The following is a 56,765-nucleotide window of genomic DNA, read 5'->3' as shown; positions in this document are numbered from 1 at the left end:
GCGACCGCGTTCACGCCGGGCGCGCTCCTCGGGCGAGAGGTCCTCCGAGGCACCGCCCAGCAGGGCACGCGGGTCGGCGGCCACGCGCTCCCCGCCCTCCTCCGTGTCGAGGACCCACAGCGCACTCGCCCGGTCCGTACCGGAACTCGAGCGAAGGAACACGACACGTGAACTGTCGGGCGCCACAGTGAACGAACGCGGCGCGCCGAGCGTGAACCGCTGGGTACGGGCGTGCCGTCGGGGGAAGGAGACAGGCTCGGTCGTCATGCCCTGACCATATTGGCCATGCGCCCCCTTGTGCGGCCGTGCGCCGAGCGATGCGCACGTACGGATAGTTATGATCAATGTCGCATAGTGGGTATGAACCTGCTGGCTGCTGTACGGATTTAATGCCCCCATAGCCCGACCCCCCCCCCGCGCCCCTGTGGATCCTTGGAGGTGAGCCGCCGTGGCACTCTCGATTTCGGCGGTGGTGCTGCTGGCGATCATCGTCTTCCTGCTGATCAAGAAGTCGGGGCTGAAAGCAGGGCATGCGATCGTCTGCATGCTGCTCGGCTTCTACCTGGCCTCTTCGACCGTCGCTCCGACGATCAGCGAGCTGACGTCGAACATCGCGGGCATGATCGGCAGCATCAAGTTCTGAGCGTCGTGCCTTCCGGCCGGGAACCGAGGGAAGTGGCGGACCCCGGCCGGAGGTGCTCCTCATCCGTCCCGTTGTCCCTGGTTCCCCGAGTCGGGTTTCGTAAGCTTGGCGGGCCGGGCATGAACGTGGGGCAAGGGGGCGGCGCGTGGACGACGAGAGCGTGGACAGGCGACTTCGGGAGCAGGCGAAGGCCTCGCCGAACTTCGGGCGCCTTTACGGGTATCAGCCGCTCCTCGCCATCTACGGCTCGCAGGCCGAACTCACCGTCCTGACCAATCCGAACGCCGCCTACGTCAGCGCCGGTCAGTTCGGCGAGGTACTGGCCGAGGAGTTCGTCACCCGGACGGGCACGCGTGTCGAGGGCACCCGCCAGGTAGACCGTCTCAACGCGCTCACCCGGGCCGGCGTTCTGGTCGGCTGGAGCCGCGACGTCTTCGACAAGCTGCGCCGGGGCCGCAACGACGCGGCGCACAACCACCTCTTCGACACCACCAAGGCCCTTGAAGCCCTGAGGCTCTGCTGGCAGTTGGGCGACCTCTTCGACCGTGCCATGGGCGGCACCCGCGCGGTGACCGCGTTCGTCCCGCCCACCCTCCCCGCGGAGACGCCGGAGACCGACCCTCAGGAAGTCGCGGAGCTGCGTGAGGCGCTGGAAGGGCACCGGCGCACGCTCGCCGAGTCCCGCGTGAAGCTCTCCGAGGCCGGCGACCGCCTGGAAGCCGAACGCCAGGCCCGCGCTGAGGCCGAGAGGATCATCGCCAACGCCGAGCAGGCCAAGGCCACCTACGCCGCGCAGATCGAGGAGTTGCAGGCTCAGGTCACCGAGCTGCGGGCGGCACATCAGCAGCGGTACGACCGCGAGCGGCTCAAGCCCCGCCCGGTCGCCTCCGCCGCCCGCGACGCCATTGTGGAGCGCGCCCAGCGCCCCGCCCCGCTCAACGAGGTGCAGGCGCGGAAGAAGATCGACGCGATGCTGACCAGGGCGGGCTGGCTGATCCAGGACAAGGCGGACGCCAACCCGCTGGCGGGTCAGGGAGTCGCCATCCGGGAGTTCACCCTCGCCACCGGGCGTGCCGACTACGTCCTCTACATCGACGGAAAGATCGTCGGCGTCATCGAAGCCAAGCGCGAAGGGACCCCTCTCGCCGGTGCCCTCGCCCAGAACGAGCGGTACGCGGCGGGCGTGCTCAAGGAACACGCCATGGCGGTGTGGCGCCGCGAGGAGCCTTTCGCCTTCCGCTACGCCACCACCGGCACCGAGACGTACTTCCTCAACCGCGTCGACCCGGACGCCCGCTCCCGAGAGGTCTTCGCCTTCCACCGCCCCGAGACCCTCGCCGCGTGGATGCGCCATGCCGACGAGCACCCGGACGCGCCCACGTTCCGGGCGGCCCTTCGCACCGCCCTACCGTTGCTGGAGACCCATGGCCTGCGCATGGCCCAGGTCGAGGCGATCACGGGCCTGGAGGGCTCCCTGGCCGCCGACCGGCCGCGCGCCCTCATCCAGATGGCGACAGGCGCCGGCAAGACGTTCACGGCCGTCACCGAGTCCTACCGGCTGCTCCGGTACGCAGGCGCTCGCCGGATCCTCTTCCTCGTCGACCGCAACAACCTCGGCCGCCAGGCCCGCGCGGAGTTCGACAAGTACCGCACGCCTGACGAGAACCGGAAGCTCACCGACCTCTACAACGTCGACATGCTGGGCCGCGGCGGCCTGCAGGAGACCTCCTCGGTGGTCATCTCGACGATCCAGCGGATGTACGCCCTTCTCAAGGGCGAACCGCTGGACGACGGGGCGGAGACCGAGGACCGCGAGGACGACGCGACCTCGCCTCTGGACGAGTCCTACGTGACGGACGAGCCGATCACGGTGGAGTACAACCCCGACGTCCCGATCGAGTCCTTCGACGTGATCGTCGTCGACGAATGCCACCGCTCCATCTACGGCCTGTGGCGTGGCGTCCTGGAGTACTTCGACGCCCACCTCGTCGGCCTCACCGCCACCCCCACCCGCCAGACCAAGGGCTTCTTCGACAACAACGAGGTGTCGCGCTACACGTACGAGCAGGCCGTCGCCGACGGCGTCAACGTCGACTTCGACATCGTGCGCGTCAAGACGGACCTGCGCGACGAGGGAGCTGTTGCCACGATCGAGGCGGGCACCACGGTCCGCATCCGCGACAGGCAGACCCGCGCCCAGCGCTACGAGGAACTGGACGAGGACTTCACCTACACCGCTCCGCAGATCGGTCGCACGGTCATCACGGAGGACGAGGTCCGCGCCGTGCTGACGACGTACCGGGACAACTGGAAGCGGTGGTTCCCCGGCCGGGCCGACCTCCCCAAGACCCTGATCTTCGCGGGGCCGTACGACGACCACGCCGACGAGGTGCTCAAGCAGGTCAAGCAGGTCTTCGGCCGGGGCGACGAGTTCGCCAAGAAGATCACCTACCGCTCCCGCGACAACGGCGACGACCCCGAAGCCCTCATCAACGACCTGCGCAACTCGCCCCGGCTGCGGGTCGCCGTCACCGTCGACATGATCGCCACGGGCACCGACGTGAAGCCGCTGGAGTGTGTGATCTTCCTGCGGCCGGTGAAGAGCCCGGTGATGTTCGAGCAGATGAAGGGCCGGGGCGCCCGCTCCATCGACGCCGACGAGCTGAAGGCGGTCACCCCGGAGGCGGCACCCGACCTGAAGAAGGACCGCTTCGTCCTCATAGACGCGGTCGGCGTCACCGATTCCCCCCTGGTGGATGCCCGTCCCCTGATCCCGGCGGGCGCGCAGCGCGGGATCCCGTTGGCCAAGCTTCTCGACAAGGCGGGCACGCGGTCCCTGACGGCCGACGAGGCGGAGACCCTGGCACGCCGCCTGGCCCGCATCGACCGCCAGCTCGGTGACGAGGAGAGGAAGCTCCTGGTCGAGACGTCCGGGGGAGCGAGCCTGGCCGACCTGGCCCGCCGCATCACGGACGCGGTGGACGTGGACACCCAGGACCGTGCCCGGTACGAAGGCGGCCCGGAACTGGCTCAGAAGCTGGTCCAGGACGCGGTGGCACCGCTCACCGCCCGCCCACAACTGCGCAAGCTCATCCTGGAGATCCGCCATCAGCAGGACCTGACCTATGACGAGACGACCGAGGTCAAGGTCACCGAGGTACGTGAGATCCCCAGGGAGGAGCGGGCCCGCAAGGAGCTCGCCGAGTGGAACTCCCTGCTGGAGAAGGAGCAGCGGGACGAGAACGCGGCGATACGGGTCGCCCTCGGGAGCGGGGCACGAGTTGCTCCGAGCGAGGCTCGGGCCGCGCTGAGGGAGCTGGCGGGCCGTATCCGCGCGACGAATCGCTCTTGGACGACGGGGGTCCTCTGGGACCACTACGAACAGCTCGGCAAGGCGGCGGCCGGCCCCGGCAAGGAGGCCGGCCTCGGCGACCTCATGCGGATCATCCGCTTCGAGCTGGGCGCGGACGACGAGCTGAGGCCGTACCGTACGGTGGTCGAGGAGCGCTTCGAGGGCTGGCTGCTGCGGCAGCGGCAGGCGGGCGTGGAGTTCACCGAGGACCAGTTGTGGTGGCTGGAGCGGATAAAGAACGCCATCGCCGTCGACGTCGGCATAGAGCCCGGGGACTTCTCCGTCGCGCCCTTTTCCGAGCGCGGTGGTGGCCGGGGCTTCATGCGGGCGTTCGGGGACAAGGACCGGGCGTTGGAACTGTTGGATGAGCTGAATCAGGAACTGGCTTGAGCGAGAGCGGCGGCGTGGACGGAGAGAAGGAGCTTCCGGCGGGTTGGGCGCGTGTGCCGCTTGGGCGTGTGGTGGAGGTGTTGGACAATCGCCGGATCCCAATCAGCGCCAGCGAGCGCGCGAATCGCCCTGGAAATGTACCGTACTACGGTGCGGCTGGGCGCGTTGGCTGGATCGACGAAGCGCTGTTTGATGAGGATTTGATCCTCCTTGGTGAAGACGGGGTTCAATTCTTCGACCGAGCGAAGCCCAAAGCCTACAGGGTTTCCGGCAAGAGTTGGGTGAACAATCATGCCCACGTCTTGCGGGCTGTCCCTGAAGTGGTTGATTGGCGTTACCTTTGCCATTATTTGAACGCTTTCAATTATGAAGGATATGCGAATGGCACGACACGGCTGAAACTGACGAAGTCGGCGATGGTATCTATTCCTGTCCTGCTGCCGCCCCTTGCGGAGCAGCGCCGGATCGTTGATGTACTCGAAGAGCAGTTGTCGCGACTCGAGGCGGCTTCCGAGTCCTTGCGATCTTCTGCCGCACGCAGTGGAAGCCTGCGTCGGTCCTTGGTGGCCAGGGCTTTCTCAGGAAGGTTGCTTGCTAAGAAGGATGGTAAGCGCACCTCGGCTCGGTCTCTTCTGGAAAAAGTAGACGTTCAGGTTTCCGCGCATGCTGCGAAAAAGCGCTGGAGTCAAGAGCCTGCTCCAGCTGCGGAATGGTGTCACGACCTTCCTGAAGGCTGGGAATGGAGAACTCTTGGGTCACTCGCGCTGCTGATTCAATACGGTACTTCCGCGAAGGCTGGGACGTCATCCGTCAACGGTGCCATTCCTGTGATGCGGATGGGCAACATCCAATCCGGGAAAATCGTGATGCATGATGTGAAGTACCTTCCGGGTGATCATCCGGATATTGAGTCCATGCGACTGCGAGATGGAGACTTGCTGTTCAATCGCACCAACAGTGCCGAACTGGTCGGGAAGTCTGCGGTGTACAGGGATGATCTCGGTGCAGCGGTTTTCGCCTCGTACTTGATTCGATGTCGTCTCGCAGGCGGTATCGATCCAGACTGGGTGAGCGCCTACGTGAATAGCCCCGGCGGGCGCAAGTACATTCGTTCGACCCTTTCCCAGCAAGTCGGTCAGGCCAACGTGAATAGCGCAAAGCTGGCTATGTTCCCGATTCCTGTTGCTCCTGAGGAAGAGCAGAAGGAAATCATGGAGCACCTGCGCGAGTGGTACCGATTGCTGGGACGTTCTGATCAGGGAAGAGAGACTGCCTCGCTTCGGTCAGCGAGACTGCGTCAAGCGCTTCTTCGGGCAGCGTTCGCCGGAAGGTTGACGCGGCAGTCACTCGGCGACGAGCCCGCATCTGAGCTGCTAGCCCGCATCGCTGCCGAACGCGTACCGAGCCCCAAGCGTGCCCGCAAGGCCCCCTCAAAGAGGTCGACGACGCCCGCCCAGCGGACCGCTGAGGCGCCCGCCTTCGCTTCTGAAGCGACCCCTACCCCCGCCCTCGCCGTACAGCAGGAGTTCGACCTGTGACCGTCCCCGCAGACGCCCAGCAGCCCGCCGCAGAGCCGGTAAAGACAGCTAAGGCGGTCGCCCAGACGAACACGCTCGTCTCCAAGCTCTGGAACTACTGCAACGTCCTCCGAGACAACGGCATGTCCACCATCGAATACGTCGAGCAGCTCTCCTACCTGCTCTTCCTCAAGATGGTCGACGAGATCGAGAACGATCCGTGGGACGGCCAGGACATGAGCGCCATCGTTCCTGCCGAGTACAACTGGCAGACTCTGGTCACCAAACGGGGTCCTGAGTTGGAGAAGCACTACCGCGCCGTCCTCGAAAACCTGGGCCGCCGTCCCGACACCACCATCGGGACGATCTTCGACGAGGCCCAGAACCGGATCACCAAGCCCGCCCTCCTCGAAAAGCTCGTCGTCGACCTGATCGGCCGCGAGGACTGGACGGTCACGGGAACCGACCTCAAGGGCGACGCCTACGAGGGTCTGCTCGCCAAGGGCGCCTCGGACACCAAGACCGGGGCCGGCCAGTACTTCACGCCCCGGCCCCTCATCGACGCCATGGTCGACGTCATGCAGCCTGGCCCGAACGACACGATCACCGACCCGGCCTGCGGCACCGGCGGCTTCCTCATCGCGGCCCATGCCTATATCCGCGACCACCACATGAAGGCAATGTCGCTGGATGAGCGCAAGGCTTACGACAGCGGTCGCAAGATCTGGGGCAACGAACTTGTCACCGGCACTGCCCGCCTCGCCGCGATGAACATGCTCCTCCACGGCATCGGCAAGAGCGACGGCCCGAGTCTCATCACCGTGGGCGACGCCCTGGCCGACAAGCCCAGTGGCAAGCACGCCACCCTCGTCCTCGCGAACCCGCCCTTCGGCCGCAAGTCCGCGATCACCGTGATCGGTCAGGACGGCGAGGCTGAGAAGCAGGACACCGAATACGACCGCGACGACTTCACCGCGACGACCACCAATAAGCAGCTCAACTTCCTGCAACACATCATGTCGCTCACGGCGGTCGGCGGACGTGCCGCAGTCGTCCTGCCCGACAACGTCCTCTTCGAGGGCGGCGCGGGTGAGAAGATCCGCCGCAAGCTGCTCGATGAGTTCGACCTGCACACCATCCTGCGGCTGCCCACCGGCATCTTCTACGCGGGCGGCGTCAAGGCGAACGTCCTCTTCTTCGAGAAGAAGCCCCCGCGTGCCGACGGCAAGCCTCACACCACCGAGACGTGGGTCTACGACTTCCGCACGGGCCAGCACTTCACCCTCAAGCAGCGCCCCCTCACTCGCGCCCACCTGGACGACTTCGTCACGGCCTACCGACCGGGCGAGCCCCGCTCCTCCCGCGTCGAGTCCGAGGACGAGAACGGGCCGTTCAAGAGGTTCACCTACGAAGAGCTGATCGCTCGCGACAAGGTCAACCTCGACATCACGTGGATGAAGGACCCAGCCCTCGACGACGCCGACAGCGGCCTGCCGCCCGAGGTGATCGCCGAGGAGATCGTCCGCGACCTCCAGTCCGCCCTGAACGAGTTCACGGCCATCGCCCGCTCCCTGGGCGGCGACGTGGACGTACCGGAAGCCGAGGTCGAGTAGCCGTTCAGCCCTTGGACGCGTACGTCACGAAGTCGGCCCAGGCCTTCGGTGAGATTCGGAGGCTGGGGCCGATGGTGTCCTTGGAATCGCGGACGTGAATGGTCTCGGGAGCGTTGGCCACCTCCACGCAGTCGTTCGGGTTGCTGCTGTCGCTGTAGCTGCTCTTGAACCACACCAGCGCGGATGCATCTTCGACAGAGGCCTTGCGGATCATCTTTCTCCCACCAGTTGCTCGACGAAGGCCAGTGACTCCCGTGCGGTCAGAGCCTCGGCCCGGATGATGCCATAGCGCAGTTCAAGGATCCTGACCTGCCTCGGATCATGGACGGGGCGGCCGCTGAACTCGTCGTCCATGCGCCCAACCGCCGTACCATCCTCGAACTTCAGCACCTGGATGCGGCCTCCGGTCCCAGGATGATCCCAGCGGTCCGTGGGCATCACCTGAATTTCCACGTTTGGCAACTGCCCTACTTCCAGGAGGTGTTCGAGCTGACTGCGCCACACCATCTTGCCCCCGACGGGGCGCCTAAGTGTCGTCTCTTCCAGGACGAAGCTGAGCTCAGGAGCTGGTGCGCGATCGAAGACCGCCTTCCGGGCCATACGCGCAGCCAGTGCCTGTTCCAACTGGTCTTCCGGGTTCACCGGCCGCCGTGTTCGTAGCAACGCCCACGCGTACTCCTTTGTTTGGAGCAAGCCGTGCAGGTTGTGATTGCCGTACGAGAGCAGCTCTACGGCCTTGGCCTCCATCTGCGCCAGATCCCGCACCCGCTTGGGATACCGGACCTTCTTCACGTCCTCCTTCATCGCGGCGAGCAACCCACCCGCCCTCAGGATTTCGTCCGCCATGTCCAAGTACTCGGGCCGAGGGATCCGCTTCCCGGACTCGATCTTGTACACCATGTCCTCGCCGTACCCCACCGCCTCTCCGAACTCGGCGGCTCGCATCCCTGCCGCCTCCCGCCGCAGCTTCAGCTGCCGCCCAACGGTGGCGATGACCGCCAGTCCCCAGTCGTCGTCCGGGTCCACCTCCCAACCCGGTTCGTCCGCCTCGGTCCTGAGGCGCCTTACCTCACCGTCCACCGACATCCCGTGCTCCTCCGTCGTGCGGCATTGCCGATCCACCTCGTGTCCGCGCGGCCACCATCCTGACAAGCCGGACACCCTCGACAAGCCCCGGGCGGTCACCGTACGCAACGACTTCGTGACTGTTTACGGTAGGCGCACTCCGCCACGCTGAGTGACGTGAATCAAATAACCGCCACCCCCGAGGCTGAACTCGACACACAGATCCGCAAGTTCAGCGTCCAGTTGTCACCCACGCCCCGCGGAGCCCCTCGCCCGACTACTCGCAACCGAACAGCTCTACGTCGTCGGCAGCACCCTCCGCATCGAGGTCATCGACACTCGGGGTGACCGCCTCCCGCAGCTGCGACACTCGAGCCCTCACGCAGAGTCCGGCCGAGGCCTCGTCCTCATCGACACGCTCGCCGACCGCTGGGGCACCGTCGCCGGGCCGTACCCGCGTAAGACGGTGTGGGCCGAGTGCGAAGTCGGTCGGCCACCGGAAACCGCCCGCCCGTGCTCCAGTGCGAGGGGCGGGCCTCCCCAAGTGCCATGACGATCAGACAGGACCCGCCGGGTGGGAGCCGCGACCCTGCGTGGCCGAAACACATACGCACCGTTGATCGTGCCCGAGAAGCCCCAGAAGATGGTCATGAGCGACCTGCCTCGCCGATCCACGGGGGGCCGGGACGGACGAATGACACAGTGCCGGCGTTTCGAGGTCGGTGGGGACGGAGGCTGATCGGTGCTGGCGGGTGGCGGTGTGGTCGTGAGCGGTGCCCGATGAGGAACCGTATGCAGGTCGCGCTGCAGATCATGCTGGCGCTGGTCGCCTGCTTGCTCGGGATCGCCACCAACTACGCGACCAACACCGACGACGTCCCGTGGGTGCTGGAGGCGATTCAGCGGTTCTCCGTCCCGGCCATCGGGGTGCTGATCGTTGCACTCGTGATCGGGCAGGTCGTTGTCTACCGGCTGGAGAACCCCGCCCCGCCTCGGGTCGAGTGGCCGCGTGACCGGGTTCCATACCCGGGCCTCGACGCCTTCGACGAGGACGAGGCGCCCGTCTACTTCGGCAGGGAGGCGCAGGCGGCCGAACTGACACGCAGGCTGCACGCCACCGCGACCTACCCCGCTGACCGGTTCCTCCTGCTGGTCGGGGCGTCCGGAAGCGGAAAGTCCTCGCTGGTCAGGGCAGGAGTGGCGCCTCGGCTTCGGGAACGCCGCTGGACCGTCGTGCCGGCCTTCGCTCCCGGCCCCAGCCCACTGGGCGCTCTCGCGGCCGCACTGGCGGCTGTCGCCGACGGGCAGGAACCGGCGAGTGCCGTACTGCGCAGGCTGCGCCAGGGGCCGGACGCGCTGCGAGGCGAACTGTCGCGTCTGCGCGGCGGCCGGTTCCGGCGGATACTCCTCGTGGTCGACCAGTTCGAAGAGGTCGTCACCCTGGCGGGGGAGCGGGAACGCGTCCAGTTCCTCGAAGCACTGCGGGCCTGCGTGGAACAGGATCCGGCGGTCCGCGTACTGGCTACCCTCCGTGTTGACCTGCTCGGCAAGCTCCTCGGCACCGGACATGCTGAACTCTTCCAACACCCCGTCGTCATCGGCACCTTAGGCAGAGCACAGCTCGTCGAAGCCGTGGAGCGACCCGGGGCTCTTGTCGGGCTCGGCTTCGAGGCCGGGGTCGTCGACTCCATCGTGAGCGACACCGGAACGGACGACGCGTTACCCCTGCTCGCCTACCTCCTCCAAGAGCTGTACTTTGCCTCCGGCCCTGGTGGGACGGTGACCGAGGAGCTGTATCGGCGGCTCGGCGGCGTGCCTGGTGCGCTGGCCCGCCAGGCGGACAACACCGTGGCCGGGCTCGGTGCGGGCGTGGGCATCGACGCCGTCCTGCGAGTCCTGCTCCGGTTCGTCACGGTTGAGGGGCAGGAGGTGACCCGCCGCCATGTACCGCTGTCCGAACTCGACGGACAGGACCGCCACGTCGTCGACGCCTTCGTGGAGGCACGGCTGCTGCGCACCGACGTCACGAGTAGCGGCGAGCCCTACGCACAGGTCACGCACGAGGCCCTGTTCCGTCAGTGGGCCCCGCTGCGGCAGGAGGTCGAGGCGCGTGCCGAACGACTTCGCGAGCGCGCCGAACTGGAACGGTGGGCGGCCGACTGGGAGCGGGCCGGACGCAGTGACGACTACCTGCTCACGGGGGAACGCCTCAACGCGGCCCGGCGCTGGCTGGAAGCACTGGAGGAAGACGGCCAGGCCTCCCCACCCGCCCGTGCACTCGTCGAGTCCTCGCAGCGCCGCGACATGACCTTCCTCAGCCGGGTCTCCGACAGCATCGGCCGACAGGTCCTGCTGAGCGCGGAGGGCGAACCGGAGCGTTCCCTGCTGCTGTCGCTGGCCGCACTCGGCGAGTGCACACCGACGCCCTCGGCCAGACGCGGGCTGATGGCGGCGCTGGCGGCAAGCCATCTCCGTGCCAGGCTCGACGCGCACACTGACACCGTCCGGCACATCGCCTGGTCCCCCGACGGGCGCATGCTGGCCACGGCGTCCAGGGACGGCACAGCCCGTGTCCACGACGCGCCGTCCGGACGTGCCCGGCTGGTGCTGCCGTGCGACGGAGTCATGGTCGAGTCTGTTGCCTGGTCACCGGACTCGACGAGGGTGGCAACCGCCGGCCGTGACCGTGTGTTACGGATCTGGGATGTGGCCTCGGGGGAGCCGGTCCGGCTGCTCACCGGAGCTGGAGACTTCAACCGGCAGGTGGCCTGGTCGCCGGACGGCCGGCACGTCGCGGCGAGCTCCAGGGACCGCATCGTCCGGATCTGGGAGGCCGACAGCGGCCGGATCGTGCACGAGCTTCTCGGGCACCGCGAGGACGTGTGGGGTGTGGCCTGGGCGCCGGACGGCGACCGCCTCGCCACCGCCTCCCACGATCAGACAGCGATCGTGTGGGACCTGGCGACCGGGACGGCCGCCACCACACTCACCGGGCACTCGGACTTCGTCGAAGGCATCGCCTGGTCACCCGACGGACGGCACATCGCCACCGGCTCCGGGGACCACACGGCCCGCATCTGGAACGCCAGTACCGGTGACCTGCGCCTGCTGCTGAGAGGACACACCGACTACGTGTGGAACCTGGCCTGGTCGCCGGACGGGCGGATGCTGGCCAGCGCCTCATCGGACCGCACCGTGCGCATCGTCGACACCGAGGACGCCAAGGTCCTGGCCGTGCTGCGGGGGCACTCGGACACCGTGTGGGGCGTCACCTGGTCGCCCTGCGGGACCATGCTCGCCACCGGCTCTACCGACAGCACCGGCATGGTGTGGGACCTGCGCCCGCACGGCGCCGAGGTCGTACTGGCGGACGGCCACCGAGACCCGGTGAACCGTGCCGCGTGGTCCAGCGATGGCGATCGTTTCGCCACGGCCTCGGACGACGGCACCGTACGGGTGTGGGACGCGGTCACCGGGACTCCGGCCGGTCCCGCGATCGAGTGCGCTGACCGGGTCTGGTCTGTCGCCTGGGCTCCCCACGGGGAACGTCTCGCGTTCAGTACGAACGACGGGCTCCTCCGGGTCGTCGACGGGCGCGGCAGCACCCTGTTCGAGCGAAACGGCGAGGTCGTCGAGGGATGCGCCTGGTCTCCGGACGGCGGCCGGATCGCCACCGGTGGTCACGACGGCGCCGTGCGCGTCCTGTCCGCGCCGGACGGGACCGAGCTGCTGAAACTCACCGAACATCAGGACTGGGTGGGGCGTGTGGCCTGGTCGCCGAGCGGCCGGTTGCTTGCCAGCTGCTCGGACGACCGTACGTGCCGATTGTGGGACATCGGGGAGGGGCGGCAGTTCACAGTGCTGCGTGGCCACGAGAACTACGTGGAGGACGCGGCCTGGTCTCCGGACGAGACGAGGATCGCCACCGCTTCCGGCGACTGGACCGCCGCTGTGTGGGACGTGGCCACCGGGCGACGCATCGAGGTGCTCAAGGGACACGAGGGGCGGCTTCGCGCCATCGCCTGGTCACCCGACGGCCAGTACATCGCCACGGGAGCCGACGACCGCACCGTGCGGGTCTGGTCCGCCACGACCCTTGAAGAGGTCGCCGTCGTGGGTGTGCACCAGGACAAGGCGCTCTCCGTGGCCTGGTCCCCGGACGGCACGCGGCTGCTCACGGGGTCGGCCGACGGAACGGCGCGCGTATGGAAGGCGGAGCCAGACTACGACCGGCTGGAGGCCAAAGCCCGGGGAAGGGTTTTCCGTATCCTCACCCAGGAGGAACGGCGGCAGCATCTGCTGCCGCTCGATCCCTCGTGACGTACTGATTCAGTAGGCCTGCTCGACCGTGCGCTCTTCGGTGCGGACAAGGTAGTCGTCCGGGTTCAGGCCCATCGCTTCCCGCTCGGACGACGACCAGTACAGCGCGTTGCGCTCGGCGAAGGTCTCCTGGCCCTCGTAGGAGATCAGCCAGAGGAACTGATTGCATTCACGGTCCACCCAGGCCCCTCCGATCGTGAAGCCCAACTTCAGTCGCAGCGGGACGATTTCTTCCCGCCACCGCTGCACCCACTCGTCGAGCAGACCGTCCCGGACCGTGTACGTACGCAGTTGTGTGGTCTTCGGCATGGCAGCCATCCTCTCCGAACGGCGAAGCCGGTGTGCCACCGGAACGCGACAACTCGTGCTCCGGCGAAGGGGACGTTGCGCGGAGAACGGACTCCCCGCAAGCCGCTCCAGGACGTACCGCGTCCCTCGTACCTGACCCCCGCTCCTGCGAGCCGCCACCGACCTTCTCGCGGACCTCCACCGCCGCGATCCCCGGCCTGCTCCTCTCCGTCTGCGACACCGCCCACCTGGCCCCCGCATCGCCGCCTGGCTGGAGCGGCATGTCACGACCACCGCCGTACGCCGAGCTCTGACCACCGGTACCGGGCCCCGGTATGCCGCCCGCCAGGACTTCGTCTACGGCGAAGACGTCACCATCGCGGAGTGGACGATCCCGACGAGTGGTACGCCGCGCTACCAGGAGGAGGATGCGGACAAGCCTGAGTCCTGAGGGACGTGATCCGGAAACGAGAGGGCCGATTTCGGTCACCTTCGTTCAGGTGACGCTTTCCTGCTTGACCGTACCCCCGGCAACTCCGCGATCGTGCTCGTAAAGATCGTCGCGAAGAGTGAGCACGGGGTTGCGCATGGCTGTTTCCAGACCGCAGACGCGTCAGTTCGAGGCATTCATGACGAACCTGTCGTACGCCCGGCGCATGGTCGAAGCAGGCCGGATGCTCACGCCCTTCCGGTCGCCCACGATCGACATCGACGACTTCTACCGAGCGGCGTGGGTCCAGGCCGTCGCCGCCATCGACCACTGGCTGCACGAGGAGGTGCTGCGCCGTGTGGCCGAACTGACGGCCAAGGACAGCCCCGAGATGCCACCCCAGCTGCGGAGGTACGAGCTGCCGCTGCACCGGGTCGAGGCGGTGCGGCGGGGCGAGGCCACGCTTTCTGAGGCCGTGGTGGAGCACCTGCGCGAGAAACTCGCCGTACAGGCGCTGCAACACCCGGGGAAGATTTCGGAGGTGCTCAGGCTCGTCACCGAGAAGAAGGTCTGGTACGAGGCAGCGGGGTGCATCAACCAGCACTTCTTCCAGGGGCGGACCACGTTCAACGAGAAGAAGCTCCGAGGCAGGTACCTGGAGATCACCCAGCGACGCAACAAGATCGCGCACGACGCCGACTTGATCGACGGCGATCTCAAGCGGCGTCGTCCGATCGACGAGGCCGACGTCACGGACGCCATCGACTGGATCGAGCGGATCGCCCTGGCCATCGCGCACGTGCTCGACGACGAGGGGTGACGCCCCAGGGCGTGACCACCCCCACCCCGGCGCCTCATAGGCTGGTCCCATGACGGAACTGCCCTCCCGTCGTCTGCTGCTGGTGCACGCGCACCCGGACGACGAGTCGATCAACAACGGCGCGACCATGGCCAGGTACGCGGCCGAGGGTGCCCACGTCACCCTGGTCACCTGCACCCTCGGTGAGCGCGGCGAGGTCATCCCGCCCGGGCTGGCCCACCTGGCCGGCGCCGCCCTGGGCCAGCACCGGCGCGGCGAGCTCGGCACCGCCATGGCCGAGCTCGGTGTCCGGGACTTCCGCCTGCTCGGCGGCGCCGGACGCTACAGCGACTCCGGGATGATGGGGCTGCCCGACAACGACGACCCCGGCTGCTTCTGGCAGGCCGACGTCGACGAGGCCGCGGCACACCTCGTCGAGGTGATCCTGGAGGTGCGCCCCCAGGTCCTCGTCACCTACGACGACAACGGCGGTTACGGGCATCCCGACCACATCCAGGCCCACCGGGTCGCCATGCGCGCCGCGGAGCTGGCCGCCGAGGCCGGATGGAAGATCCCGAAGGTGTACTGGAACCGGGTTCCGCGGTCCGTCGTGGAGGAGGCCTTCGTCCGGCTCCAGGAGGATCTGCCAGGTCTGCCCTTCACCAAGTCGGCCGCCGTCGACGACGTGCCGGGCGTCGTGGCCGACGAGCGGATCACCACAGTCGTGGACGGTACCGCCCACGCCGCCGCCAAGGCCGCCGCGATGCGCGCCCACGCCACCCAGATCACCGTGGCCGAGCCCTATTTCGTGCTGTCCAACGAACTCGCCCAGCCGCTCCTGACCACGGAGTACTACGAACTGGTGCGGGGTGAGCGGGGCTCCGGCGAGCGGGAGACGGACCTGTTCGCCGGTGTCGAGGAGGTCTCATGAACGACCGGACCCCGTTGCTCGCCCAGCCGCTGCGGCCGCCGTCCCTGGGGCGGGCCGCCGCCCACCTCGGGCTCTTCCTGCTCGGGGCCGTGGTGAGCACGGCCGGGGCGCTCCTGCAGCCCGGATGGTTCCCGGGCGGGCTCCTGCTCGCCTTCGCGGGTGAGGCCGGGCTCGTCCTCGGCGCCGCGCGCCTCACCCGCGGCAGGGCCGGGGGCGTCGCGGCCGCGGCCGGCTGGATGCTGGCCGTCATCCTGCTCACCGCCAGCCGCCCCGAGGGAGACTTCCTCTTCGCCGCGGGAAGCGGCTCCTACCTCTTCCTGCTCGGCGGCATCGCCGTGGCTGTGATCTGCGCCACCCTCGGTCCGGGGCGGCAACCCGGCGGCGATCCCGTCCGACTTGCCAAGTGACGTACCACTTCGCCAGAACGTGCGCGTGGGGGTCCGGTGTGAGTTTCCCCAACGGTCACGGGATACGGGCGAGAAGTGGCCAGTATGGTGGTGGGCGCCGCCGAGCCTCCCCCAAGCACTCGACTTCGCTCGTGCAGGGGGGACCCCCATCGTGAGGTTGTGACGGGCGGCGGAGCCAACCGGGAGAACCTGCCTTGAGTCGTGAAACTGACACTCCGTCCTCCGGGCCCAACGGGCGCGGCGGAGCCGCCTACCCGTCGGGTACGCCGCCGTACGGCATTCCGGCGGTCTCCGACGGTGGTACGGACGCGGGCCGTTCGGCCGCGCGGCCGGAGGAACGCAAGACCGAGACCACGCTGACGACCCGGATCCGGATCAACATCCCCGGATCGCGGCCCATTCCGCCGGTGGTGGTGCGCAAGCCCGTCACGGACGCGGAGAGCACGGGCGACACCGGCACGCGCGCCGAGGCGCCGACGCCGCCGGGCGCCGCCACGTCCCGGGGCATGGGCTCGGACGCGGCCGAGCCTCCCGCCGACTCCGCCCAGCCGGCCGACGACAAGCCGGCCAGCGACTGGTTCGCGCCCCGCAAGTCCGGTCCGGGCAAGTCCGGTCCGGGCGCCGGCTCCACCAACGGTGCCGGTCTGCCGGGCGGTTCCGGTCCGGCGGCGGGCGGTACCGGTACGGGTGCGCCCGGTTCGGCCGGCGCGGGTGCCTCCGGTGGGGCGCGACCGGGCGCCGGGCGGCCGGGCGGTGTGGTCGGCTCCATGAGCGTGCCGGGCGGTTCCCGCTCCGGCGGCACCAACGGCTCCGGGCTGCCGGGCGGCGCGACCGGTGGCCCCGTCGCGCCCGGGCACGGAGGCGGCACCGGCTCCTTCGACGTCACCGAGGCACTGGCGGCGGGCCCGCGGGGCAACGGTTCGCGTCCCGCCCCGGGCGGTGGCGGTGGGGAGCCGCGCCGGGACGACCTGCCGTACTTCTCGGACAACGGCGATGGTCAGAACGGGCAGAGCGGGCAGAACGGGCAGGGTGGCTACGGCGGCCCGGGTGCTCCCAACGGCTTCGGAGAGACAGGCGGGCCCGGCGGCCCCGGAAGCAGGGGCCCTGCCGGCCCGACCGGCGGTCCGGTCACCGGGAACGGCCCGATGGTGCCGTCGGCCGGCCGGTCCGCACCGGGCGGGCCTGGCGGCCCCGGCCGGGCCGGTGACTTCGACGAGCCCGGAGGTCCTGGCACGGCCGGCGGCCCCAGCGCTTTCCAGCAGACCGGGGGCGGCCCCAAGGGCCCCGCGGGCTCCGGCTCGCCGGGCATCTTCAACGGTCCCGGCAAGCCCGGCACCCCCGGCGCCCCCTTCGACGAGCCCCACCGCTCCTCCGGCCCCGGCGCACCCAGCGCCCCGGGTGCCTTCACCGGCCCCACCGGCCCCGGCACCGCGACCACCGGCCCGGGCGCCGCGGGCACCGGCGGCGGCATGAGTGACGACACCGCCATCCTCACCCCGCAGAAGCCGGCCCCCGAACCCCCGGACGGTCAGGGCTACGGCGGTCCCCGCCACGACAACGTCTCCGGGCACACCGTCACCAGCGGCATCCCCGTCGTACCGCCCGGCGCGGCCTCGCCGTTCGGTCCGGGCGCGTCCGGTGACGGCCCGGTGCCCCACACGGCCCCGAGGCTGCCCGAGCCGGCCTCCCCGGCCCCGGCGAGCTCCACGAAGGCGCCGAAGAAGAAGGGCCGCAACAAGCTCGTGCTGCTCGCGGCGGGCGTGGTCGTGGCCGCCGGTGGCGTCTACGGCGCCGGGCTGCTGATGAACCGCACCGACGTGCCCAAGGGCACCACCGTGCTCGGCGTCGACATCGGCGGCACCACCCGCGACGGCGCGGTCAAGAAGCTCGACGAGGCCTTCGACGGCAACGTGGGCAAGCCGCTGAAGCTGTCGGTGGGCGGCAGGACCGTGTCCCTCGACCCGGACAAGGCCGGACTCCAGTTCGACATGGACGCCACGGCCGACGCGGCGGCGAAGAGCGACTACAACCCGATCTCGGTCGTCGGCTCCCTCTTCGGCAACCACCGCGTCGTCACCCCGGTCATGCCCGTCGACGAGGAGAAGCTGCACGCCTCCCTCGAGAACGCGGCGGGCGGCGGCGGCTCGGCGAGCGACGGCACGATCAAGTTCGAGGGCGGCAAGGCCGTCCCCGTGTACGGCAGGACGGGCAAGGGCGTCGACATCGCCAAGTCGACGGCCGCGATCGAGGAGGCGTACCGCACCCAGGTGGAGACCGGCGCGGCCGGCACGGTGAACCTGCCGACCACCACCCGCGAGCCGACCGTCTCGAACGCCGAGGTCGACCGGGTGCTGAAGGACTTCGCGCAGCCCGCGATGTCCGCCAAGGCCATCGTGCAGACCGACCCGGCGCACAGCATTCCGTTCGGCGCGTTGTCGCTGCCGAAGATCCTCGGGTTCAAGGCCGTCGACGGCAAGCTCGTGGACACCTACGACCTTCAGGCGCTCAAGGCGGCGTACGGCACGACCTTCGACGGCGTGAAGATCGAGACCGCGACCGGAAAGCGCGACGTGCTGCCGCAGGACGTCGTCACCGCGCTGCGCAAGGCGCTGCGCGGCAAGACGGCGGCGGAGCGCACCGTGGTCATCGACACCAAGCCGAACTGACCTCCGGCCGGCAGTCCGGCGAGAGCCCCGGCCCGGTGAGGGCCGGGGCTCTCGCGCGCCCCGATGTCACGCCGGTCCCGGTGCCGTCATCCAGCGCCACTGGGTGAACTGCTCCAGGCTGGCCGTGCCGCCGATGCGGGAGCCGTTGCCGGAGACGCCCATGCCCCCGAAGGGGGCGTTCGCGGCGTCCTTGGCGGACACGTCGTTGATGTGGACCATGCCGGTGCGCAGCCGCTCGGCGACAGCGACCGCCCTCGGCGCGGAGCCGGAGTGCACGGCGGCCGTCAGGCCGTACGCGGTGTCGTTGGCGATCTCGACGGCCTCGGCCTCGCTGCGGAAGGGCGTGACGGGGGCGACGGGGCCGAAGATCTCCTCGGTGAACACGGGCATGGCCCGGTCGACGTGGTCCAGGACGGTCGGCGGGTAGAAGAGCCCGTCGCGCCGGCCGCCCGTGAGTACCCGCGCCCCGGCGGCCACGCTCTCGTCGACGATGCGCTCGATCCTGGTGACCTGCCGTTCGCTGACGACCGGGCCGAGGCTCACCCCCTCCTCGGCCGGGTCGCCGAGGCGCATGGCCCGCGCGTGCCCGACCAGCGCGTCGGTGTACGCCCCGGCCAGGTCGGCATGGACCAGGTGGCGGCCTGCCGCGACGCACGCCTGTCCCCCGTAGCCGAAGCTGCTCACCGCCCCGGCCAAGGCGGCCGCCTCCACATCCGCGTCGTCGAGCACGATGAGCGAGTTCTTGCCGCCGAGCTCCAGCACGACCCGCTTCAGCCCCTCACCCGCCACCCGGGCCACGGCGCGTCCGGCCTCGGTGGAGCCGGTGAACACGACCATGGCGACATTCGGGTCCGCGGCGACCGCCTGCCCGGTCTCCGCGCCGCCCGGCAGGACGTGCAGCAGCCCGTCGGGCAGTCCGGCGTCCTCGAAGAGCCGCGCCAGGAGGACGCCTCCGGACACCGGGGTGAGCGGGTCGGGTTTGAGCAGCACGGCATTGCCCAGCGCGAGCGCGGGTGCCAGCGCGCGCATCGCGAACAGGAGCGGCGCGTTCCAGGGGTTGACCACACCGACGACACCGAGCGGCACCCGCCACGCCAGGCTGGTCCCACCGGGGACCTGCGGCTCCAGGACCTCACCCCGGGGCAGGGAGGCGAGTCCGACGGCGTGTCTCAGTTGGGCGAGGGCGGCGCTGATCTCGTAGTCGCCCTTGGCCGGGACGCCGGCCGACTCGCGGACGATCCAGCCGCGGAAGGTGCCGGCGCGTTCACGCAGGGCGTCATACGCGCGCAGCAGGACCTCGACGCGATCGGAAGGACCTGCCGCCGCCCACTCCCCGGCGGCCTCGGCGGCCCGCGCGCCGGCCCGGGCGACGTCCGCGGGGGAGGCGACGCCGATGTCGACCGGCGCGCCCCCGGCGGGCGGTTCGATCACCTGACGGATCCCGCCCTCGGGCTCACGCCAGCCCGAGCTGTAGATCTTGCCGGCCCACTCGGCCCGGTCCGGCCACTTCTCGTCGATGACAGCCATGGATGCTGCCCTCCGTCCGGGGTGGGTGCCGCCGTCCCGTCATGAGGACCCATTCGCACCAATCTGTCACCCTTGATGTCTAGTGTCGTAAGAGGTGAAGGTGCGGCGCATCTCGGGTCAGGGGCGCTCCCGGGCAGACGGACGCGGGCGGAGTGAGGCGAGGTGAGGTCATGACCGGATCCCCGTCCGCCCGGGACGAGGGCCCGTCCAGCGCCTGGCCGCAGCCAGGGGTCGACGAGGCGGCCACGGCCAGGGCCGTCGTCGACGGTCACGGTGTCGTGACCGCGTGGAACGAGGGGGCCCGCCGGCTGCTCGGATACCGGGCCCGGGAAGTGATCGGCCGCAGCGCGGCCCGGCTGCTGGCGGACGCCGCTGACGCCCAGGTGCCGGCCTCGCTCACCGGCCTGCGAAGGTGGAGCGGGACGGTCACGCTGCTGCACCGGGACGGTCACCGGCTCGCCGTCGGGCTGCTGGCCCATCACCGGGAGCACGACGGGGACGACGACTGGCTGCTGGTGTCACCGGTCGCCCGTCCGGAACCGACGCCCGAGGGCGATGCGTTCGTGCGGCGTGGTTTCGCGCAGGCTCCCTACTCCATGGCCCTGTACGACGCCGGACTGCGGTTGCGCTGGGCGAACGCGGACATGGAGCGGGTGATCGGCCTGCCCGAGGAGGAGATGCGCGGTCTGCGGGTGACGGAGATCGTCCTCGACCCGGAGAGCGAGCGGACCGAGGAGGGCATGCGGACCGCGCTGCGGACCGGTCGTCTCCAGGAGCTGGGAGCCGCGCTGCACCTCGCCGGCCACGAACGGGAGAGCGTGTGGTCGGTGTCCCTCGTCCCGGTGCGGGACGCCGGCGGGCGGCGCGTCGAAGGTGTCCTGCTGTCGGCGCACGACGTGACGGAGCAGTACCTCGCCCGGCAGCGGCTGGTCCTGGTCGACGACGCCAGCCTGCGGATCGGCAGCACCCTGGACCTGCCCCGTACCGCTCAGGAACTCGCCGACGTGGCCGTCCCGCGGTTCGCGGACTTCGTCACCGTCGATCTCCTGCCCGCGATCGAAGGGGGCGAGGACCCCCCGCAGGGCGCGCCGCACGGTCCGGTGATGTTGCGGCGGGTCGCCTCCCAGTCGGTTCTGGAGGGCCGCCCCGAAGCCGTGGTGCCGCACGGGACGGTGGCGGCCTATCCGGAGGGCTCCACCGCGGCGGTCTGCCTGGCCGCGGGGCGGCCGGTCATCGAGCACATCACCCCCGCCGCCCTCGACGATCTGGACCGGACGGCCCCGCAACGGGCCGAACGGATGCGGCGCTTCGGTTTCCATTCGGTGCTGGCGGTGCCCATGCGCGCGCGTGGCCTCACCCTGGGAGTGGCCACCTTCTCCCGCCACCGGCGGCCCCAGCGCTTCGAGCAGGACGATCTGCTGCTGGGCCAGGAAATCACCGCCCGCGCCGCCGTGTGCATCGACAACGCCCGGCGCTACACCCGTGAGCGCGACACCTCCCTCACGTTGCAGAACAGCCTGCTGCCGCAGCGTCTCCCCGAGCAGGCGGCCCTGGAGGTCGCCTACCGCTATCTGCCCGCCAGCGCCCGGGCCGGTGTGGGCGGCGACTGGTTCGACGTCATTCCGCTCTCCGGTGCCCGGGTCGCCCTGGTCGTCGGCGACGTCGTGGGCCACGGCATCCAGGCCTCGGCGACCATGGGGCGGCTGCGCACCGCCGTCCGCACGCTGGCAGACGTCGACCTGCCCCCCGACGAGTTGCTGACTCACCTCGACGACCTGGTCAACCACCCGGCCGGCGGGGGAGCCACCCTGGCCCTGTCCGACGGTGACGTCGGTGCCACCTGCCTCTACGCCGTCTACGACCCGGTCTCCCGCCACTGCACGATCGCCCGGGCGGGCCACCCCGTGCCCGCCATGGTGGCACCCGACGGCACCGTCGAGTTCCTGGAGGTTCCGGCAGGGCCTCCCCTCGGCCTGGGCAGCCTGCCCTTCGAGTCGACCGAGCTGGAGCTGGCCGAGGGCAGCCTGCTCGTCCTCTACACGGACGGACTCGTCGAGGCCCGCGGCCGTGACATCGACGAGGGGATCGCCGCCATGCGCGAGGTGCTGCGGCGACCGGCTCGTGATCTGGAGGCCACCTGCGACGCCTTGCTGCGCACCCTGCTCGTGGAGCGCCACGACGATGTGGCGCTCCTGGTGGCGAGCACGCGAGCCCTCGACGCGTCCCATGTGGCCGGCTGGCCGGTGTCGCCGGATCCCGCCGCGGTCGCCGAGACACGCAAGGCCGCCTGCAGGCAGGTGTCCGAGTGGGGGCTCGACGATGCGGTGTTCGTCACCGAGCTGGTCGTCAGCGAACTGGTCACCAACGCCATCCGCTACGGCCGGCCCCCCATCGAACTCAGACTGATCTACGACCGCACGCTCATCTGCGAGGTCTTTGACGGCAGCACGACCGCCCCACACCTGCGCCGGGCCCGTACCTTCGACGAGGGCGGACGCGGACTGCTCCTCGTCGCCCAGCTCACCCAGGGCTGGGGCACCCGTCAGCTCCCCGAGGGAAAGATCATCTGGGCGGAGCAGTCGCTTCCGTCCCGAGACGGGCGGTGAGAAACCGGGCCGAGGCGGCCCGGCCGCGCGAGAGAAGCCGCCGCGGTCAGTTCAGCATGGCCCTGGCCGCCGACGCCTCCCCCCGCACCCCCTCGGCCGCGGACGCGTCCACCGCCCCCACCACCTCCGCGTAGGCCTCCAGCTCCAGGGCTCCGCCGAGGAAATCCCCCCGCCGCACCAGCAGCTGCGCCCGTTCGTACCGCAGCCGGGCCGGATGCGACGGCAACAGCAGCGACAGCTCGACCGCCCACAACGCCACATCCGACCGTTCGGGCCGGGCCGCGGCCCACGCCCGTACGTTGTTCAGGATCCGCAGCACCACATCCAGCGGATCAGCGGGCCGCAACATCGACGGCTCCAGCCGGTCCCCCGTGGCGCCCACCACCAGCAACTCCGCGTCCGCCCCGGTCAGCACCCGCCCTCCGTCGAACGGATCGGCCAGCACCCGCCCCTCGTCGGCCCCGAAACCGACCACGAAATGACCCGGAAGCGCCACCCCGTACACCGGCGCCCCGGCCCGCCGGGCCACCTCCATCCACACCACGGACAGCAGGATCGGCAGCCCACGACGCCGCCGCAGCACCTCGTGCAGCAGCGAGGACTCCAGCCGCCGGTAGTCGGCCGGAGTGCCGTGATAACCCAGCCGGTCACCGAGCAGCTCCCGCAGGGCGACCGCCCACGCCCGCGGCCCCCCGGGCCGGTACGGCAGCAGCCCGGCCAGCCGGTCCAGCTCGACCTGCGCCGCGTCCAGGCCCGCCTCGTCCAGAGCGCCGTCCGCCTCCGCGCCCACCAGCAGGCACAGCGTCGACAGATCGGGCCGCTCGGACCGGGCCTCTTCGGCGAATCGCCGCCGCAACTCGGCGGAACGTTCGGGAGGCGGGGGATGCGGGGGACGCATGACTGGCTCGTGCCCTCTCACGACGATCGGTTACCGGCCGCTTCCGGTGCCGTCGGCATCCGGCGCCCGGTAGTGGTGATAGGCGTGGTGCGCGGCGAAACCCATCCCGGCGTACAACGCCCGCGCTCCCTCATTGTCGGCCTCCACCTGGAGCCACGCCGCCGAGGCGCCCTCGTCGAGCGCTCGCCGCGCCAGCGCCGCCATCACGGCCGTGCCCACGCCCTGCCGCCGCAGCGCCGGATCGACCTCGACCGCGGCGAACCCGGCCCACCGCCCGTCCACGGCACACCGCCCGATGGCGGCCGGAGGGGCCCCGTCCACCGCGCCGGGCACGGTCGCGAACCACACCGACGGCCCGCCCTGGAGGACCCGCAGCGCCACCTCACCCACCGCCTTGCGCCGGTAGCGGGCCAGCCACGCCCCGTCCGCCTCCCGGGACAGCACGACCCCCGACGGATCGGCGCGGTCGGCGACCGGTGCGAGCGCTGCGGTCCACAGTTCGGCGGTCACCTCCCGCACCCAGCCGCGCTTCTCGAGCTCGGCACAGAGCAGTTCCTGCGTGCCGTCGGCACCGGTCGCGGTCTGGACGTAGGCGGGCAGCCCGCGCTCGGCGTACCACCGGCGCACCGCGCCGAGCGCCTCGTCGAGCGGCACACCCGGGTCACCGAGCGGCAGCACCGAGTTGGCCCGCCGTGTGAACCCGGAGGCGGCCCGCAGCTCCCACTCGCCGAGCCGCTCGCTCTCCACGGGAGGCCAGGACCGCGCGGCGACCCGGGCCAGTTCCCCGTAGGAGGCGGCGGGGCCGCGGCGACGCGCCGGGACGGAGGGCACCACCTTGCCCGCGACCAGCGCGGATTCCGCGATCCGGACGCTCTCGCCGCCCTTCCGTGTGATCAGCAGCACACCTTTGTCCCATGATGTGAGAACACCGACCGTGTCGGTGAACTTCTCACCAGGAGCCTCATGTTCGATCAAGCTCCGCACTGAGACCCGTTTTCCCACGTCAGCAGTGGTGATACGGACCTCGAGTCGCCCGGCGGCAGAGATTTCCACAGGTCAGTTCACCCCTCCTGTTCGGATCATGCCCAGGAACGGAGATACTAGGGGCGGGCATCGACGACGCCGCGCTCCCGCGCGCCAGGCGGCGGAGCCTGAGGAGGCCCGCCAGCGCCCTATCGAGGAGGAACGACAGCGTGACCTACGTCATCGCGCAGCCTTGTGTCGACGTCAAGGACAAGGCGTGCATCGAGGAGTGCCCGGTCGACTGCATCTACGAGGGCCAGCGGTCCTTGTACATCCACCCGGACGAATGCGTCGACTGTGGTGCCTGCGAGCCGGTCTGCCCGGTCGAGGCGATCTTCTACGAGGACGACACCCCGGAGGAGTGGAAGGACTACTACAAGGCGAACGTCGAGTTCTTCGACGAGCTCGGCTCGCCCGGCGGCGCCAGCAAGCTGGGGCTGATCGAGCGCGACCACCCCTTCATCGCCGCGCTGCCGCCGCAGGCCTAGTCACCGCGAGCGGCCCGCACACCGTGCCGCCTCGGTCCCGTACGGCCCGATCACGCTCTGATCGCCGTACGGGACCGAGGCGTTTGCCGTCACTCGGCTCGTGCGAACCAGAAAGTGAGCCAGAACCCGTGTCCGCAGTCTCCGACCGCCTTCCCACCTTCCCCTGGGACAAGCTGACGCCGTACAAGGCCACAGCCGCCGCCCACCCGGACGGCATCGTGGACCTGTCCGTGGGCACCCCGGTCGACCCGGTCCCCGAGCTGATCCAGAAGGCGCTGGTCGCCGCGGCCGATACGCCGGGCTATCCGACCGTCTGGGGCACGCCCGAGCTGCGCGACGCGATCACCGGCTGGGTGGAGCGCCGTCTCGGCGCCCGGGGCGTCACCCACCGCCACGTGCTGCCGATCGTCGGCTCCAAGGAACTCGTCGCCTGGCTCCCGACCCAGCTGGGCCTCGGCCCCGGCGACCGGGTGGCCTACCCGCGCCTGGCCTACCCGACGTACGAGGTCGGCGCCCGCCTGGCCCGCGCCGACCACGAGGTCTACGACGATCCGACGGACCTGGACCCCGAAGGCCTGAAGCTCCTCTGGCTGAACTCCCCGTCGAACCCCACCGGCAAGGTCCTGTCGAAGGCGGAACTCACCCGCATCGTCGCCTGGGCCCGCTCGCACGGCATCCTGCTCTTCTCCGACGAGTGCTACCTGGAGCTGGGCTGGGAGGCCGACCCGGTCTCGGTCCTGCACCCCGAGGTCAACGGCGGCTCCTTCGACGGCATCGTGTCCGTCCACTCCCTCTCCAAGCGCTCGAACCTCGCCGGCTACCGCGCGGCGTTCCTGGCCGGTGACCCGGCCGTCCTCGGCCCACTCCTGGAGATCCGCAAGCACGGCGGCATGATGACGTCCGCGCCGACGCAGGCGGCGGTCGTGGCGGCGCTGAGCGACGACGACCACGTCCGCGTCCAGCGTGAGCGCTACGCCGCCCGCCGCGCGCTCCTGCGCGAGGCGCTCCTGTCCCACGGCTTCCGCATCGAGCACAGCGAGGCCAGCCTCTACCTGTGGGCCACCCGGGGTGAATCCTGCTGGGACACGGTCGCCCACCTCGCGGACCGGGGCATCCTCGTGGCGCCGGGCGACTTCTACGGCGAGGCGGGCGCGGAGTTCGTCCGGGTCGCCCTGACGGCGACGGACGAGAGGGTCGCGGCGGCGGTACGACGCCTGTAGCGCGCCCGTGGGAACGCACAGGCCGAAGGGGTCCAGGGAAACTCCCTGGACCCCTTCGGCGGTGACAGCCCGGCGTCAGCCGATCGGCAGGCCCTTCGCCGGCAGGCCCTTGGTCGGCAGCTTGCCCTTGGCCGGCGCCTTGCCCTTCGTCAGGGCACCCGTCGGCAGACCCCCCTGGGCGGAACCGGCCGTCTCGCCGACGAGCTGCCCGGCGGTGCCCGCCGCGTCACCGGCCGTCTTCTGCGCGGCGGGCGTGGCCTGCTTGACCACCTTGCCGCCGGCCTTGCCCGCGGACGGGACCGCCTTCTTGACCGTCTTGCCGCCGGTGTCGCCCGCGGACTTGGTGACGTCCCGCGCGGTGCCGTCGACGGTGTTGCCGACACTCGCCCCGTCCAGGGCGGTCAGCCCGCCGAGGTTCGGGTTGGCCGGCAGCTCGGGGGCCGCGCTGGCGGAGCCGGCCGCGCCGACCCCGGCAGCCGCTCCGGCAGCGACGATCAGCGCGGCGCGGGCGATCCGGCGGGTCAGGGGGAGGGACATGGTGCTCCTTCGACGCAGAGAACAGTGAGGTTCGTGGATGTCCGACCGGCTCCGGAGCCGGTCGACTGGCTGTCGACCACCCCGGCTCGGACGCAGTGACTACCGCTCGAAGCCCGCGAAGGTTGCGGCGTCGCAACGTAAAGAATTGGCAATGCGTCGCATAATCGGGGTGGACGAACGGGCGATGACACCCTCGCCGGTGAGCCCGCTGAATCCTTCCGCCCCTTGGCTCCCAAGGGATTTCGGGGATTCCCGGGCGAGCGTGCGAAAAGCCGCGCGCACCCTCGCGGCCGAGCCGCAGGCGTAACCCCCCTGGGGGAGTCCCCGTACCCCTGCGCGGTAGCGCCGCGGCGCTACCGCATGGTGACGATGCGGACGGCCTCCGTGTCCCGCTGCCCACCGGCGGTGCCCCCGGCCGAGGCGGTCCGCCACTGGCTGGCGGTGTTCCCGGCCACCCACTCCCGCCCCGCGTACGTGACCCGCGCGATGTGCAGCTCGGAGGCGTTGGCCACGGCCCAGTGCGCCAGTTGCCAGCCGCGCCGCCCGGCGTCGCGCCCGGTGGCCGAGCCGGTGTCCCCGGCCACCGGCAGCGTCACGGTCCGCCCGCCGGATGCGGCCGGACCGCTCGGGGACGGCGCCGGAGTGGCCGTGGAAGAGCCACCCACCTGGGCACCGGCCGGCGCCAGCACATCACGCCCGAAGTCCCGCACCAGCGCGGCCCGCACCCCGTCCGGGCCGGTCGCCCGGGTCGCGGCCGGGCGGCCCTCGCAGGTCAGCGTGGCGGCGGACTGCCCGGTGAGCGCGGCGGCGAGCAGCGCCGCGTCCGGCTCGTGCTTGGCGTAGGCCTGCGGGAACCCGCTGCGCTGCACCCGCTGGGCGGCGACGGTGAGGGGCAGCCGTGTGTAGCCGGGCACCTTGACCAGATGGTCGTAGAACTCGCCGGCCGAGTACGCCGGATCCATGATCTCCTTCGGCGTGCCCCAGCCCTGCGAGGGCCGCTGCTGGAACAGGCCGAGGGAGTCCCGGTCGCCGTGGCTGATGTTGCGCAGGGCCGACTCCTGCAGCGCGGTCGCCAGCGCGATGGTCACCGCCCGTTCCGGCAGCCCGCGCCCGGTGCCGACCGCGGTGATCGTCGCCGCGTTCACCGCCTGCTCGGGCGTGAACTCGTACGACGCTCCGTCGCCCTTTCCGGAGACGACCTTGCAGCCCGGACCACCGGTGCCTCCGGTGATGTACTGCACGACGAGGTAACCGGCGACCGCGAGCAGGATCACGAACGCGGATCCGGCCCGGAAGAGACGGCCACGGCGCTTGGGGGTGGGGGACGGCTCTGACACGCCGTACAAAATACTGGAGAGTACGGAGTGCCCTGGGCCGGATGCGCACAGTGGGCCCCGGACCTGGCGCGTTAGGGTCGACGCCATGGCCGACACCTCGCTTGACCTCACGCTGGACGCCGCGCGGCTCACCGCCCGGCTCGTCGACTTCCGCTCCGAGAGCGGCACCGAGAAGCCGCTCGCGGACGCCATCGAGGCAGCGTTGCGCGCGCTGCCCCACCTGACGGTCGACCGGTACGGCAACAACGTCGTGGCCAGGACGAACCTGGGCCGATCCGAGCGGGTGATCCTGGCCGGCCACATCGACACCGTCCCCATCGCCGGCAACGTCCCTTCCCGGCTCGACGAGGACGGCGTCCTGTGGGGCTGCGGCACCTGCGACATGAAGTCGGGCGTCGCCGTGCAGCTGCGCATCGCGGCCACGGTCCCGGCCCCCAACCGCGACCTGACCTTCGTCTTCTACGACAACGAGGAAGTCGCCGCGGAGCTGAACGGCCTCAAGCACGTCGCCGAGACCCGCCCCGACTGGCTCGCGGGTGACTTCGCGGTCCTGCTGGAACCCTCGGACGGCCAGGTCGAGGGCGGTTGCCAGGGCACCCTGCGAGTGCTGCTGAAGACCACCGGCGAGCGGGCCCACTCGGCCCGCGGCTGGATGGGCTCCAACGCCATCCACGCCGCCGCCCCGATCCTCGCCCGCCTCGCCTCCTACGAGCCGCGCCGGCCGGTGATCGACGGCCTGGAGTACCGCGAGGGCCTGAACGCCGTCGGCATCAGCGGGGGAGTGGCCGGCAACGTCATCCCCGACGAGTGCGTCGTCACGGTCAACTTCCGCTACGCCCCCGACCGCACGCCCGAGGAGGCCGTGGCCCACGTCCGTGAGGTCTTCGCGGACTGCGGGGTGGAGGAGTTCGAGGTGGTCGACCACAGTTCCGCGGCGATGCCCGGCCTGTCCCACCCGGCCGCCAAGGCGTTCATCGAGGCGGTCGGCGGCACCCCGATGCCCAAGTACGGCTGGACGGACGTCTCCCGCTTCTCCGCCCTGGGCGTTCCGGCGGTCAACTACGGGCCCGGCAACCCCCACTTGGCGCACAAGCGGGACGAGCGCGTGGAGACCGCGAAGATCCTCGCGGGCGAGGAGCGGCTGCGGAACTGGCTGACCGCCTGACCCCGACCGGACGCCATCGTGTTTACGGCGCTCCAACGCGGACATGCTCAGGTCCCTCGTTCGTAACCCGCGTAGATCTACGCTGAGGTGGAAAGACAGGCACGACGGAGGGAGCGCACATGGCGACCGGCAACCCCGAGGGGAAGAGGCAGCCGCCGGAGGAGAAGCGCCTGGGCCCGGTCCTCCGGCGGCGGGACCAGGTGCAGGCCAGCACCACCGACCAGCGGCTGCTCGACGAGCGAGCCCCCTCGGACTGGGTGCACACCGACCCCTGGCGCGTGCTGCGCATCCAGTCGGAGTTCATCGAGGGCTTCGGTACGCTCGCCGAACTCCCGCCCGCGATCAGCGTCTTCGGCTCGGCCCGGACTCCGGCGGACTCACCCGAGTACGAGGCGGGCGTCCGGCTGGGCAGGGGCCTGGTCGACGCGGGCTTCGCGGTCATCACGGGCGGCGGCCCGGGCGCGATGGAGGCGGCCAACAAGGGCGCCGTCGAGGCGAGCGGCGTCTCGGTCGGCCTCGGCATCGAGCTGCCGTTCGAGCAGGGGCTGAACCCGTACGTCGACATCGGCCTGAACTTCCGCTACTTCTTCGTCCGGAAGATGATGTTCGTCAAGTACGCCCAGGGCTTCGTGGTCCTGCCCGGCGGCCTCGGCACCCTCGACGAACTCTTCGAGGCCCTCACGCTGGTCCAGACCCAGAAGGTCACCCGCTTCCCCATCGTCCTCTTCGGCAGCGAGTACTGGGGCGGCCTGGTGAGCTGGCTCCAGGACACGGTCATCGCCCAGGGGAAGGCCGCGGAGAAGGACCTGCTGCTGTTCCACGTGACGGACGACGTGGACGAGGCGGTGGCACTCGTGTCGAAGGAGGCGGGCAGGTAGCGGGGGGCTTTAGAGTCCAGCCTCCTGTCCGGCCGTGTCGGGCGGCGGGTGGGCACAGGCCCGGGGGTCCAGGGAGCCGGAGCCCCCTGGTACCTCGCCTAGGCCAACCCGCGCCGCGCGACGGCAGGAGCCCGATGCCCCGCGATCGCCGCGACCATGTCCAGCACCTGCCGCGTCTCGGCGACCTCGTGCACCCGGTACACCTGCGCCCCGAGCCACGCCGACACCGCCGTCGTCGCCAGTGTCCCGACGACCCGTTCCTTCACCGGCCGGTCCAGCGTCTCCCCGACGAAGTCCTTGTTGGACAGCGACACCAGCACCGGCCACCCCGTGGCGGCCATCTCGTCCAGCCGCCGCGTCGCCTCCAGACTGTGCCGCGTGTTCTTCCCGAAGTCATGTCCCGGGTCGATCATGATCGACTCCCGCGGCACCCCCAGCTCCGCCGCCCGCTCGGCCAGTCCGACCGTCACATCCAGGATGTCGGCCATGACGTCGTCGTACTCGATCCGATGCGGCCGGGTCCGCGGCTCCGCGCCCCCCGCGTGCGTGCACACCAGCCCCACCCGGTAGCGAGCGGCGACCTCCGCGAGGCCCGGGTCCACCCCGCCCCAGGCGTCGTTCAGCACGTCCGCCCCCGCCTCGCACACGGCCTCGCCGACCTCGGCCCGCCAGGTGTCCACGCTGATGATCACGTCCGGGAAGCGCCGCCGCACCTCCGCCACGAAGCCGACCGTCCGCCGGGCCTCCTCCTCGGCCGTGACCTCCTCGCCCGGCCCGGCCTTGACCCCGCCGATGTCGATGATCGCGGCCCCCTCCGCCACCGCCTGCTCCACGCGCGCGAGGGCCGGCTCGTCACGGAAGGTCGCCCCCTGGTCGTAGAAGGAGTCCGGCGTCCGGTTCACGATCGCCATGATCACCGGCTCGTGCGGCTCGAATTCCCGCCTGCCCAGCCTGAGCATCCCCTGTGACCTTTCCTGTTACGTGCCCGTCTTCCGCCGCCTGCGACCCTAACCGCCGGACTCGCATGGCACGATCGGAGCCTGACAGCATCGTCCCCGGAAGACGTCCGAGGACCTAGACCCGTTCGACCGTGGGGGCCGCGATGGTCATGTTCCTGTTCCTGGTCGTCGCGCTGGCCGTCGTGGTCGCCGCGGTGACGCTCGCCGTGGTGGGCGGCGGCGAGAACGGACCGCTGCCCGAGGCCGCCCCCGAGCGGCTGAGAGACCCGCTGCCCCCGGACCGCCCGGTCGAACGCGCCGACGTGGAGGCCCTCCGCTTCCCGCTCGCCGCCCGCGGCTACCGCATGTCGGACGTGGACGACGCGCTCGGCCGCCTCGGGGCCGAGCTCGCCGAGCGCGACGCCCGCATCGCCGACCTGGAATCCGCGCTGGCCGGAGCGCGGGAGGCCTCCGCCCACGGTCCGGCGCGTCCGTCCGGGGAGAAGCACGTGCCCATGGACAAGCCCGCCCCGCGCCCGGAGGACCGGCCGTGAGTGACGGCACCGCGCTCGCCGGTCCGGACGGCGGACTGCGCTGCCCCTGGGCCCTGTCCGCCCCGGAGTACCTGACGTACCACGACGAGGAGTGGGGCCGCCCGGTCCACGGCGACGACGCGCTCTACGAGCGCCTGAGCCTTGAGGCCTTCCAGTCCGGGCTGTCCTGGATCACGATCCTGCGCCGCCGCCCCGGCTTCCGCGCCGCGTTCGCCGACTTCAAGATCGCGTCCGTGGCCGCGTTCACCGACGCGGACCGCGAGCGCCTCCTGGCCGACACCGGCATCATCCGCAACCGCGCCAAGATCGACGCGACCCTCGCCAACGCCCGCGTGCTGGCCCAGTGGGCCCCGGGCGACCTGGACAACCTGATCTGGTCCCACGCCCCCGACCCGGCCGCCCGTCCGGCCCCGAAGGCCCTGGCCGACGTACCGCCCGTGACCCCCGAGTCGACGGCCCTGTCGAAGGCACTGAAGAAGCGGGGGCTGCGCTTCGTCGGCCCGACGACGGCGTATGCCCTGATGCAGGCGTGCGGCCTGGTCGACGACCACTTGGAGAGCTGCGTCGCCAGGGGCGCCTTCTAGAGGTCCCGGCTCCGGCCGCTCGGGTCCATGCGGGGAACCCGCCGGTGGCGCGGCCCGGCGTCACTCAGGAGCGCTCGTCGGTGAGGTCCTTGGCGGCCCCGTGCCGGCGCTTGCCCGTCATGACCAGCTCGGCCGTCATGCCCGCGGCGAAGACGAGCGCGGTCACGCCGTAGCCGATACGCAACCACAGGGGACGCGCCGGGTCCGAAACGGCGAGGAAGGCGAACCAGACCACCCCCAGCCCCAGCCCTCCGAGCCGCGACCCGAACGGGCTCGTCCCGCGGCTTTCGCCGGGGATCTTCTTCATGAACAGCCTCCGCTTCTCAGCGCTCTGAACTTGGGTTACTCAGACGGCCCGACCCGGCCGGGACGCGTGCGCGGGGAACCGCGTACCGGCCCCCGCACGCGTCCCGGGACAGCGCTACCGCCCCAGGTACTTCGGCTTCTCCTTGTCGACGAAGGCGCGCACCGCGATCGCGTGGTCCTCCGAGGACCCGGCCCGGGTCTGCAACTCGTCCTCCTTCTCCAGCGTCTCCCCCAGGGAGTGCGTCAGCCCGAAGCCCACCGACTCCTTCAGGGCCGCATACGCCACCGTCGGCCCCTCGGCCAGCGCCCGCGCCACCTTCTCGGCCTCCGCCCGCAGCTCGTCCGCCGGCACCAGCCGATTCGCGATACCCAGCTCGTACGCCTCCTGCGCGCCGATGTTCCGCGGGAAGAGCAGCAGGTCAGCGGCCCGGCCCGGTCCGACGACCCTCGGCAGCGTCCAGGAGATCCCCGAGTCGGCGGTCAGCGCCACCCCGGCGAAGGAGGTGTTGAACGCCGCCGTGTCCGCCACGATCCGGTAGTCGGCCGCCAGCGCGAAGCCGAAGCCCGCCCCGGCCGCCACTCCGTTCACCGCGGCCACGACCGGCTTCGCCGCCCCGGCCAGCGCCCGCACGATCGGGTTGTAGTGCTCCCGGACCGTGCTCATGGTCTGCCCCGAGCCGGTCTCCCGGTCCTGGGCCAGCAGCCCGATGTGCTCCTTGAGGTCCTGTCCCACGCAGAACGCCCGTTCCCCGGCCGCCGTCAGCAGCACCGCCCGCACCGCGGTGTCGTCCGCAGCGGACTCGACCGCCTCCCGCAGGGCGACCTTGGCCGCCACGTTCAGCGCGTTCATCGCCTCCGGGCGGTTCAGCGTGATCGTCGCGAGCCCGTCACTCACCTCGTAGAGCACGGTGTCGGCCATGACGTATCCCCTCCGTGTCGCGGCTCGAGGACGTACCGGCCGGTACGTCCCGCCTGCAGGACAGCATGACGGAGATCGGCGGGCGGGGACCGGACCGGACGTGTGACCTGCGTCAAACAAAACCCGTCCGTTTCCCTTCGGTGGATGTGTGCGCGGTGGCGGAGTATCGCAGCCTCATCGCCGAATTGAGTGGTTTTGCTCGCGTGCGTTGCCCAAGCGATGCCGACCGATGTTGGTCATCGGGTCCTGAGATGCGGGATAATGGCTGGGAAGCAATGTGTTCGATGCCGGTGTCGCGTGTCCTGCCACAAGGGCCGCACGTGTGCCCTTCTCAGGGGCCGTCGGCTTTGACGATGAGCTGGGTTTCAGGAAGGGGAACGAGCATGGCGGCCATGAAGCCGCGGACGGGTGATGGCCCGCTCGAGGTGACCAAGGAGGGGCGGGGCATCGTCATGCGCGTTCCGCTCGAAGGCGGCGGTCGGCTCGTCGTCGAGCTGACCCCGGACGAGGCCGACGCGCTGGGCGACGCCCTCAAGAAGGTCGTCGGCTGACGCGCAAGCGACCATACCCCTTCAGCTGCCCCGGCATCACCTGAGGTGCCGGGGCGCTGTTCTCTCGACCGCTGACCCGCGTCTGCCCCGGCGCCGGCGCCTTCAGACATGCCGGCCGGTCACCGCTTCACCGCGCACAGCAGTCCGTCGCCCACCGGCAGCAGGGACGGCACCAGCTCCTGGCTCTCACGCACCGCGCGTAGCAGCTCCCGCAGCCGCAGCACCTCCGTGGGCTGCGGACCGGAATCCACGGTCCGGCCGTTCGCGAAGGCGCCCTCGAAGACGACGAGCCCGCCGGGGCGCAGCAGCCGCAACGATTCGGCGAGGTAGTCCATGACCTCCAGCCGATCACCGTCACAGAACACGAGGTCGTAGCCCGAGTCCGCGAGCCGGGGCAGCACGTCCAGGGCCCGGCCCGGGATGAAACGTGCACGGTTGCTTGCGAAGCCGGAGAAGCGGAAGGCCTGGCGGGCGAACTGCTGGTGCTCCGGCTCGGAGTCCACGGTGGTCAGGACACCGTCGGGCCGCATACCGTGCAGGAGGTGGATCCCGGAGACGCCGCACCCGGTCCCGATCTCCGCGACGGCCTTCGCGTCGACGGAGGCGGCCAGCAACCCCAGCGTGGCGCCCGTGCCGGGCGACACCGAGCGCAGCCCTGCCTCCCGGGCCCGGTCACGGGCCCAGCGCAGCGCGTCGTCCTCGGCGACATAGGCGTCGGCGAACGCCCAGCTCGTCTGCCGGTTGCCGGTAATGACCCTCTCCTGTCCCCGTGAATGCCTGGGCGTGACTGTATCCGTTGGGCACGGGAACCCGCAGATGGGACCGGTCGTTTAAAGGGATGAGCAAGTGGTGCCGGTCGTGACGGGGGGCAGGCGGTGGACCAGGACACCGAGCAAGTGCCGACGCAGCAGTACGAGGCGTACCAGCACAGATCAAATTCTCGTAAAACCGCTTATCCGGTCCTAACGGGCGAGGTGGCTATGGTAGGGGCTCCACTGGACACCACCAGAGCTGACAGGGGAGGTGCGGCTGCGCCTGAGGATCGAGGAGGAGTGCTCCGGCGCTTCTTCGGATCGGCGGGTAGGCCGACATCTGTGAACGACACCGCTGACCACGGCCACGCCGCCGGCTACGCCCAGACCGCGACCTTCACCACCGACGCGGACGGGCAGGCGTGGACTCCGCCCACGTGGGAGGAGATCGTCAGCACGCACAGCGGCCGGGTCTACCGGCTCGCCTACCGCCTGACCGGCAACCAGCACGACGCCGAGGACCTCACGCAGGAGGTCTTCGTCCGCGTCTTCCGCTCCCTGTCGACCTACACACCGGGCACCTTCGAGGGCTGGCTGCACCGCATCACCACGAACCTGTTCCTGGACATGGTGCGCCGCAAGCAGCGCATCCGTTTCGACGCGCTCGGCGAGGACGCGGCCGAGCGGCTGCCCAGCAAGGAGCCCACGCCCCAGCAGGTCTTCAACGACGCGCACTTCGACGCCGACGTCCAGCAGGCCCTCGACACCCTCGCCCCCGAGTTCCGTGCCGCGGTCGTGCTCTGCGACATCGAAGGACTGTCGTACGAGGAGATCGCCGCGACCCTCGGGGTGAAGCTCGGCACGGTCCGTTCGCGGATCCACCGCGGCCGCTCCCAGCTGCGCAAGGCCCTCGCGCACCGCTCACCGGAGGCGCGTGCCGAGCGCCGCTCCTTCGTGCCGCGTGTTCCCGCCTTGGGAGGAGGGGGCGCGAGCGCGTGAGCGGATCACGGCCGAAGTCGTCCGAGGGACACCTCGCAGAGCAGCACCTGGGAGACCGACTCTCCGCCCTGGTGGACGGAGAGCTCGGTCATGACGCGCGCGAGCGCGTACTGGCGCATGTGGCCACCTGCGCGAAGTGCAAGGCGGAGGTGGACGCCCAGCGCCGGCTGAAGAGCGTCTTCGCGGAGGCGGCCCCGCCGCCCCCGTCCGAGAGCTTCCTGGCCCGCCTGCAGGGACTACCCGCGGGAGGTGACCCGGACGGTGACGGCCTGCCCCCGGGCGGGGGACGACTGCCCGGCGGACTGTCCGGACGGCTCGGAACGTCCGGTGCCTTCGGAACGAAGCGCGGCGAGCGGTTCGAGTTCGGGTACGCCCCGTCCCGGCCGCACATCGCAGCGCTGGCCCCCGCGCACGAGCGAGGCCTGCCCGCCGGCGGCAGGGGATTCCGTATCCACGACGTCGGCCGGCCCGAGACCGACCGGTCCTCCTCACGGCTGCGGTTCGCGTTCGCCGCCGCCGGGGCGGTGTCCCTGGCCGCGATCGCGCTGGGCGGTGTCACCACCGGTGCACCGGCCGACACGGAGGCCCGCGGCGGTTCCGGCACGGGGAGCAATGTGACGCCGACGCGCGCACAGGGCACGGGCACCGCGACGCAGCCCGAGTCCCAGCGGCGCCGCGGTACGGGTGCGCTGCTCGGGCAGCTGCAAGGGGGCCAGAGCATGCTCGGCCACACCCCCGTCGCCCCGACCGGGGTGTCGGCGCCGCTGCTGCCGGGTGCGCCGCACCCTGCCGGACAGCACAACGCCGTGCACGCGCTGACCGCCCCGGTGGTGGCAGGTGCCGCTGCCGTGTCCCCGCTGATACGCCCGCTGGAGTCCGCCCCGTCGGCCGCGCTGACCTCGTGGTCCGCCATCCCGGAGATCACGGCACCCCTGCTCGCCGTGCCCCTCCCGGACCCGACGGCGTCCGCCTCCCCGTCCCCCTCCTCCGGCACGGCTCGCTGACCGGCCTCTGCGCAGCGGCGCGCGAACCTGATTGAATCCGGGGGGTGGCGCCCCGGCCGAGGTGGGGCCGGGCGCCGATTCGACGAACCGCGGCACGCCGACGAGCCGTGCCGCGGCGGTGGGGAGAGCATGGACGAGGGGAAGCCCACGAAAGCCACGTGGTGGAGTCGTCCTCGGTCGCAGGACCCTTCCGGGGCGCCGGAGGGAACGGGCGCGGACGAGGTCCGGGGGCAGGGGGTGAGCCCGGCGGGGTCTCCCGGCCCCGACGGGGACTTCGAACTGGCACGGCCAGCGGTTCGGCAGGACGACGCGGGCGACTACGAGCTGAGGCGGCCGGACGCGGTCGTGGCCGGTGACGGCACCGACGTGGAGGACAGCGTCCCGGCCGCGTCGGCCACGCCGTCCGAGGGCGCCCCCACACCCCTGCACGACCCCGACCCGTACAGCACCCCGCCCTACGGCCAGCCAGGCCCCTGGGCGCCCGCGCCGCCCGTGCAGCATCCGGCGGTGACACCAGCGCAGGGCGCGCAGGGCGGGGCGATACCGGGGCAGCCGGCTCCGCCGGGCACACCCGTCCCGGCTGCACACGGCGGCACACCGCCAGTGCCGTCCTCCGAGGCCCCCACCCCCACCGCCCATACCTCGGCGGCCGAGGCACCCGGCGTTCCCGCCCAGGCTCCGGCCTCCGCTCCCGGCGTTGCCGGGCAGGCTCCGGCCTCGGCTCCCGGTGTTCCCGGGCAGGCCCTGGCACCCGGCGCTTCCGCCCAGGCTCCGATGGCTCAGGCTCCCGGTGTTCCCGGGCAGGCCCTGGCACCCGGCGCTTCCGCCCAGGCTCCGATGGCCCAGGCACCCGGCGTTCCCGCGCAGGCCCCGGCGGTCCCCGGGCAGGCCCCGGCAGTGGGCGTTCCCGCCCCGGCTCCGGGTCAGGCGCTGGCAGCCGGCGCTGCCGCAGCGGCTCCCGTCCCCGGGCCCGACCCGTGGCGGCGCTACGACCCCTGGGCCGCTCCGGTGGTCCCCGGAGGAGCGGGGCCTCTCCAGCAGAACGGGGCCGGTGTGCTGAGCACCGAGCAGCGCCGCAGGCGGGGCAGGAAGGCGCTCGTCGGGGGCGCCGTGCTGCTCGCGCTCCTGTCCGGGGGCATCGGCGGGGTGGCGGGGACGTATCTGGAGAGGAACGGCGGCGTCGGCACCATCGAGTTGCCGCAGGCCGGCAAGGAGGCCGCCGGGCGGGACGCGGACAGCGTGGCCGGGATCGCCGGACGGGCCCTGCCCAGCGTGGTCACCCTGCACGTGAGCGGCTCCGGGGAGCAGGGCACCGGCACCGGCTTCGTGCTCGACACCCGCGGTCACATCCTCACCAACAACCACGTCGTGCGGCCGGCCGGATCAGCCGGTGAGATCACCGTGACCTTCAACGGCGGGGAGACCGCCCAGGCCGAACTGGTGGGCCGGGACAGCGGCTACGACCTCGCCGTCGTGAAGGTGAAGGGCGTGCGCGGGCTCTCCCCCCTGCCCCTCGGCAACTCGGACAACGTCCAGGTCGGCGACCCGGTCGTCGCCATCGGCGCCCCCTTCGACCTGGCCGGAACCGTCACCTCCGGCATCATCAGCGCCAAGCAGCGGCCCATCACGGCGGGCGGGGACAAGGGCGACGGCTCCGACGTGTCGTACGTCGACGCGCTCCAGACCGACGCGCCCATAAACCCGGGCAACTCCGGCGGGCCCCTGCTCGACTCGCAGGCCCGGGTCATCGGCATCAACTCGGCCATCCGCTCGGCGGACCGCGGCTCCGACTCCGAGGGCGGCCAGTCCGGCTCCATAGGCCTCGGCTTCGCCATACCCATCAACCAGGGCAAGCGCGTCGCCGAGGAGCTCATCAACACCGGCAAGGCCACCCACCCGGTGATCGGCATCACGCTGGACATGGACTACACGGGCGACGGCGCCCGCGTCGCCACCGAGGGCAGCGAGGGCGGACCGCCGGTCACCCGGGGCGGCCCGGGCGCCAAGGCCGGTATCAAGGCGGGCGACGTCATCACCCGGGTCGACGGGCAGCGCGTCCACTCCGGTGAGGAACTGATCGTCAAGACCCGTGCCCACCGCCCCGGCGACCGGCTGGAACTGGTCCTGGAGCGAGGCGGCAAGGAACGGACGGTCTCCCTCGTCCTCGGGTCCTCCGGCGGCTGAGCCGTGCGGTCCGGTCCATACAGGGACGAACAAGGCAGACATTCAGGAAAGCGCTCCCACTCCCCGCACTCGGAGGTCTCGGGACGGTACCGGTCGGACAGGATCGCCGGGTACCGTGGATCCGGCCCGGACCACGGCAAGACCCGCATGACCACCGAGGGCCGAGGACCGAGGACATCGCAAGGAGCTTCAGGTGTTCAATGACATAGGACCGCTCGAGCTGGTGACGCTCATCGTCCTCGCCGTGCTCGTCTTCGGTCCGGACAAGCTCCCCAAGGTCATCCAGGACGTGTCGCGCACCATCCGGAAGATCCGTGAGTTCTCGGAGAGCGCCAAGAACGACATCCGGGAGGAACTGGGCCCGGAGTTCAAGGACTTCGAGTTCGAGGACCTCAATCCCAAGACCTTCATCCGCAAGCAGCTGGACAATGAGGACCTGGGGCTCAAGGAGATCCGCAACGGCTTCGACCTGAAGAAGGAGATGGCGGAGGTCACCGACGCCGTCCAGGGCCGTGACTCCGACACGTCCGCCGCGTCGTCCTCCGGCTCCTCCGGTGCCCGGGTCGACATGACGAAGAAGCCCGGGACCACGGACCCGGACGACCGTCCGCCGTTCGACGCGGACGCCACCTGAGCGACTCCCGCCAGCGCGTACGCACCGGTGGGCGTGACGCGTTTCATACTCCGGTCGGGCTGTGTACGGCCTGATCAAGGCGCCCGTGCGGCCCACGCGCCGGGCGATTTCCCTGCTGCTCGCAGCGGTGTGGCTATGCTGCCGAGTTGGTGGGCGAGCCGTATGCGAACAAGCAGCGCCGCCCGAAGGGGGGCGGGCCGTTCCGGTCCGACTAGAGCGAGGAGGCGTGCGGGCACATGGAGACGACGAGTCGGGGAGTCGCGCAGACGCCGGCCGCGGAGAGCGGACGACAGGTCCCCTCCGCCCGGCGCACGATCGACGGCTACCTGCGTGCGCGCTTCCCGTGGTACGGCCTCGACGAGGCCTTCTCCGGCCCGCGCTGGCTGATGCAGGTCGGCACGACGGCCGACGGGGTCGTGGAACACGGGTCGATCGGGCACGGTGACGAGCCCACGGTGCTGGGCGACCATGCCGCCGGGTCCGGGCAGGAGGCCAAGGAGAGGTTCGCGGTCGTGGTGACCGTGGCGGCGAGTCCCCCGCGGCGCACCGCGGACGGCACGGGGCTGCTGGAGGCGACGTCGGTGTCCTCGGCGGCGTGGCTCGCCGGGGTGGGACTGCTGTCCTGCACATGGCCCGGGCAGATGGACCACTCGCTGCGGGACGACTGGCTGGAGCAGCAGACGGAGACGGCGTGGGTGCTGGCGGACGACCTCGACGGGTCCGACTGGTCGACGCTGTCGCTGCCGGTGGACGGGGTGCCGACGCAGTTCCACTACCGGGAGTCGGAGTTCGGGTGGGTGCTCGCCGGGTCCACGTCGGCCGGGGTTCATGTCGGGGCGTACGGCAGGGGCATGAGCGCGTACGGGCTCGGCTTCGCCGTGGTGAAGGACATCGCCGCTTACGCGTGAGGGTGGGGCGCCGTTCGTTGCGGCGCCCCTTCGCCGTAGGGCCTGGGCCACGTGGGCGACCGCGGGTGCGATGTGCTTGCTCGCGCAGTTCCCCGCGCCCCTGAGGGCATCGCCCCCAGGGGCATGGCGGTCAGAACTTGTTCTTCGGGGTGATACCGAGGGACAGGCCCGACAGGCCGCGCTGCCGGCCGCCCAGCTTTCCGGCGATCGCGCGCAGGGCCGAGCCCGCCGGGGAGTCCGGGTCCGTCAGGACCACCGGCTTGCCGTCGTCGCCGCCCTCGCGGAGGCGGACGTCGATCGGGATGTTGCCCAGCACGGGGACCGACGTACCGGTCGTACGCGTCAGACCGTCGGCCACCACCTGGCCGCCGCCCGTGCCGAAGACGTCGACCATCTCGCCGCAGTGCGGGCAGGGCAGGCCGGACATGTTCTCGACCACGCCGACGATCTTCTGGTGGGTCTGCACGGCGATGGAACCGGCCCGCTCGGCGACCTCGGCGGCGGCCTGCTGCGGGGTGGTCACGACGAGGATCTCGGCGTTCGGGACGAGCTGGGCCACGGAGATCGCGATGTCGCCCGTGCCCGGCGGCAGGTCCAGGAGCAGGACGTCCAGGTCGCCCCAGTACACGTCCGCCAGGAACTGCTGGAGAGCGCGGTGCAGCATCGGGCCGCGCCAGACGACCGGGGCGTTGCCCGGGGTGAACATGCCGATCGAGATGACCTTCACACCGTTCGCCGACGGCGGCATGATCATGTTCTCGACCTGGGTGGGGCGGCCGTCGGCGCCCAGCATGCGCGGCACGGAGTGGCCGTAGATGTCGGCGTCCACGACACCGACCTTGAGGCCGTCGGCCGCCATCGCCGCCGCCAGGTTCACCGTCACCGAGGACTTGCCGACGCCGCCCTTGCCGGAGGCGACCGCGTACACACGGGTCAGGCTGCCCGGCTTGGCGAAGGGGACCTCGCGCTCGGCCTGGCCGCCGCGCAGCGCGGACGCCAGCTCGCGGCGCTGCTCGTCGCTCATCACGTCGAGTGTGACGTCGACGCGGGTGACGCCCTCGACGCGGGAGACCGCCTCGGTGACGCGCTGCGTGATCGTGTCCCGCATCGGACAGCCCGAGACCGTCAGGTACACGGTGACCGCGACCGCGCCGTCAGCGCCGATCTCCACGGACTTGACCATCCCGAGTTCGGTGATGGGCTTGTGGATCTCGGGGTCGTTCACCGTCGCCAGTGCCTCGCGCACCGCGTCTTCCGTAGCCATAGTGACGATGGTACGGCGCCGTACCGGTGCGTAGGAAAGCGTCTCAGCGGTCGTCTGCGTCACGTCCCCGTGACCGTTCCGCCGGGAATACGGCGGGGTCGTGACGGTGACCGTTCTGGCGTTCCTCCAGCTCCTTGATCATGTCCTGGAACTCGGAGCGGATCCAGTCGCGGGTGGCGACCTCGCCCAGGCCGATGCGCAGGGCGGCGATCTCACGGGTGAGGTACTCGGTGTCCGCGATCGACCGCTCGTTCTGCTTGCGGTCCTGCTCCAGGTTGACCCGGTCGCGGTCGTCCTGCCGGTTCTGCGCGAGCAGGATCAGCGGGGCGGCGTAGGAGGCCTGCAGCGACAGCATCAGGGTCAGGAAGATGAACGGGTACTCGTCGAAGCGCAGGTCGCGCGGGGCGAGGCTGTTCCAGGCCACCCACAGGATGATGACGGCCGTCATCCAGACGAGGAACCGGCCCGTGCCGAGGAAGCGCGCGATGCGTTCCGACAGCCGGCCGAAGGCCTCCGGATCGTATTCGGGCAGGAACCGGCGCCTGGGCACGCCGGGCTGGTCGAGCCGGGGCCCGCGCGGCCGGGAGGCGGCCGTGGCGCCGGACGGTGTGCGTTCCCGCAGGGTCTCGCGCTCAGGAACCATCGGTCGCCACCTCCTCGTCCAGATGGAACTCGGACTCCCGCCAGTCCTCGGGGAGCATGTGGTCCAGTACGTCGTCCACGGTCACCGCGCCGAGCAGCGCCCCCGCCTCGTCGACCACGGGTGCCGCGACCATGTCGTACGTGGCGAAGAACTCCGCGATCGCGGGCAGGTCCGCCTCCGGATCGAGCGGTTGCAGGTCGCTGTCCACGATCGAACTGACCAGGGAGGGCGGTGGCTCGCGCAGCAGGCGCTGGAAGTGGACCGTGCCCAGGTACTTGCCCGTCGGCGTCTCGTCCGGCGGGCGGCAGACGTAGACCTGGGCCGCCAGGGCCGGGGAGAGGTCGGGGTTGCGGATGCGGGCGAGGGCGTCGGCGACGGTGGCGTCCGGGCGCAGCACGATCGGCTCGGTGGTCATCAGACCGCCCGCCGTGCGCTCCTCGTACGACATCAGCCGCCGCATGTCGGCCGCGTCGCCGGGCTGCATGAGGCTCAGCAGCCGCTCCTGCTCGTCCGTCGGCAGCTCGCCCAGCAGGTCGGCCGCGTCGTCGGGGTCCATGGCCTCCAGGACATCGGCGGCGCGCTCCTCCTTCAGCTTGCCGAGGATCTCGATCTGGTCGTCCTCCGGCAACTCCTCCAGCACGTCCGCCAGCCGGTCGTCGTCGAGGGCGGCGGCGACCTCGGCCCGGCGCTTGGGGGAGAGGTGGTGCAGGACGTTGGCCAGGTCTGCGGGGCGCAGCTGCTCGAAGGTGGCGAGCAGGTTCTCGGCGCCCTGCCCCTGCTCCTCCAGGGAGAAGCCCGTGACGGCCGACCACTCGACGGTCAGCGCCTCGCCCTTGGCGCGCCGGAAGGCACCGCTTCTGCGGCCCTTGCGGACGAAGACCCGGTCGATCTCCCAGTCCCTGCGGGCCGGCAGCTGATGCACCGACAGGTCGAGGACGGTGACCTCCTCGCTGGTCTCGGTGAGCGTGACCCGCCGGTCCAGCAGCTCGCCGAAGACCAGCCGCTCGGTGGGCCGCTGCTCGAAGCGCCGGACGTTGAGCACGCCGGTGGTGATCACCTGGCCGGACTGGATGGCGGTGACCCGGGTCATGGGCAGGAAGATGCGGCGGCGGGTGGCGAGTTCGACGACCAGGCCGAGCAGCCTCGGCGGTCGCTGCCCCACCCGCAGCATGACGACCAGGTCGCGCACCCGCCCCACCTGGTCGCCGGCCGGGTCGAAGACGGCGACACCGGAGAGGTGCGAGACGAAGATCCGGGGGGCGCCCGCTGCCATGGCCGCGGCTCCTTTTCGTACGGGGTGTTCCGTGCTGCCTGTCTGTGTGCCTGTCTTTGTGCCCGTGCCTTCCGAATTGCCCGCTCGGGTGGGCTTCAGGCTAGCCCGTCCCGATCGGGGGTGCGTCGGCGGACGGTCCGGACGGACTGGCTCCGGTCGGCTCTCATGACCCCGGTACCCTGCGGTACGCCGTTCAGGTCTCACATGAGAGAGGCAGCCCCACCTGTGACTCGGATTCCCCAGGGCCGCAACCGCAGTGCCGCACTCGTGAGCGCGATATGCGCACTGGCGGTGACGGGAACGGTGCTCACGGGTTGCTCGAAGGAGGATCCTAACGAGGGCACCAACGGGGTCGGCAGACTGCCGGCCGCGAAGATCCAGGCCAAGACCCGTACGGCCGCCGAGTCCGCGGGGGCTGTCCGGGTGCACGGCAACGTCGTCAGCGGCGGACGCACGTACGCGCTCGACATGCGCCTGAAGGAAGACGGCGGCGAGGGGTCGGTCACTGCGGAGGGGGCCACCTTCCGGCTGCTGCGCGTCGGCGAGCAGCTCTTCGTCAAGGCCGACGCGGAGTTCTGGAGTCACGGCGGCGGCCAGGGCGAGAAGGGCGAGGGGGACGCGGCGGCGGCCTCCAAGCTCGGCGGCAAGTTCGTGAAGGTGCCGCAAGGCGATCCTTCGTACAAGAAGTTCAGCGGTTTCACGGACAAAGGGATCCTCCTCGACGGTCTGCTGACCCTGCACGGCACGCTCGCCACGGACGGCCACGACGAGCAGGCGGGCATCCGCACCATCCGCATCACCGGCGACAAGGGATCCGGCGGCACCCTGGAGGTCTCCCTCGAGGGCAAGCCGTATCCGCTGCGCCTGGAGCGGGCCGGCAGCGCGGGCGTCCTCACCTTCTCCGCCTGGGGGGAGGACTTCTCCCTCAGGGAGCCGGAGCGGAACGAGACGGTGGACTACGGCAAGCAGCTGCCGGCGTCGTAGAGCCGTCAGCCCCGTTTGCGCTTCTTCAGCAGCAGCCGGGGCAGCCCCGCCGGGATCGGCCGGCGGGTGATCGCCGGGGACGGCAGCGGGGCCTCGGCCAGGGAGCCGTCGGGCATCGGCGCCCGGTCTCCGGTCGGCTCCAGCCGCAGCACCCGGCACTCGCGGGCCCAGCGCTCGGTCATGGCCTCGCCGTCGGGCGCGTTCAGCCGCTTGCCCTTGAGCTCGGCGACCGTCGCGTCCCACGCCTCGGAGCCCGGCTCGAGCTGCCTGACCCGCGCGGTCCAGGAGACCAGCCGGCCCCCCTTGTCCTTGCTGCGGACGGTCACCTGCGCCTCGGCCCCCTCGTTCAGCCCGGGCAGCGGCTGCTCGCCGGGCCCGTCGCCGACCAGGCACGCGGCGCCCTCGTGCCACACGTGCCACAGCGCGCGCGCCGGGCTGTCCGGGCCCTGGACCCAGACGAGGCCGGACTTCTTCGTGGCCTCCTCGACGAGGGCGTGGCCGAGCAGCTCATCCGTCATGGGGCTCAGCCTATCCAGGCCGGTCACAGCCAGCCGTTCCGCTTGAGGGTGCGGTGGATGCCGAGGCAGATGACCACCGTGATGCCCATGATCACCGGGTAGCCGTACCGCCAGTGCAGCTCCGGCATGTGGTCGAAGTTCATGCCGTACACCCCGCACACCATCGTCGGCACGGCGATGATCGCGGCCCACGAGGTGATCTTCCGCATGTCCTCGTTCTGCGCCACGGAGGCCTGCGCGAGGTTGGCCTGGAGGATGGAGTTGAGCAGCTCGTCGAAGCCGATGACCTGTTCCTGGACGCGGGCCAGGTGGTCGGCGACGTCGCGGAAGTACTTCTGGATGTCCGGGTCGACCAGCCGCATCGGACGCTCGCTCAGCAGCTGCATGGGCCGCAGCAGCGGCGACACGGCCCGCTTGAACTCCAGAACCTCGCGCTTGAGTTGGTAGATCCGGCCGGCGTCCGTGCCGCGCGGGGTGCCCTTGCGGCGGCCTGGGGAGAACACCTCGATCTCGACCTCGTCGATGTCGTCCTGCACCGCGTCGGCGACCGCGATGTACCCGTCGACGACGTGGTCGGCGATGGCGTGCAGCACCGCCGAGGGGCCCTTGGCCAGCAGCTCGGGGTCGTCCTGGAGGCGGTGCCTGAGGGCCCGCAGGGAACCCTTTCCGCCGTGCCGGACGGTGATGAAGAAGTCCCGTCCGGTGAAGCACATGACCTCGCCGGACTCGACCACCTCGCTGTTGGCGTCGAGCTGGTCGTGCTCCACGTAGTGGATGGTCTTGAAGACCGTGAACAGCGAGTCGTCGTAGCGCTCCAGCTTGGGCCGCTGGTGGGCCTGGACGGCGTCCTCCACGGCCAGCGGGTGCAGCCCGAACTCGGCGGCGATACCGGCGAATTCCGCCTCGGTCGGCTCGTGCAGGCCGATCCACACGAAGCCCCCGTCGCGGCGCGCCAGGCGCACCGCCTCGTGCGGGGTCAGCGGGGTCTCGGTCTCGATGCGGCGGCCGTCCCGGTAGACGGCGCAGTCGACGACGGCCGACGGCGTCGCGGGGCTGCGGGTGGCGTCGTACGTCCCGCTCTCCTTGCGCAGCGACACACGGGACGGGCGGACGACGGCGCGCAGGTCGCGGATCATCGACATGGCGGGCTCCTTCGCGGGCGTGCAACGAAAGGCGCCGGCGACGGGTGGAACTACCCGGAATGAGGACGTCGGGACCGAAGATGTTTGGCACGTCCACAAAGCGGGGAGCACCGCACCGTCACGGTGGCGGGGTTCGTTACTGATTCAGCTACTGAGGCAGATCAGGTGAAGCGAAACGAAGCGCTCTTCCGCGGTGAGGCGAGTGCGAGAGGTGGCAGCCAGCCAGAGCCAGAACAGCTACGTCAGCGGCGGGAAGAGCGTGGTGCTACTGCACGGTCGACTTCGATCCATTGCAGTCCCACCTCCTCCGGCCGGTCCCTCGTAAGGGAGTTCCATCGGCGTCGGGGCTTGATCGCGACGCTTACACGTGCTGCCCCGAACCACCGGGTAAGAGTAACAGCCGCCCGACGTGTCAAGGCGCTGCTTTGCCCGCTACTGACGAGTTCTATGCTCGCCGCATGGCAGATGTTCTTCCTCTGGTCGAGGCCCGGTTGCGTACGGCGCTGGGCGAACCGGACGCGCGCGCGGCGGTCACCTTCCTCGGCACGGACCGCATCGAGGTGCTCCGCTTCCAGGAGGGCGACATCGTCCGCTACGCCACGCTCGGCATGTCCGCGCACCCCATGACGGACCCGACGGCGGTCGTCGCCGACCCGGTCAGGGGACCGCGTGCCGAGCTGGTCCTCTCGGTCCGCTCCGGGGTCGCCGACACCGGCAAGGTGCTCCGCCCGCTCGCCGTGCTCGCCGCGTCTCCACAGGTGGAGGGTCTGATCGTGGCTCCCGGCGCCTCCCTCGACGTGGGGGAGCCGCTGTGGCCCGGCGCTCCCTTCACCTCGGTCCTCGTCGCCGAGCCGGGCGGTTTGGTCGAGGACCTCGTGCTCGACGAGCCCCTCGATCCCGTGCGGTTCCTGCCGCTGCTGCCGATGACCCCGAACGAGGCCGCGTGGAAGCGCGTACACGGCGCGCAGGCGCTCCACGAGCGGTGGCTGAACCAGGGGACGGACCTGCGGGATCCGTCCCGGAAGTCCGTCCCGCTGGAGTGAGCAAGCTCACCAACACCTGGCCGGAAGGCGTCAGTTGGCGAAGACTGCGACACCGTCCTCGCTCGCGTGCCGGGTCTGCGGCTCCTCGGCTTCCCGCGTGAGGACCTTCCGCTGTACGACGACCACCGCGGCGCCGACGATCGCGGTGACGGCCGCCACCGCGAACGGGATGTGGACGTCGGTCCACTCCTCGATCTTCGGCGCGAAGTACGGAGCGGCGGCCGCCGCGAACCACCGGACGAAGTTGTAGCCCGCGCTCGCCACCGGCCGGGGCGCGTCCGAGACGCCGAGGGCCAGCTCGGTGTATACGGTGTTGTTCACGCCGATGAAGGCGCCGGACAGGATCGTGCAGACGACGGCCGTGGTGTGCGAGCCGTAGCCGAGCACCAGCACGTCGGCCGCGAGCAGCGCCAGCGAACCGCCGAGCACCTTCAGGGAACCGAACCGCTTCTGCAGCCGCGGCGCCACGATCACCGAGAAGACGGCGAGCAGCACTCCCCAGGCGAAGAAGACCGCTCCCGACCGGTACGGGCTCATGTTCAGCACGAAGGGCGTGAAGGCCAGCACGGTGAAGAACGTGTAGTTGTAGAAGAACGCCGAGACCGCGGCCGACGCCAGGCCGCCGTGGGCCAGGGCCCTGACCGGGTCCAGGGGCGAGGTCCTGCGGGCCGGCTTGGGCTGCTCCTCGAGGAACACCGTGATGCACAGGAAGCCGACAGCCATCAGGAACGCCGTACCGAAGAAGGGGTAGCGCCAGCTGGCGTCCCCGAGCAGGGCGCCCAGCAGCGGGCCGCACGCCATGCCGAGCCCCAGCGCCGATTCGTAGAGCAGGATCGCCGCGGCGCTGCCGCCGGCCGCCGCGCCGACGATGACCGCCAGGGCCGTGGAGACGAACAGCGCGTTGCCGAGGCCCCAGCCCGCCCGGAACGCGACGAGTTCGCCGACGGTGCCGGAGGTGCCCGCGAGCCCGGCGAACACCACGACGAACGCGAGACCGAGCAGCAGGGTCCTGCGGCCGCCGATGCGGCTGGAGACGAAGCCGGTCACCAGCATCGCCACGGCGGTGATGAGGAAGTACGAGGTGAAGAGCAGGGAGACCTGGCTCGGCGTGGCGTCGAGGCCGTGGGCGATGGACGGCAGGATCGGGTCGACCAGCCCGATGCCCATGAAGGCGACGACCGACGCCCCGGCGGTCGCCCACACGGACTTCGGCTGCTTCAGGAGGCCGCCCGCTCCGGCGTCGAGGGGGTCCATGCTTGCTCCCTTTCCGAGACGGGGTTGGTTGGCACATGCACACACTAAATTAGTCACGCTAACTAATGTAACGTACATCTAATGTCGGCGTGAAGGGTTCCGTCCGGTTGGGTGATCGTCCTTGACGCGGCGGGGCGGGGGTAGGACCGTGGGGCCCTATGAGGGGCGAACCCAGTTGCCCGAAGTGCGGTGGCCGGGTCAGGGCTCCCGGCCTCTTCTCCGACTCGTGGCAGTGCGACGTGCACGGCACCGTCCATCCGGTGCAGCCCGTGATACCGCCCAGCGTCGACGCCCTCAACGTGGTGGTGCACCGCGCGCGGGTGCCGGTGTGGATGCCGTGGCCGCTGCCGGTGGGGTGGCTGTTCACCGGGGTGGCCGGCGCGGGCGACGACCGCACCGGCGGGCGCGCCACGGCGGTGGCCTGCACCGGGCCCGGACCGCTCGGCGGCATGGGTGAGTTGATCCTGGTGGCCGAGGAGCTGGGTGTCGGGCTCGGGGCACGGTACGCGGGGATCGACGGGCCGGATCCCGGGCCGTACATGGACGTGGGGAAGCCGGCTCAGGCGAAGGTGCTCGCCGCGGGGCGGCCGACGCCGTTGTGGCATGTGTCCGGGGCGCCGGAAGACCGGGCGGTGTTCGCGGGTGAGGCGCTGGGGATGTGGCTGTGGGCCGTGGTGTGGCCCGAGCAGTCCGGGCTGCTGATGTACGACGAGCTGGTGCTGGCGGATCTGCGGGACGCCGGGGCCGAGGTCGAGCTGGTGCCGTGCGGGGCGTTGTCGCCGCGCTTGCTTCAGCCGTAGCGCCCAGGGGGCGGGGGTTCTGGTGTGTCGGCGGCCGCGGGTCTGCTGTGGCTGGTCGCGCAGTTCCCCACGCCCCTTCGGGGACGTTCTTGTAGGGGGCGCTCGACGGGTTCGGGTGTGACGGCGGGCGTTGAAAATGTGGTTATCCTTGAGCAGCCCTGTTTGTGCCGTTCGTGTCTGGAGTTCGTGTCGTGCGTATCGATCTGCACACCCACTCCACCGCCAGCGACGGTACGGACGCGCCGGGCGAGCTGGTGCGGAAGGCCGCCGCCGCCGGGCTGGACGTCGTCGCGCTGACCGATCACGACACCACCCGTGGGCACGCCGAGGCGATCGCCGCAGTGCCCGAGGGGCTCACGCTGGTCACCGGGGCCGAGCTGTCCTGCCGGCTCGACGGGATCAGCATGCACATGCTGGCCTATCTGTTCGACGCCGAGGAGCCGGCCCTGCTCGCCGAGCGGGAGCTGGTGCGGGACGACCGGGTGCCGAGGGCGCGGGGCATGGTCGCCAAGATCCAGGAGCTGGGCGTTCCGGTGACCTGGGAGCAGGTGTCGCGGATCGCCGGTGACGGGTCCGTCGGGCGGCCGCATGTCGCGAGCGCGCTCGTGGAGCTCGGCGTGGTGCCGACCGTCAGTGACGCCTTCACCCAGGACTGGCTGGCCGACGGCGGCCGGGCCTTCGTGGCGAAGCACGAGACCGACCCCTTCGAGGCGATCCGGCTGATCAAGGGCGCGGGCGGGGTCGCCGTGTTCGCGCACCCGGGGGCGAGCAAGCGGGGGCGTACGGTGCCGGAGACCGCGATCGCCGAGATGGCCGCGGCCGGGCTGGACGGCGTCGAGGTCGATCACATGGACCACGACGCGGATACGCGTGCGCGGCTTCGGGGGCTGGCGAAGGAGCTGGGACTTCTTGTGACCGGGTCCTCGGACTACCACGGCAGTCGGAAGACCTGTGTGCTCGGGGAGTACACGACGGATCCCGAGGTGTACGGGGAGATCACGCGGCGGGCGTTCGGGGCGTTTCCGGTGCCCGGGGCCGGCGGGGTCTGAATTTCTCTCCCAGGTCTGTTCTCAGGCACTCGGCGCTGTCCGCTGTGCCCGCCGTTCCGCCGTGCGGAACGCCTGCCCGAGCGGTAGCGCTCCTCCCCCGACACTCACAAGGCCCATACGCTCATGTTCGACCTCGCCGTCTTCGGCTCCCTCTTCCTCACCCTCTTCGTGATCATGGACCCCCCGGGGATCACCCCGATCTTCCTCGCGCTCACCGCCGGGCGGCCCGGCAAGGTGCAGAAGCGGATGGCCTTCCAGGCCGTCTGCGTGGCCGGTGGCGTGATCACCGTGTTCGGGCTGCTGGGGCATCAGATCCTGAACTACCTGCATGTCTCCGTGCCCGCGTTGATGATCGCGGGTGGGCTGTTGCTCCTGCTGATCGCCCTTGATCTGCTGACCGGCAAGACCGACGAGCCGAAGCAGACCAAGGACGTCAACGTCGCGCTCGTGCCGCTGGGCATGCCGCTGCTGGCCGGGCCGGGGGCGATCGTGTCGGTCATCCTCGCCGTGCAGAAGGCACACAGCGTGGCCACGCAGGTGTCGGTGTGGACGGCGATCCTCGCCATCCACGTCGTGCTGTGGCTGGTGATGCGCTACTCACTGGTGATCATCCGGATCATCAAGGACGGCGGCGTGGTGCTGGTGACGCGGCTCGCGGGCATGATGCTCTCCGCGATCGCCGTGCAGCAGATCATCAACGGTGTCACCCAGGTGATCCAGGGGAGCTGACGGCCGCCTCAGGTCCGGCCGGTGAGCACCGAGCCGATGGCACCGGCCGCTCCCGGGTGGGAGAGGTACTCCTCGATCTTGTGGGCCCGGTCGCGGCCGTTGGAGACGGCCAGTTGGGTGAGTTTGCCCCACCGCTCGTCCTCCAGCGGGCAGCCGATGGCGACCGCGTCGGTGGGGCACCAGACGTTGACCCAGTCACGCACCCGGGGTGGCCGGTGCGGGCCGCGGGCGAGCAGCCGTTCGTTGACGCCGTCCAGCCCCAGCGGGCTGCCTGCGGTGACGAGCAGGACGGGGTCGAGGCCGGCGGGGAGCCGGCTCAGCAGGTCCATGCCGACGACGGTGCCCAGGCTGTGCGTGACCAGGACCAGGTCTCCCGTGGCGGGCATGGTCTCCATGACGCTGTCCAGCACGGCCTGCCGCACGGCGCTGTCGCCGAGGTACAGGTCGACGTCCCGCAGGAACGTGGCGATGGTCCACTCGTCCACGTCCGAGCGGGCGGCCAGCCAGCTCAGCGGCCGGTGCAGTGCGCCGACCAGGCCCGCGCCGAACCCCTCCGTGGTCGCCGGGCCGTTCTGGGGCATGCCGGCCCGGGCGGCAGCCTCGTAGAGCAGCTGCTCGTAAGCGCCGGTGGGTGACTCGGCCGCGAAGACCTCGGCCGCAGCGGCGGCGTTCACCTGGTCGAGGCCGACGGCCCCGGCCGTGCTCTCCCGTCCGCTCACCAGGCCGGCCAGTCTCGTGCCGTAGAACGGGAACCACACGTCGTTCGGGTCGAGCGGGGGCAGTGAGGCGAGGGTCAGCCCGCGGTTCAGGCCGGCCGTCCACTTCCGGCGGAGGTCGTCGGGCTCCTCGCCCTGCTGGTCCCTGCCGTGCAGGAAGACCAGGTGCCGACGGCCGCCGAACGCGGTACTCCGCGCCGGGCGCCCCTTCTTCGTGGGCTGCGACCGGGTCTCGCTCTCCGTCAGGGGCGCCGCCACCGGGGCGGCGGAGACCGTCGGGCCCGTGCCCCCGGAGACGGCAGGAGTGGTGCGCTCCGGCTGAGGCGTGGCGGCGGCCGCGCCCTGGTCCAGGCCGGAGTCCGGGCCCATCTCGGCCAGCAGCGCCCGCCGCCCCCGGTCCACGTCCAGCCCGGCCAGGTGCCTCAGCACGGAGCTGATGCGGACGCCCTCGTTGGCGACCCAGTCGATCGCGTCGTCGCCGTCGCCCTGCTGCCAGGGCCGGCCGTCCTGCCGCAGGACACGCCCCTGGCCGTCCCTCCTCGGCACGCCGCTGTGGTGCAGGGCCACCACCTCCCACTGGTCGTTGAAGACCGGGGAGCCCGAGTTGCCGGGGCGGGTGTCCGTTCTGTAGTGGACGAAGTCGTCGAGCCGCACCAGCACCGCGTTGTCGCGCAGCACGATCTCCTTGAGCCGCCCGTCCGGGTGGCCGATGATGTTCACCTTCTCGCCGAGCACCAGCTTGCCGAGCTGCACGCTGAGCCGGTTCCAGCCGAAGATCTCGCCCGGCGGGCGGCCGTCCTGGGCCGGCGCGACAGCCACCAGGGCGAAGTCCAGCCGCCGGTCCGCCGTGAAGAAGGTGCCCGGGTCGAACTCCATACGGACAGTGGTGTCGGGCATGTTGTCGACCGTGACCTGGGCGTTGAACTCCGCGAAGCACTGGCGTGCGAAGCCCTCGTCGGGCAGGACGTGGTGGTTGGTCATCATCAGCCGTGGCGACACCATGAAACCCGTGCCGTGCGGAAGCTCACGGCCGTCGCGGCGCAGCGTGATCCGGGCCACCGTCGCTCCGGCCCGCACCCCGCGCGGCAGGAAGCTCCAGGCCTGCAGTTCGTTGGACAGGTCGATGACGCGTTCGTTGGCCTGGGGCAGGTCCATGGCCTCGCGGTGGATGTCCGCCACGACCGCCGAGGGCGACAGACCGCCCCGGTCGAGGATCCGGTCGGCGCGGGCGGCGAGCGCGTCCGGAGTGTCCGGGAACCGCACTCCGGAGGCCAGCCGGCCCTCGACCCGCTCCCGCTCGGCGGCCGAGTCCTCGTACCGCCGCGCGGCCTCGGCAGCGGCCTGTTCCTGCAGCTCCACGTGCGACCGGTCCATCACCGACATGTGGCCCACCGTCCTGTTCTGGCTCTCACCGTGCCCCTCAGCCAGTACGCCCCCGGCCACGGTGGTCCGCAACAGCGGAGCCCCCGCACGGCCGATGCCGGGCGGGGGCTCCGAGGTGTGTGGGGGAGAGCCGCGCGTTATGAGGCCGCGGTCTCGGCCGGGCGGATCCACAGGCGCTGCCCGATGGCGGCGGCCTGCTGAACGATGCGGTTGACGGAGGCGGCGTCCACAACGGTCGAGTCCACAGGCGTGCCGTCGACGTCGTCGAGGTGCATGATTTCGAAGCGCAAGGGCTTCTCCCTTCGTCTGGTCATCCTCCTGAGGAGAACTACTTGAGTGGCCGGCCCACCAGGCTGCGGTGCTCGGTGTTCCGTATGAGTCAACAGGGCTGCATGGTTCAAACATTCCCTACGCTAAGGAAATTTTTCGACCGGCTAATTAATGAGCCGTAAGAGTGTCGTTACGGGACCGATCGGGACCGGTTGTGTTCGCAGCGTGACCGCCGGGACAATGGAGGTGATGAACGACGACCTCGCGGCCCTCAGCGCTCGCGTCGACCGCACCAACGAGCTGCTCCAGCGCATGCTCGCCGAGGTGGCGAAGACGCCCTCCACCCATGCGATCTTCGTCGACGCGGGGTACCTCTACGCCGCCGCGGGACGGCTCGTCGCCGGAACGGAGGACCGCCGCGCCTTCGACCTGGACGCCGAGGGCCTGATCGACGCGCTCATCGACAGGGCCCGCAGCATCTTCGCCGACAGCAGGCTGCTGCGGGTCTACTGGTACGACGGCGCCCGCCGCCGCATCCACACGGCGGAACAGCAGACCATCGCGGAGCTGCCCGACGTGAAGGTACGGCTGGGCAATCTGAACGCCAACAACCAGCAGAAGGGCGTCGACTCGCTCATCCGCACCGATCTGGAGTCCCTCGCCCGGCACCGCGCGATCAGTGACGCGGCCCTGATCGGCGGCGACGAGGACCTGGTGTCGGCGGTGGAGGCGGCCCAGGGGTACGGCGCCCGGGTCCACCTCTGGGGCATCGAGGCGCCGGAAGGCCGCAACCAGGCCGAGCCGCTGCTCTGGGAGGTCGACAGCCAGCGCACCTTCGACCTCGAGTTCTTCAAGCCGTACGTCTCACGCCGCACGGCTGCCGCGTACGAGGCGGCGGCGGGCCGCCCCACACGCGAGGACGTGCGGTTCGTGGGCGCGCAGATCGCGGCGAAGTGGCTCGTGGCGCGCGGCCGCGACACGCTGGTCGAACTGCTGCCCGGACACCCCTACCTGCCGGGCTCGGTGGACCAGGACCTGCTCGTCGAGGCGGAAGGACTGCTCCAGTACTCGTTGCGCGGACAGGCGGACCTCAGGCGTGCGCTGCGGGACGGCTTCTGGGAGCACCTGCGGACGCAGTACTAGGGTCCGTGTTCGAAGTGGCCTCTCATGGGACCACTGCGGGCATGTCGGGTGCTGGGAGTGGCCGGGGCGGCGACGGAAGGGGATCCACCGGCCGGGCGGGCCGGACGATCACGCCATCGGCCGATCCCGAGGCGCACTCGTCCTGGTGCTGTCCCAGAAGTCGGCCAGGGCCCGGGCGGTCGGGAGGGGCTGATCGGCGTTGGGGGAGTGCTCGGCTCCCGTGACGACCGTGCGGTGCGCGTTCAGCCGTACGGCCATGTCGTCGAGGATCGCCACCGGCCAGGTGTCGTCGTGGGCGCCGGACAGGACGTGGAACGGCAGCGGCAGGGCGGCCAGTTCGGCGACGCGGTCCGGCTCGGTGCACAACTGCCGCCCGGTGGCCAGGAGCTGGGCGGGCTTGTTGCCCAGCCAGCGGCGGCGCAACTGCTCCTGGTCACCCAGGCCGCGTGCGGGCCCACCGACCTCCTCCGGAGGCCCCATCGCCTGGATGGCCTCCCACACGCTCTCCATCGACATCACGGCGAGCGCGTCCCGCAGCAGTTTCACGCGCTCCTGCTGCGACACGGAGATCTCCGCCGGGCCCGACGAGACGAGGGTGAGGGAGAGGAAGGGGGAGTGGTCGAGCAGCACGGCCGCACGGGCGACCTGCCCGCCGAACGAGTGCCCGACGAGGTGCACGGGCACGCCGAGCGCCTCGGCCTGCGCGAGCACGTCCCGCGCCAGTTCCCGCTGGGCATAGGCGGCTTCGTCGTCGACCGGCCCGTCGGACTCGAACTGCCCCCGGCCGTCAACGGCGACGACCCGGTACCCACGTGCTCCGAGCGGCTCGTGCAGCAGCCCGAAGTCCTCCTTGCTCCCGGTGAACCCGGGCAACAGCAGGGCGACGCCCCTGACCTCCGTACCGGCGTCGGGCGAGGAGTCCACGACGGCGAACTCACCCCGGGTCGTGCGCAGGGCGTATGCGCGGGCGCCGGGGGGTGGGGCGAACGTGGGTGGCCTGGTCACGGGGCGAGGGTAGCGGGTGGGGGTCCGGTCCGGGGCGTGCGTCGACGGGCGGCATCCGTGGCGGCCCGCACCGCGGGGAATGCCGACGGCCCGGCCCCACGCCGGGTGGGACCGGGCCGTCGGGGGAGCATCAGCCCTCCGTGGGCTCCGCGGTGGCCGTGGCCTTGCGCGTGCGGCGCACCCTCGGCTTCGCCTCCACCGCGTCCTCCGCGGCCTCGGCCTTGGCCGTTGCCTTGCGGGCACGGCGCGGTTTGGCCTCGGTGGCTTCCGGTTCCTGGCCGGTCTGGGCGGGGATGTCGGCGGTTTCGGTGGCCTTGCGGGTGCGGCGGCGGGGCTTGGTCTCCGTGGCCTCGGCGGTGTCGACGGCGGCCTCGGCGGCTGCCGCCGCTGTCTTGCGGGTGCGGCGCGGCTTGGCCTCGGCGGTCTCCGCGTCCGGTGCCGTGGCCGCCGTCTTGCGCGTGCGGCGCGGCTTGGCGTCGGTCGCTTCGGCCGTGTCGAGGCTCGCCTCGGCCTTGGCGGCCGTCTTGCGCGTGCGGCGCGGCTTGGCCTCGGTGGCTTCCGGTTCCTGGCCGGTCTGGGCGGGGATGTCGGCGGTTTCGGTGGCCTTGCGGGTGCGGCGGCGGGGCTTGGTTTCGGTGGCCTCGGCGGTGTCGACGGCGGCCTCGGCGGCTGCCGCCGCTGCCTTGCGGGTGCGGCGCGGCTTGGCCTCCGTCTGCTCCGGCGCGGGCTCCACGGTGCCCTCGGCCGTGGCGACCGACTCGGCAGCGGCTGCCGCCGCTGTCTTGCGGGTGCGGCGGCGCGGCTTGGTGTCGGACACCTCGGGCTCGGTGGTCACCGGGGCGGTCGTGTCCGGCGTGGCCTCCGCCTCCGCCGGGGCCGCAGGCTGCTCGGCCGACGGCGTCACCGCGGCCTCGGCCTCCACCGCCGGCGTCTCCGACCTGCGCGTACGGCGCCTACGCGGCTTCGCCGCCTCAGGGGCGTCCACGCTCGCGCTCGTGCCCTCCGCCGTCGCTGCGGCGTTCTCCGCCTCCTCGGAGGCGGGCGACCCGCCCGCCGCCACCGGCGCCGACCCGGCCGGCGCACCGCCGCGAGTGCGGCGACGGCGGCGCGGGGTGC

The 56,765-nt window shown here is 71.1% G+C and carries 50 protein-coding genes and 2 pseudogenes (1 of these 52 running past the window's edge); 29 read left to right on the top strand and 23 right to left on the bottom strand.

The annotated features are described in order from the left end of the window. On the bottom strand, positions 1-267 hold the beginning of the coding sequence (locus IE212_RS00255; protein WP_190195599.1) for a S9 family peptidase. Its footprint begins 1,857 nt before the window's first position; the window shows 267 of its 2,124 coding nt (coding positions 1-267); its start codon is at positions 265-267; its stop codon lies off the left edge, out of view. A gap of 181 nt (positions 268-448) precedes the next feature. Here IE212_RS00255 and IE212_RS00250 point away from each other — a divergent pair, with 181 nt between their 5' ends. The 4 genes from IE212_RS00250 (at position 449) to IE212_RS00235 (ending at position 7,515) form a co-directional block, all read left to right on the top strand. Then, a complete protein-coding gene (locus IE212_RS00250; RefSeq protein ID WP_190195598.1) occupies positions 449-643 on the top strand; it encodes a hypothetical protein in 195 nt (64 codons plus the stop codon). Between the two features lie 145 nt (positions 644-788). Beyond that, positions 789-4,385: a type I restriction endonuclease subunit R gene (locus IE212_RS00245; protein ID WP_229863949.1), complete on the top strand. Its 3,597-nt coding sequence runs from the start codon at positions 789-791 to the stop codon at positions 4,383-4,385. Continuing rightward, positions 4,382-5,923: a restriction endonuclease subunit S gene (locus IE212_RS00240; protein WP_190195597.1), complete on the top strand. Its 1,542-nt coding sequence runs from the start codon at positions 4,382-4,384 to the stop codon at positions 5,921-5,923. The genes IE212_RS00245 and IE212_RS00240 overlap by 4 nt, the downstream gene beginning before the upstream one ends. Continuing rightward, complete coding sequence (locus IE212_RS00235; RefSeq protein ID WP_190195596.1) at positions 5,920-7,515, top strand: type I restriction-modification system subunit M; 1,596 nt, start codon at positions 5,920-5,922, stop codon at positions 7,513-7,515. Before IE212_RS00240 ends, IE212_RS00235 begins: the two co-directional genes overlap by 4 nt. Before the next feature lie 4 nt (positions 7,516-7,519). Here IE212_RS00235 and IE212_RS00230 read toward each other — a convergent pair whose 3' ends face one another. Both IE212_RS00230 and IE212_RS00225 read right to left on the bottom strand, forming a co-directional pair. Then, complete coding sequence (locus IE212_RS00230) at positions 7,520-7,729, bottom strand: DUF397 domain-containing protein (protein WP_190195595.1); 210 nt, start codon at positions 7,727-7,729, stop codon at positions 7,520-7,522. Next, entirely contained in the window at positions 7,726-8,601 is an 876-nt protein-coding gene (locus IE212_RS00225) for a helix-turn-helix domain-containing protein (protein ID WP_190195594.1), read from the bottom strand. Before IE212_RS00225 ends, IE212_RS00230 begins: the two co-directional genes overlap by 4 nt. A gap of 771 nt (positions 8,602-9,372) precedes the next feature. On the opposite strand from IE212_RS00225, the gene IE212_RS00220 reads away from it, so the two are divergent. Continuing rightward, positions 9,373-12,900, top strand: a complete 3,528-nt coding sequence (locus IE212_RS00220) for an NACHT and WD repeat domain-containing protein (protein ID WP_190195593.1) — start codon at positions 9,373-9,375, stop codon at positions 12,898-12,900. A gap of 9 nt (positions 12,901-12,909) precedes the next feature. Here IE212_RS00220 and IE212_RS00215 read toward each other — a convergent pair whose 3' ends face one another. Next, positions 12,910-13,209: an NIPSNAP family protein gene (locus IE212_RS00215; RefSeq protein WP_190195592.1), complete on the bottom strand. Its 300-nt coding sequence runs from the start codon at positions 13,207-13,209 to the stop codon at positions 12,910-12,912. An 84-nt stretch (positions 13,210-13,293) separates the two neighbouring features. Here IE212_RS00215 and IE212_RS34720 point away from each other — a divergent pair. The 5 genes and pseudogenes from IE212_RS34720 to IE212_RS00195 form a co-directional block, all read left to right on the top strand. Further along, positions 13,294-13,639 (top strand): annotated as a pseudogene (locus IE212_RS34720) (hypothetical protein); the annotation flags it as partial. A 136-nt stretch (positions 13,640-13,775) separates the two neighbouring features. Continuing rightward, positions 13,776-14,438 carry a hypothetical protein gene (locus IE212_RS00210; RefSeq protein ID WP_190195591.1) on the top strand — a complete coding sequence of 221 codons (663 nt, stop codon included), beginning with the start codon at positions 13,776-13,778 and terminating at the stop codon, positions 14,436-14,438. A 49-nt stretch (positions 14,439-14,487) separates the two neighbouring features. Continuing rightward, complete coding sequence (gene mshB, locus IE212_RS00205) at positions 14,488-15,348, top strand: N-acetyl-1-D-myo-inositol-2-amino-2-deoxy-alpha-D-glucopyranoside deacetylase (RefSeq protein ID WP_190195590.1); 861 nt, start codon at positions 14,488-14,490, stop codon at positions 15,346-15,348. After that, entirely contained in the window at positions 15,345-15,755 is a 411-nt protein-coding gene (locus tag IE212_RS00200) for a DUF6113 family protein (protein ID WP_190195589.1), read from the top strand. The genes mshB and IE212_RS00200 overlap by 4 nt, the downstream gene beginning before the upstream one ends. A 194-nt stretch (positions 15,756-15,949) precedes the next feature. Further along, positions 15,950-18,421, top strand: coding sequence for a hypothetical protein (locus IE212_RS00195; protein WP_190195588.1), 2,472 nt, complete (start codon positions 15,950-15,952; stop codon positions 18,419-18,421). Between the two features lie 66 nt (positions 18,422-18,487). Here IE212_RS00195 and IE212_RS00190 read toward each other — a convergent pair whose 3' ends face one another. Further along, the gene (locus IE212_RS00190; RefSeq protein WP_190195587.1) at positions 18,488-19,948 is read right to left on the bottom strand and encodes an aldehyde dehydrogenase family protein; all 1,461 of its coding nucleotides are present in this window, start codon (positions 19,946-19,948) and stop codon (positions 18,488-18,490) included. A gap of 170 nt (positions 19,949-20,118) precedes the next feature. Here IE212_RS00190 and IE212_RS00185 point away from each other — a divergent pair, with 170 nt between their 5' ends. Continuing rightward, positions 20,119-22,554, top strand: a complete 2,436-nt coding sequence (locus IE212_RS00185) for a SpoIIE family protein phosphatase (RefSeq protein ID WP_190195586.1) — start codon at positions 20,119-20,121, stop codon at positions 22,552-22,554. A gap of 46 nt (positions 22,555-22,600) precedes the next feature. Here the strand turns inward: IE212_RS00185 and IE212_RS00180 are convergent, their stop codons facing one another. Continuing rightward, a complete protein-coding gene (locus IE212_RS00180; RefSeq protein WP_190195585.1) occupies positions 22,601-23,452 on the bottom strand; it encodes a transglutaminase family protein in 852 nt (283 codons plus the stop codon). A gap of 30 nt (positions 23,453-23,482) precedes the next feature. Continuing rightward, entirely contained in the window at positions 23,483-24,505 is a 1,023-nt protein-coding gene (locus IE212_RS00175; protein ID WP_190195584.1) for a GNAT family N-acetyltransferase, read from the bottom strand. A 140-nt stretch (positions 24,506-24,645) separates the two neighbouring features. On the opposite strand from IE212_RS00175, the gene fdxA reads away from it, so the two are divergent. Next, positions 24,646-24,963 carry a ferredoxin gene (gene fdxA / locus IE212_RS00170; RefSeq protein ID WP_004926152.1) on the top strand — a complete coding sequence of 106 codons (318 nt, stop codon included), beginning with the start codon at positions 24,646-24,648 and terminating at the stop codon, positions 24,961-24,963. Positions 24,964-25,091: 128 nt separating this feature from the next. Then, positions 25,092-26,183, top strand: coding sequence for a bifunctional succinyldiaminopimelate transaminase/glutamate-prephenate aminotransferase (locus IE212_RS00165; RefSeq protein ID WP_190195583.1), 1,092 nt, complete (start codon positions 25,092-25,094; stop codon positions 26,181-26,183). 75 nt (positions 26,184-26,258) lie between these two features. Here IE212_RS00165 and IE212_RS00160 read toward each other — a convergent pair whose 3' ends face one another. Beyond that, positions 26,259-26,720: an ATP-binding protein gene (locus IE212_RS00160; RefSeq protein ID WP_190195582.1), complete on the bottom strand. Its 462-nt coding sequence runs from the start codon at positions 26,718-26,720 to the stop codon at positions 26,259-26,261. 353 nt (positions 26,721-27,073) lie between these two features. Then, positions 27,074-28,057, bottom strand: coding sequence for a VldE C-terminal domain-containing protein (locus IE212_RS00155; protein WP_190195581.1), 984 nt, complete (start codon positions 28,055-28,057; stop codon positions 27,074-27,076). 85 nt (positions 28,058-28,142) lie between these two features. Between IE212_RS00155 and dapE the strand changes: the two genes are divergently transcribed. Both dapE and IE212_RS00145 read left to right on the top strand, forming a co-directional pair. Beyond that, entirely contained in the window at positions 28,143-29,222 is a 1,080-nt protein-coding gene (gene dapE / locus IE212_RS00150; RefSeq protein ID WP_190195580.1) for a succinyl-diaminopimelate desuccinylase, read from the top strand. A gap of 119 nt (positions 29,223-29,341) precedes the next feature. Then, positions 29,342-30,100, top strand: coding sequence for an LOG family protein (locus tag IE212_RS00145; RefSeq protein WP_190195579.1), 759 nt, complete (start codon positions 29,342-29,344; stop codon positions 30,098-30,100). A gap of 98 nt (positions 30,101-30,198) precedes the next feature. Here IE212_RS00145 and folP read toward each other — a convergent pair whose 3' ends face one another. Further along, positions 30,199-31,059 carry a dihydropteroate synthase gene (gene folP / locus IE212_RS00140; protein ID WP_190195578.1) on the bottom strand — a complete coding sequence of 287 codons (861 nt, stop codon included), beginning with the start codon at positions 31,057-31,059 and terminating at the stop codon, positions 30,199-30,201. Positions 31,060-31,202: 143 nt separating this feature from the next. On the opposite strand from folP, the gene IE212_RS00135 reads away from it, so the two are divergent. Further along, entirely contained in the window at positions 31,203-31,592 is a 390-nt protein-coding gene (locus IE212_RS00135) for a DivIVA domain-containing protein (RefSeq protein ID WP_190196130.1), read from the top strand. Then, positions 31,589-32,176 carry a DNA-3-methyladenine glycosylase I gene (locus IE212_RS00130; RefSeq protein WP_190195577.1) on the top strand — a complete coding sequence of 196 codons (588 nt, stop codon included), beginning with the start codon at positions 31,589-31,591 and terminating at the stop codon, positions 32,174-32,176. Before IE212_RS00135 ends, IE212_RS00130 begins: the two co-directional genes overlap by 4 nt. A 64-nt stretch (positions 32,177-32,240) precedes the next feature. Here IE212_RS00130 and IE212_RS00125 read toward each other — a convergent pair whose 3' ends face one another. After that, positions 32,241-32,483, bottom strand: a complete 243-nt coding sequence (locus tag IE212_RS00125) for a hypothetical protein (RefSeq protein WP_190195576.1) — start codon at positions 32,481-32,483, stop codon at positions 32,241-32,243. A 114-nt stretch (positions 32,484-32,597) separates the two neighbouring features. Then, positions 32,598-33,401, bottom strand: a complete 804-nt coding sequence (gene chcB, locus IE212_RS00120) for a 2-cyclohexenylcarbonyl CoA isomerase (protein ID WP_190195575.1) — start codon at positions 33,399-33,401, stop codon at positions 32,598-32,600. A 383-nt stretch (positions 33,402-33,784) separates the two neighbouring features. On the opposite strand from chcB, the gene IE212_RS00115 reads away from it, so the two are divergent. Beyond that, positions 33,785-33,952, top strand: coding sequence for a DUF3117 domain-containing protein (locus tag IE212_RS00115; RefSeq protein WP_003966491.1), 168 nt, complete (start codon positions 33,785-33,787; stop codon positions 33,950-33,952). A gap of 119 nt (positions 33,953-34,071) precedes the next feature. Here IE212_RS00115 and IE212_RS00110 read toward each other — a convergent pair whose 3' ends face one another. Beyond that, a complete protein-coding gene (locus IE212_RS00110; protein WP_308430169.1) occupies positions 34,072-34,770 on the bottom strand; it encodes an O-methyltransferase in 699 nt (232 codons plus the stop codon). A gap of 234 nt (positions 34,771-35,004) precedes the next feature. Here IE212_RS00110 and sigE point away from each other — a divergent pair, with 234 nt between their 5' ends. From sigE to IE212_RS00085, 5 genes are all read left to right on the top strand, one after another. Continuing rightward, positions 35,005-35,703, top strand: a complete 699-nt coding sequence (gene sigE / locus IE212_RS00105) for an RNA polymerase sigma factor SigE (protein WP_190195574.1) — start codon at positions 35,005-35,007, stop codon at positions 35,701-35,703. Further along, a complete protein-coding gene (locus tag IE212_RS00100; RefSeq protein ID WP_190195573.1) occupies positions 35,700-36,707 on the top strand; it encodes an anti-sigma factor family protein in 1,008 nt (335 codons plus the stop codon). Before sigE ends, IE212_RS00100 begins: the two co-directional genes overlap by 4 nt. 129 nt (positions 36,708-36,836) lie before the next feature. Beyond that, positions 36,837-38,891: a S1C family serine protease gene (locus IE212_RS00095; protein WP_190195572.1), complete on the top strand. Its 2,055-nt coding sequence runs from the start codon at positions 36,837-36,839 to the stop codon at positions 38,889-38,891. 193 nt (positions 38,892-39,084) lie between these two features. Then, entirely contained in the window at positions 39,085-39,525 is a 441-nt protein-coding gene (locus tag IE212_RS00090) for a sec-independent translocase (protein ID WP_190195571.1), read from the top strand. Positions 39,526-39,761: 236 nt separating this feature from the next. Continuing rightward, positions 39,762-40,433, top strand: a complete 672-nt coding sequence (locus IE212_RS00085) for a hypothetical protein (protein WP_190195570.1) — start codon at positions 39,762-39,764, stop codon at positions 40,431-40,433. Positions 40,434-40,563: 130 nt separating this feature from the next. Here the strand turns inward: IE212_RS00085 and IE212_RS00080 are convergent, their stop codons facing one another. From IE212_RS00080 to IE212_RS00070, 3 genes are read right to left on the bottom strand one after another with little or no spacing between them, the layout of a single operon-like run. Beyond that, a complete protein-coding gene (locus IE212_RS00080; protein ID WP_190195569.1) occupies positions 40,564-41,697 on the bottom strand; it encodes an Mrp/NBP35 family ATP-binding protein in 1,134 nt (377 codons plus the stop codon). 43 nt (positions 41,698-41,740) lie between these two features. Next, a complete protein-coding gene (locus IE212_RS00075; RefSeq protein WP_190195568.1) occupies positions 41,741-42,340 on the bottom strand; it encodes a DUF1003 domain-containing protein in 600 nt (199 codons plus the stop codon). After that, entirely contained in the window at positions 42,330-43,613 is a 1,284-nt protein-coding gene (locus tag IE212_RS00070) for a magnesium transporter MgtE N-terminal domain-containing protein (RefSeq protein ID WP_190195567.1), read from the bottom strand. Before IE212_RS00070 ends, IE212_RS00075 begins: the two co-directional genes overlap by 11 nt. Before the next feature lie 225 nt (positions 43,614-43,838). Between IE212_RS00070 and IE212_RS00065 the strand changes: the two genes are divergently transcribed. After that, complete coding sequence (locus tag IE212_RS00065) at positions 43,839-44,597, top strand: hypothetical protein (RefSeq protein ID WP_190195566.1); 759 nt, start codon at positions 43,839-43,841, stop codon at positions 44,595-44,597. A 5-nt stretch (positions 44,598-44,602) separates the two neighbouring features. Here the strand turns inward: IE212_RS00065 and IE212_RS00060 are convergent, their stop codons facing one another. Together IE212_RS00060 and IE212_RS00055 are read right to left on the bottom strand one after the other, a co-directional pair. Beyond that, positions 44,603-45,115: a hypothetical protein gene (locus IE212_RS00060; RefSeq protein WP_190195565.1), complete on the bottom strand. Its 513-nt coding sequence runs from the start codon at positions 45,113-45,115 to the stop codon at positions 44,603-44,605. Positions 45,116-45,138: 23 nt separating this feature from the next. Further along, the gene (locus IE212_RS00055) at positions 45,139-46,257 is read right to left on the bottom strand and encodes a magnesium and cobalt transport protein CorA (protein ID WP_190195564.1); all 1,119 of its coding nucleotides are present in this window, start codon (positions 46,255-46,257) and stop codon (positions 45,139-45,141) included. A 458-nt stretch (positions 46,258-46,715) separates the two neighbouring features. On the opposite strand from IE212_RS00055, the gene IE212_RS00050 reads away from it, so the two are divergent. Then, on the top strand, positions 46,716-47,300 hold the full coding sequence (locus tag IE212_RS00050) for a suppressor of fused domain protein (protein WP_190195563.1): 585 nt from the start codon (positions 46,716-46,718) through the stop codon (positions 47,298-47,300). Positions 47,301-47,330: 30 nt separating this feature from the next. Here IE212_RS00050 and IE212_RS00045 read toward each other — a convergent pair whose 3' ends face one another. Continuing rightward, entirely contained in the window at positions 47,331-48,554 is a 1,224-nt protein-coding gene (locus IE212_RS00045) for an MFS transporter (protein ID WP_190195562.1), read from the bottom strand. 158 nt (positions 48,555-48,712) lie between these two features. Between IE212_RS00045 and IE212_RS00040 the strand changes: the two genes are divergently transcribed. The 3 genes from IE212_RS00040 to IE212_RS00030 all read left to right on the top strand — a co-directional run bounded on the left by IE212_RS00040 (position 48,713) and on the right by IE212_RS00030 (position 51,132). Then, positions 48,713-49,354, top strand: a complete 642-nt coding sequence (locus tag IE212_RS00040) for a DUF6758 family protein (protein WP_190195561.1) — start codon at positions 48,713-48,715, stop codon at positions 49,352-49,354. Between the two features lie 191 nt (positions 49,355-49,545). Continuing rightward, positions 49,546-50,403 carry a PHP domain-containing protein gene (locus IE212_RS00035; RefSeq protein ID WP_190195560.1) on the top strand — a complete coding sequence of 286 codons (858 nt, stop codon included), beginning with the start codon at positions 49,546-49,548 and terminating at the stop codon, positions 50,401-50,403. Between the two features lie 123 nt (positions 50,404-50,526). After that, a complete protein-coding gene (locus IE212_RS00030; RefSeq protein WP_086562955.1) occupies positions 50,527-51,132 on the top strand; it encodes a MarC family protein in 606 nt (201 codons plus the stop codon). Between the two features lie 8 nt (positions 51,133-51,140). Here the strand turns inward: IE212_RS00030 and IE212_RS00025 are convergent, their stop codons facing one another. Next, positions 51,141-53,231, bottom strand: a complete 2,091-nt coding sequence (locus IE212_RS00025; protein WP_190195559.1) for a serine protease — start codon at positions 53,229-53,231, stop codon at positions 51,141-51,143. Between the two features lie 137 nt (positions 53,232-53,368). Further along, positions 53,369-53,521, bottom strand: coding sequence for a DUF8834 family protein (locus IE212_RS00020; RefSeq protein WP_190195558.1), 153 nt, complete (start codon positions 53,519-53,521; stop codon positions 53,369-53,371). Between the two features lie 229 nt (positions 53,522-53,750). On the opposite strand from IE212_RS00020, the gene IE212_RS00015 reads away from it, so the two are divergent. Beyond that, positions 53,751-54,644: an NYN domain-containing protein gene (locus IE212_RS00015; protein ID WP_190195557.1), complete on the top strand. Its 894-nt coding sequence runs from the start codon at positions 53,751-53,753 to the stop codon at positions 54,642-54,644. A 108-nt stretch (positions 54,645-54,752) separates the two neighbouring features. On the opposite strand, the gene IE212_RS00010 is transcribed toward IE212_RS00015, so the two are convergent. Both IE212_RS00010 and IE212_RS00005 read right to left on the bottom strand, forming a co-directional pair. Further along, entirely contained in the window at positions 54,753-55,649 is an 897-nt protein-coding gene (locus IE212_RS00010; protein WP_190195556.1) for an alpha/beta fold hydrolase, read from the bottom strand. A 130-nt stretch (positions 55,650-55,779) separates the two neighbouring features. After that, positions 55,780-56,765: pseudogene (locus IE212_RS00005) on the bottom strand (DEAD/DEAH box helicase); the annotation flags it as partial.

The organism is Streptomyces djakartensis (genome assembly GCF_014651075.1).
In the GTDB taxonomy this organism is placed as follows: domain Bacteria; phylum Actinomycetota; class Actinomycetes; order Streptomycetales; family Streptomycetaceae; genus Streptomyces; species Streptomyces djakartensis.
The sequence above is the reverse complement of the archived record's forward strand: the minus strand, read 5'-3'. Positions and strand labels throughout refer to the sequence as shown.

What these genes read in the sequence shown, in the direction of transcription:
- IE212_RS00115 (WP_003966491.1), top strand. Translation starts at nt 33,785, where the DNA reads ATGGCGGCCATGAAGCCGCGGACGGGTGATGGCCCGCTCGAGGTGACC.
- dapE (WP_190195580.1), top strand. Translation starts at nt 28,143, where the DNA reads ATGGCCGACACCTCGCTTGACCTCACGCTGGACGCCGCGCGGCTCACC.
- IE212_RS00055 (WP_190195564.1), bottom strand. Translation starts at nt 46,257, where the DNA reads ATGTCGATGATCCGCGACCTGCGCGCCGTCGTCCGCCCGTCCCGTGTG.
- folP (WP_190195578.1), bottom strand. Translation starts at nt 31,059, where the DNA reads ATGCTCAGGCTGGGCAGGCGGGAATTCGAGCCGCACGAGCCGGTGATC.
- IE212_RS00190 (WP_190195587.1), bottom strand. Translation starts at nt 19,948, where the DNA reads ATGGCTGTCATCGACGAGAAGTGGCCGGACCGGGCCGAGTGGGCCGGC.
- IE212_RS00050 (WP_190195563.1), top strand. Translation starts at nt 46,716, where the DNA reads ATGGCAGATGTTCTTCCTCTGGTCGAGGCCCGGTTGCGTACGGCGCTG.
- IE212_RS00015 (WP_190195557.1), top strand. Translation starts at nt 53,751, where the DNA reads ATGAACGACGACCTCGCGGCCCTCAGCGCTCGCGTCGACCGCACCAAC.
- IE212_RS00135 (WP_190196130.1), top strand. Translation starts at nt 31,203, where the DNA reads ATGGTCATGTTCCTGTTCCTGGTCGTCGCGCTGGCCGTCGTGGTCGCC.
- mshB (WP_190195590.1), top strand. Translation starts at nt 14,488, where the DNA reads ATGACGGAACTGCCCTCCCGTCGTCTGCTGCTGGTGCACGCGCACCCG.
- IE212_RS00045 (WP_190195562.1), bottom strand. Translation starts at nt 48,554, where the DNA reads ATGGACCCCCTCGACGCCGGAGCGGGCGGCCTCCTGAAGCAGCCGAAG.
- IE212_RS00185 (WP_190195586.1), top strand. Translation starts at nt 20,119, where the DNA reads ATGACCGGATCCCCGTCCGCCCGGGACGAGGGCCCGTCCAGCGCCTGG.
- IE212_RS00025 (WP_190195559.1), bottom strand. Translation starts at nt 53,231, where the DNA reads ATGTCGGTGATGGACCGGTCGCACGTGGAGCTGCAGGAACAGGCCGCT.
- IE212_RS00030 (WP_086562955.1), top strand. Translation starts at nt 50,527, where the DNA reads ATGTTCGACCTCGCCGTCTTCGGCTCCCTCTTCCTCACCCTCTTCGTG.
- IE212_RS00040 (WP_190195561.1), top strand. Translation starts at nt 48,713, where the DNA reads ATGAGGGGCGAACCCAGTTGCCCGAAGTGCGGTGGCCGGGTCAGGGCT.
- IE212_RS00060 (WP_190195565.1), bottom strand. Translation starts at nt 45,115, where the DNA reads ATGACGGATGAGCTGCTCGGCCACGCCCTCGTCGAGGAGGCCACGAAG.
- IE212_RS00080 (WP_190195569.1), bottom strand. Translation starts at nt 41,697, where the DNA reads ATGGCTACGGAAGACGCGGTGCGCGAGGCACTGGCGACGGTGAACGAC.
- IE212_RS00230 (WP_190195595.1), bottom strand. Translation starts at nt 7,729, where the DNA reads ATGATCCGCAAGGCCTCTGTCGAAGATGCATCCGCGCTGGTGTGGTTC.
- IE212_RS00220 (WP_190195593.1), top strand. Translation starts at nt 9,373, where the DNA reads ATGCAGGTCGCGCTGCAGATCATGCTGGCGCTGGTCGCCTGCTTGCTC.
- IE212_RS00210 (WP_190195591.1), top strand. Translation starts at nt 13,776, where the DNA reads ATGGCTGTTTCCAGACCGCAGACGCGTCAGTTCGAGGCATTCATGACG.
- IE212_RS00215 (WP_190195592.1), bottom strand. Translation starts at nt 13,209, where the DNA reads ATGCCGAAGACCACACAACTGCGTACGTACACGGTCCGGGACGGTCTG.
- IE212_RS00200 (WP_190195589.1), top strand. Translation starts at nt 15,345, where the DNA reads ATGAACGACCGGACCCCGTTGCTCGCCCAGCCGCTGCGGCCGCCGTCC.
- IE212_RS00145 (WP_190195579.1), top strand. Translation starts at nt 29,342, where the DNA reads ATGGCGACCGGCAACCCCGAGGGGAAGAGGCAGCCGCCGGAGGAGAAG.
- IE212_RS00095 (WP_190195572.1), top strand. Translation starts at nt 36,837, where the DNA reads ATGGACGAGGGGAAGCCCACGAAAGCCACGTGGTGGAGTCGTCCTCGG.
- IE212_RS00075 (WP_190195568.1), bottom strand. Translation starts at nt 42,340, where the DNA reads ATGGTTCCTGAGCGCGAGACCCTGCGGGAACGCACACCGTCCGGCGCC.
- IE212_RS00180 (WP_190195585.1), bottom strand. Translation starts at nt 23,452, where the DNA reads ATGCGTCCCCCGCATCCCCCGCCTCCCGAACGTTCCGCCGAGTTGCGG.
- IE212_RS00160 (WP_190195582.1), bottom strand. Translation starts at nt 26,720, where the DNA reads ATGTCCCTCCCCCTGACCCGCCGGATCGCCCGCGCCGCGCTGATCGTC.
- IE212_RS00125 (WP_190195576.1), bottom strand. Translation starts at nt 32,483, where the DNA reads ATGAAGAAGATCCCCGGCGAAAGCCGCGGGACGAGCCCGTTCGGGTCG.
- chcB (WP_190195575.1), bottom strand. Translation starts at nt 33,401, where the DNA reads ATGGCCGACACCGTGCTCTACGAGGTGAGTGACGGGCTCGCGACGATC.
- IE212_RS00085 (WP_190195570.1), top strand. Translation starts at nt 39,762, where the DNA reads ATGGAGACGACGAGTCGGGGAGTCGCGCAGACGCCGGCCGCGGAGAGC.
- IE212_RS00225 (WP_190195594.1), bottom strand. Translation starts at nt 8,601, where the DNA reads ATGTCGGTGGACGGTGAGGTAAGGCGCCTCAGGACCGAGGCGGACGAA.
- IE212_RS00070 (WP_190195567.1), bottom strand. Translation starts at nt 43,613, where the DNA reads ATGGCAGCGGGCGCCCCCCGGATCTTCGTCTCGCACCTCTCCGGTGTC.